At 64.6% G+C, this 55,876-nt stretch carries 56 protein-coding genes, 2 tRNA genes and 1 other RNA gene (1 of these 59 cut by a window edge); 33 read left to right on the top strand and 26 right to left on the bottom strand.

Translation table 11 applies throughout. From position 1 onward, the window contains the following. The first annotated feature begins 46 nt into the window (after positions 1-46). From DFR43_RS01425 to DFR43_RS01450, 6 genes are all read left to right on the top strand, one after another. Entirely contained in the window at positions 47-754 is a 708-nt protein-coding gene (locus DFR43_RS01425) for a glutathione binding-like protein (protein WP_133595598.1), read from the top strand. 46 nt (positions 755-800) lie between these two features. Continuing rightward, positions 801-877, top strand: a tRNA-Pro gene (locus tag DFR43_RS01430). 60 nt (positions 878-937) lie between these two features. Beyond that, positions 938-1,014, top strand: a tRNA-Arg gene (locus tag DFR43_RS01435). 22 nt (positions 1,015-1,036) lie between these two features. Further along, positions 1,037-1,858: a type I methionyl aminopeptidase gene (map, locus tag DFR43_RS01440; protein ID WP_133595599.1), complete on the top strand. Its 822-nt coding sequence runs from the start codon at positions 1,037-1,039 to the stop codon at positions 1,856-1,858. A gap of 6 nt (positions 1,859-1,864) precedes the next feature. Next, positions 1,865-4,522: a [protein-PII] uridylyltransferase gene (locus DFR43_RS01445; protein ID WP_133595600.1), complete on the top strand. Its 2,658-nt coding sequence runs from the start codon at positions 1,865-1,867 to the stop codon at positions 4,520-4,522. A 100-nt stretch (positions 4,523-4,622) separates the two neighbouring features. Next, on the top strand, positions 4,623-4,997 hold the full coding sequence (locus tag DFR43_RS01450; protein WP_245988796.1) for a hypothetical protein: 375 nt from the start codon (positions 4,623-4,625) through the stop codon (positions 4,995-4,997). On the opposite strand, the gene ligA is transcribed toward DFR43_RS01450, so the two are convergent. The 5 genes from ligA to dnaX all read right to left on the bottom strand — a co-directional run bounded on the left by ligA (position 4,998) and on the right by dnaX (position 11,103). Further along, the gene (gene ligA / locus DFR43_RS01455) at positions 4,998-7,163 is read right to left on the bottom strand and encodes an NAD-dependent DNA ligase LigA (protein WP_133595601.1); all 2,166 of its coding nucleotides are present in this window, start codon (positions 7,161-7,163) and stop codon (positions 4,998-5,000) included. It abuts the gene before it with no gap. Positions 7,164-7,206: 43 nt separating this feature from the next. After that, entirely contained in the window at positions 7,207-8,238 is a 1,032-nt protein-coding gene (locus DFR43_RS01460) for an ABC transporter substrate-binding protein (RefSeq protein ID WP_164499682.1), read from the bottom strand. Positions 8,239-8,371: 133 nt separating this feature from the next. Further along, complete coding sequence (recR, locus tag DFR43_RS01465; protein WP_133595603.1) at positions 8,372-8,965, bottom strand: recombination mediator RecR; 594 nt, start codon at positions 8,963-8,965, stop codon at positions 8,372-8,374. Positions 8,966-8,975: 10 nt separating this feature from the next. Next, entirely contained in the window at positions 8,976-9,308 is a 333-nt protein-coding gene (locus tag DFR43_RS01470) for a YbaB/EbfC family nucleoid-associated protein (protein WP_133595604.1), read from the bottom strand. Between the two features lie 34 nt (positions 9,309-9,342). Continuing rightward, a complete protein-coding gene (dnaX, locus tag DFR43_RS01475; protein ID WP_133595605.1) occupies positions 9,343-11,103 on the bottom strand; it encodes a DNA polymerase III subunit gamma/tau in 1,761 nt (586 codons plus the stop codon). Positions 11,104-11,137: 34 nt separating this feature from the next. On the opposite strand from dnaX, the gene ffs reads away from it, so the two are divergent. The 5 genes from ffs to DFR43_RS01500 all read left to right on the top strand — a co-directional run bounded on the left by ffs (position 11,138) and on the right by DFR43_RS01500 (position 15,210). Continuing rightward, an RNA gene (ffs, locus tag DFR43_RS01480) (signal recognition particle sRNA small type) lies at positions 11,138-11,234 on the top strand. Positions 11,235-11,276: 42 nt separating this feature from the next. Then, positions 11,277-11,609 carry a thioredoxin TrxA gene (gene trxA / locus DFR43_RS01485; RefSeq protein ID WP_133595606.1) on the top strand — a complete coding sequence of 111 codons (333 nt, stop codon included), beginning with the start codon at positions 11,277-11,279 and terminating at the stop codon, positions 11,607-11,609. Positions 11,610-11,774: 165 nt separating this feature from the next. Next, positions 11,775-13,040 carry a transcription termination factor Rho gene (gene rho / locus DFR43_RS01490; protein ID WP_133595607.1) on the top strand — a complete coding sequence of 422 codons (1,266 nt, stop codon included), beginning with the start codon at positions 11,775-11,777 and terminating at the stop codon, positions 13,038-13,040. A gap of 95 nt (positions 13,041-13,135) precedes the next feature. Continuing rightward, on the top strand, positions 13,136-13,390 hold the full coding sequence (locus tag DFR43_RS01495) for a type B 50S ribosomal protein L31 (protein WP_133595608.1): 255 nt from the start codon (positions 13,136-13,138) through the stop codon (positions 13,388-13,390). 83 nt (positions 13,391-13,473) lie between these two features. Continuing rightward, entirely contained in the window at positions 13,474-15,210 is a 1,737-nt protein-coding gene (locus DFR43_RS01500) for a hypothetical protein (protein WP_164499683.1), read from the top strand. Between the two features lie 4 nt (positions 15,211-15,214). Here the strand turns inward: DFR43_RS01500 and phoR are convergent, their stop codons facing one another. The 7 genes from phoR to pstS form a co-directional block, all read right to left on the bottom strand. Then, positions 15,215-16,528 (bottom strand): phosphate regulon sensor histidine kinase PhoR, encoded by a 1,314-nt coding sequence (phoR, locus tag DFR43_RS01505; RefSeq protein ID WP_133595610.1) that lies wholly within the window; start codon positions 16,526-16,528, stop codon positions 15,215-15,217. After that, the gene (gene phoB, locus DFR43_RS01510) at positions 16,525-17,250 is read right to left on the bottom strand and encodes a phosphate regulon transcriptional regulator PhoB (RefSeq protein ID WP_133595611.1); all 726 of its coding nucleotides are present in this window, start codon (positions 17,248-17,250) and stop codon (positions 16,525-16,527) included. Before phoB ends, phoR begins: the two co-directional genes overlap by 4 nt. After that, entirely contained in the window at positions 17,247-17,948 is a 702-nt protein-coding gene (phoU, locus tag DFR43_RS01515) for a phosphate signaling complex protein PhoU (protein ID WP_133595612.1), read from the bottom strand. Before phoU ends, phoB begins: the two co-directional genes overlap by 4 nt. 2 nt (positions 17,949-17,950) lie before the next feature. After that, positions 17,951-18,727 (bottom strand): phosphate ABC transporter ATP-binding protein PstB, encoded by a 777-nt coding sequence (pstB, locus tag DFR43_RS01520; protein ID WP_133595613.1) that lies wholly within the window; start codon positions 18,725-18,727, stop codon positions 17,951-17,953. A 26-nt stretch (positions 18,728-18,753) separates the two neighbouring features. Next, entirely contained in the window at positions 18,754-19,608 is an 855-nt protein-coding gene (gene pstA / locus DFR43_RS01525) for a phosphate ABC transporter permease PstA (RefSeq protein WP_133595614.1), read from the bottom strand. 1 nt (position 19,609) lies between these two features. Beyond that, positions 19,610-20,590: a phosphate ABC transporter permease subunit PstC gene (gene pstC / locus DFR43_RS01530; RefSeq protein WP_211338575.1), complete on the bottom strand. Its 981-nt coding sequence runs from the start codon at positions 20,588-20,590 to the stop codon at positions 19,610-19,612. Between the two features lie 125 nt (positions 20,591-20,715). Next, positions 20,716-21,750, bottom strand: coding sequence for a phosphate ABC transporter substrate-binding protein PstS (pstS, locus tag DFR43_RS01535; RefSeq protein WP_133595616.1), 1,035 nt, complete (start codon positions 21,748-21,750; stop codon positions 20,716-20,718). Between the two features lie 172 nt (positions 21,751-21,922). On the opposite strand from pstS, the gene DFR43_RS01540 reads away from it, so the two are divergent. Then, positions 21,923-23,407, top strand: a complete 1,485-nt coding sequence (locus DFR43_RS01540; RefSeq protein WP_133595617.1) for a Ppx/GppA phosphatase family protein — start codon at positions 21,923-21,925, stop codon at positions 23,405-23,407. On the opposite strand, the gene DFR43_RS01545 is transcribed toward DFR43_RS01540, so the two are convergent. The 8 genes from DFR43_RS01545 to DFR43_RS01580 form a co-directional block, all read right to left on the bottom strand. Continuing rightward, positions 23,404-23,877: a SixA phosphatase family protein gene (locus DFR43_RS01545; RefSeq protein ID WP_133595618.1), complete on the bottom strand. Its 474-nt coding sequence runs from the start codon at positions 23,875-23,877 to the stop codon at positions 23,404-23,406. The genes DFR43_RS01540 and DFR43_RS01545 overlap by 4 nt on opposite strands. Positions 23,878-23,879: 2 nt before the next feature. Continuing rightward, positions 23,880-25,955, bottom strand: coding sequence for a polyphosphate kinase 1 (gene ppk1 / locus DFR43_RS01550; RefSeq protein ID WP_133595619.1), 2,076 nt, complete (start codon positions 25,953-25,955; stop codon positions 23,880-23,882). Positions 25,956-26,056: 101 nt separating this feature from the next. Beyond that, a complete protein-coding gene (locus DFR43_RS01555) occupies positions 26,057-26,650 on the bottom strand; it encodes a TlpA family protein disulfide reductase (RefSeq protein WP_133595620.1) in 594 nt (197 codons plus the stop codon). 61 nt (positions 26,651-26,711) lie between these two features. Next, entirely contained in the window at positions 26,712-27,194 is a 483-nt protein-coding gene (locus DFR43_RS01560; protein WP_133595621.1) for a GNAT family N-acetyltransferase, read from the bottom strand. After that, complete coding sequence (glmM, locus tag DFR43_RS01565) at positions 27,191-28,522, bottom strand: phosphoglucosamine mutase (protein WP_133595622.1); 1,332 nt, start codon at positions 28,520-28,522, stop codon at positions 27,191-27,193. The genes DFR43_RS01560 and glmM overlap by 4 nt, the downstream gene beginning before the upstream one ends. 32 nt (positions 28,523-28,554) lie before the next feature. Further along, entirely contained in the window at positions 28,555-29,409 is an 855-nt protein-coding gene (folP, locus tag DFR43_RS01570; protein WP_133595623.1) for a dihydropteroate synthase, read from the bottom strand. 68 nt (positions 29,410-29,477) lie between these two features. Further along, entirely contained in the window at positions 29,478-31,394 is a 1,917-nt protein-coding gene (gene ftsH / locus DFR43_RS01575) for an ATP-dependent zinc metalloprotease FtsH (RefSeq protein WP_133595624.1), read from the bottom strand. 125 nt (positions 31,395-31,519) lie between these two features. Then, the gene (locus DFR43_RS01580; protein ID WP_133595625.1) at positions 31,520-32,188 is read right to left on the bottom strand and encodes an RlmE family RNA methyltransferase; all 669 of its coding nucleotides are present in this window, start codon (positions 32,186-32,188) and stop codon (positions 31,520-31,522) included. A gap of 17 nt (positions 32,189-32,205) precedes the next feature. On the opposite strand from DFR43_RS01580, the gene DFR43_RS01585 reads away from it, so the two are divergent. From DFR43_RS01585 to DFR43_RS01605, 5 genes are all read left to right on the top strand, one after another. Further along, complete coding sequence (locus DFR43_RS01585) at positions 32,206-32,682, top strand: YhbY family RNA-binding protein (protein ID WP_133595626.1); 477 nt, start codon at positions 32,206-32,208, stop codon at positions 32,680-32,682. Between the two features lie 86 nt (positions 32,683-32,768). Beyond that, positions 32,769-34,901 carry a M3 family metallopeptidase gene (locus tag DFR43_RS01590; RefSeq protein ID WP_133595627.1) on the top strand — a complete coding sequence of 711 codons (2,133 nt, stop codon included), beginning with the start codon at positions 32,769-32,771 and terminating at the stop codon, positions 34,899-34,901. A 45-nt stretch (positions 34,902-34,946) separates the two neighbouring features. Next, a complete protein-coding gene (locus tag DFR43_RS01595; protein WP_133595628.1) occupies positions 34,947-35,339 on the top strand; it encodes a VOC family protein in 393 nt (130 codons plus the stop codon). A gap of 29 nt (positions 35,340-35,368) precedes the next feature. Further along, positions 35,369-35,563, top strand: coding sequence for a YqaE/Pmp3 family membrane protein (locus DFR43_RS01600; RefSeq protein WP_133595629.1), 195 nt, complete (start codon positions 35,369-35,371; stop codon positions 35,561-35,563). Positions 35,564-35,566: 3 nt separating this feature from the next. Then, positions 35,567-35,977 carry a DUF2784 domain-containing protein gene (locus DFR43_RS01605; protein WP_133595630.1) on the top strand — a complete coding sequence of 137 codons (411 nt, stop codon included), beginning with the start codon at positions 35,567-35,569 and terminating at the stop codon, positions 35,975-35,977. A gap of 17 nt (positions 35,978-35,994) precedes the next feature. Here DFR43_RS01605 and DFR43_RS01610 read toward each other — a convergent pair whose 3' ends face one another. Then, a complete protein-coding gene (locus DFR43_RS01610) occupies positions 35,995-37,989 on the bottom strand; it encodes a DNA topoisomerase IV subunit B (RefSeq protein ID WP_133595631.1) in 1,995 nt (664 codons plus the stop codon). 63 nt (positions 37,990-38,052) lie between these two features. Between DFR43_RS01610 and DFR43_RS01615 the strand changes: the two genes are divergently transcribed. The 5 genes from DFR43_RS01615 to bamC are packed head-to-tail and all read left to right on the top strand — an operon-like array spanning position 38,053 to position 42,165. Next, positions 38,053-39,285 (top strand): MFS transporter, encoded by a 1,233-nt coding sequence (locus DFR43_RS01615; RefSeq protein ID WP_133595632.1) that lies wholly within the window; start codon positions 38,053-38,055, stop codon positions 39,283-39,285. Positions 39,286-39,301: 16 nt separating this feature from the next. Beyond that, the gene (locus DFR43_RS13600; protein ID WP_164499684.1) at positions 39,302-39,472 is read left to right on the top strand and encodes a hypothetical protein; all 171 of its coding nucleotides are present in this window, start codon (positions 39,302-39,304) and stop codon (positions 39,470-39,472) included. A 6-nt stretch (positions 39,473-39,478) separates the two neighbouring features. After that, positions 39,479-40,057: a class I SAM-dependent methyltransferase gene (locus DFR43_RS01620; RefSeq protein WP_133595633.1), complete on the top strand. Its 579-nt coding sequence runs from the start codon at positions 39,479-39,481 to the stop codon at positions 40,055-40,057. A gap of 43 nt (positions 40,058-40,100) precedes the next feature. Continuing rightward, a complete protein-coding gene (gene dapA / locus DFR43_RS01625) occupies positions 40,101-40,985 on the top strand; it encodes a 4-hydroxy-tetrahydrodipicolinate synthase (protein WP_133595634.1) in 885 nt (294 codons plus the stop codon). Between the two features lie 49 nt (positions 40,986-41,034). Beyond that, positions 41,035-42,165 carry an outer membrane protein assembly factor BamC gene (bamC, locus tag DFR43_RS01630; protein ID WP_133595635.1) on the top strand — a complete coding sequence of 377 codons (1,131 nt, stop codon included), beginning with the start codon at positions 41,035-41,037 and terminating at the stop codon, positions 42,163-42,165. A 74-nt stretch (positions 42,166-42,239) separates the two neighbouring features. On the opposite strand, the gene ahpF is transcribed toward bamC, so the two are convergent. Next, positions 42,240-43,826, bottom strand: coding sequence for an alkyl hydroperoxide reductase subunit F (gene ahpF, locus DFR43_RS01635; protein ID WP_133595636.1), 1,587 nt, complete (start codon positions 43,824-43,826; stop codon positions 42,240-42,242). 194 nt (positions 43,827-44,020) lie between these two features. Then, positions 44,021-44,584: an alkyl hydroperoxide reductase subunit C gene (ahpC, locus tag DFR43_RS01640; RefSeq protein WP_133595637.1), complete on the bottom strand. Its 564-nt coding sequence runs from the start codon at positions 44,582-44,584 to the stop codon at positions 44,021-44,023. Between the two features lie 224 nt (positions 44,585-44,808). Between ahpC and bfr the strand changes: the two genes are divergently transcribed. From bfr to hemP, 9 genes are all read left to right on the top strand, one after another. Continuing rightward, positions 44,809-45,285, top strand: a complete 477-nt coding sequence (gene bfr / locus DFR43_RS01645; RefSeq protein ID WP_133595638.1) for a bacterioferritin — start codon at positions 44,809-44,811, stop codon at positions 45,283-45,285. Between the two features lie 89 nt (positions 45,286-45,374). Continuing rightward, positions 45,375-45,590 carry a (2Fe-2S)-binding protein gene (locus DFR43_RS01650; RefSeq protein WP_133595639.1) on the top strand — a complete coding sequence of 72 codons (216 nt, stop codon included), beginning with the start codon at positions 45,375-45,377 and terminating at the stop codon, positions 45,588-45,590. Between the two features lie 108 nt (positions 45,591-45,698). After that, entirely contained in the window at positions 45,699-48,026 is a 2,328-nt protein-coding gene (locus tag DFR43_RS01655) for a TonB-dependent receptor (protein WP_133595640.1), read from the top strand. 10 nt (positions 48,027-48,036) lie between these two features. Then, on the top strand, positions 48,037-48,723 hold the full coding sequence (locus tag DFR43_RS01660; protein WP_133595641.1) for a Fe2+-dependent dioxygenase: 687 nt from the start codon (positions 48,037-48,039) through the stop codon (positions 48,721-48,723). Then, the gene (locus DFR43_RS01665; RefSeq protein ID WP_133595642.1) at positions 48,708-49,796 is read left to right on the top strand and encodes an alpha-hydroxy acid oxidase; all 1,089 of its coding nucleotides are present in this window, start codon (positions 48,708-48,710) and stop codon (positions 49,794-49,796) included. The genes DFR43_RS01660 and DFR43_RS01665 overlap by 16 nt, the downstream gene beginning before the upstream one ends. 136 nt (positions 49,797-49,932) lie before the next feature. After that, positions 49,933-50,688, top strand: coding sequence for an energy transducer TonB (locus DFR43_RS01670; RefSeq protein WP_133595643.1), 756 nt, complete (start codon positions 49,933-49,935; stop codon positions 50,686-50,688). A gap of 6 nt (positions 50,689-50,694) precedes the next feature. Then, positions 50,695-51,429, top strand: coding sequence for a MotA/TolQ/ExbB proton channel family protein (locus DFR43_RS01675; protein ID WP_133595644.1), 735 nt, complete (start codon positions 50,695-50,697; stop codon positions 51,427-51,429). A gap of 11 nt (positions 51,430-51,440) precedes the next feature. Beyond that, on the top strand, positions 51,441-51,848 hold the full coding sequence (locus DFR43_RS01680; RefSeq protein WP_133595645.1) for an ExbD/TolR family protein: 408 nt from the start codon (positions 51,441-51,443) through the stop codon (positions 51,846-51,848). Next, positions 51,845-52,057 (top strand): hemin uptake protein HemP, encoded by a 213-nt coding sequence (gene hemP / locus DFR43_RS01685; RefSeq protein WP_425471062.1) that lies wholly within the window; start codon positions 51,845-51,847, stop codon positions 52,055-52,057. Before DFR43_RS01680 ends, hemP begins: the two co-directional genes overlap by 4 nt. 37 nt (positions 52,058-52,094) lie before the next feature. Here hemP and DFR43_RS01690 read toward each other — a convergent pair whose 3' ends face one another. Further along, positions 52,095-52,502, bottom strand: coding sequence for a GlcG/HbpS family heme-binding protein (locus DFR43_RS01690; protein WP_133595646.1), 408 nt, complete (start codon positions 52,500-52,502; stop codon positions 52,095-52,097). A 112-nt stretch (positions 52,503-52,614) separates the two neighbouring features. Between DFR43_RS01690 and DFR43_RS01695 the strand changes: the two genes are divergently transcribed. Both DFR43_RS01695 and DFR43_RS13685 read left to right on the top strand, forming a co-directional pair. Further along, positions 52,615-53,307: a Bax inhibitor-1 family protein gene (locus DFR43_RS01695; protein ID WP_133595647.1), complete on the top strand. Its 693-nt coding sequence runs from the start codon at positions 52,615-52,617 to the stop codon at positions 53,305-53,307. Between the two features lie 84 nt (positions 53,308-53,391). After that, a complete protein-coding gene (locus DFR43_RS13685; RefSeq protein WP_211338576.1) occupies positions 53,392-53,859 on the top strand; it encodes a hypothetical protein in 468 nt (155 codons plus the stop codon). Positions 53,860-53,899: 40 nt separating this feature from the next. Here DFR43_RS13685 and rlmD read toward each other — a convergent pair whose 3' ends face one another. Together rlmD and DFR43_RS01710 are read right to left on the bottom strand one after the other, a co-directional pair. Then, on the bottom strand, positions 53,900-55,345 hold the full coding sequence (rlmD, locus tag DFR43_RS01705; protein ID WP_133595648.1) for a 23S rRNA (uracil(1939)-C(5))-methyltransferase RlmD: 1,446 nt from the start codon (positions 55,343-55,345) through the stop codon (positions 53,900-53,902). Continuing rightward, positions 55,345-55,876, bottom strand: the 3' portion of a protein-coding gene (locus tag DFR43_RS01710; protein ID WP_425471063.1) for a peptidoglycan DD-metalloendopeptidase family protein. It continues 344 nt past the right edge of the window; only the last 532 of its 876 coding nucleotides appear in the window; the start codon falls outside the window, past its right edge — the gene reads right to left on this strand; its stop codon occupies positions 55,345-55,347. The genes rlmD and DFR43_RS01710 overlap by 1 nt, the downstream gene beginning before the upstream one ends.

Consider the following 55,876-nt stretch of genomic DNA (forward strand, 5'->3'; position numbering starts at 1 on the left):
GCATGGAGACCGCTCTTTTGTCCGCCCCCCTGAAACTGAAACGCTCATGATCGACGTCTATTCCTGGCCCACCCCCAATGGCCACAAGGTGCACATCATGCTGGAGGAATGCGGCCAGAAGCTCGGCCGCGACTGGCGGGTCCATCCGGTCAACATCGGCGCCGGCGAGCAATTCCAGCCCGACTTCCTGCGCATCAGTCCGAACAACAAAATCCCCGCCATCGTGGACCCGCACGGGCCGGATGGCAAGCCCATGTCGCTGTTCGAGTCAGGCGCCATCTTGCTGTATCTGGCTGCCAAGTTTGGCAAGTTGCTGCCCAAAACCGACCGGCAGAAGTTCGAAGTGCTCCAGTGGCTGATGTTCCAGATGGGGGGCGTCGGGCCGATGCTGGGCCAGGCCCATCATTTCCGCATCTATGCGCCACAGAAGATCGATTACGCCATCGAGCGCTACACCCAGGAAGCGCGGCGCCTGTATCGCGTGATGAACGAGCGACTCCAGCGCAGCCCCTATCTGGGTGGGCGCAGCTACAGCGTGGCCGATATCGCCGTCTTCCCCTGGCTGCGCAGTTGGCAAAACCAGGGCATCGACTGGGCCGATTACCCCGCGCTCAAAGCCTGGTTCGACCGCATCGCCGAACGCCCCGCGGTGCAGCGCGGCGTGGCGGTGCTGGCCGCCGCCCGCCAGCCACTGACCGACGACAAGGCCCGCGACGCGCTGTTTGGGCAGCAACAATATCGCCGCGGGCAGTGAGCCCATCGGCAGCACCCGCAGAGTGCGGCTACAATGCGTGTCGTGTCGGAGCGTAGCGCAGCCTGGTAGCGCATCTGCTTTGGGAGCAGAGGGTCGCGAGTTCGAATCCCGCCGCTCCGACCAAGTTTTTCACAACAAGCGCACAATCAAGGCCCATCCGTGGGCCTTTTGTTTCTGCAGCCACTGCCCGTAGCTCAGCTGGATAGAGCAACGGCCTTCTAAGCCGTGGGTCGGGGGTTCGAGCCCCTCCGGGCAGGCCATAACGGGTTGACCTGGACCGACATGACCATCACGATCAAGGATGCAGCCGGCATCGAAGGCATGCGCCTGGCCGGCCGCCTCGCCAGCGAAGTGCTGGACTACCTCACCCCCTTCGTGCGCCCCGGCGTCACGACCAACGAGCTCGACCGCCTCGCGCACGATTACATCGTCAACGTCCAGCAAGCCATCCCGGCACCGCTGAACTACGCGCCCAACGGCTACATCCCCTACCCCAAAAGCATCTGCACGTCGGTCAACCACGTCATCTGCCACGGCATTCCCAACGACAAGCCGCTGAAGAAGGGTGACATCGTCAACATCGACATCACCGTGATCAAAAACGGCTGGCATGGTGACACCAGCCGCATGTTCATCGTCGGCGATGCCCCGCCGCCCGTGCGCCGGCTGTGCACGGTCACCTACGAGGCCATGTGGAAAGGCATCCAGATGGTGCGCCCGGGCGTGCGACTGGGCGATATCGGCCACGCCATCCAGCAATACGCCGAGGCAGCGGGTTATTCGGTGGTGCGCGAATTCTGCGGCCACGGCATTGGGCAGAAATTTCACGAGGACCCGCAAATCCTGCACTACGGCAAACCCGGCACCGGCATGGAAATCCAGGCGGGCATGACCTTCACCATCGAGCCGATGATCAACCAAGGGCGGCGCGAAATCCGTGAGATGGGCGATGGCTGGACCATCGTGACCAAAGACCGGTCGCTCTCGGCCCAGTGGGAACACACCGTGCTGTGCACGCCAGACGGCTACGAAGTGCTGACCCGCTCGGCCGGCACCCCGCCGCCGCCCGCTTTCGTCACCGCTGCCGCCACCGCACCTGCCTGAACCCCGATGGACCTGGCCGCTCCACCTCTGACGAGCACCCTTCGCCTTCAGTACCGCGAAGGCAAGGCGGCCATCCTGCAGCGGATCGCGCAATTGAAGGGGGGCGCCCGCGCCATCCACGCCCAACTGCGCCGGCTCAGCCGCCTGACCGACCAAACCTTGCGCGCCCTGTGGAAAGAGGCCGGGTTGCCAGCCGATTTCGCCTTGCTGGCCGTCGGCGGTTACGGGCGGGGCGAGCTGTTCCCCCATTCCGACGTGGATGTGCTCGTGCTGCTGCCCGAGGGCTGGGCGATGGACAACACCCCCGACACCCAGGCGGCGCTGGAGCGCTTCATCGGCCAGTGCTGGGACACGGGGCTGGAAATCGGCTCCAGCGTGCGCACCCTCGACGAATGCCTGGCCGAAGCGGCCGCCGACGTGACGGTGCAAACCGCTTTGCTGGAGTGCCGATGGATTGCCGGGCACCGGCTGGCGTTCGAACGTCTGGCCTGCCGCGTCCATGAGGCCATCGACCCCAAGACTTTCTGGCAGGCCAAAAAGCTGGAAATGCGTCAGCGGCACCAGAAATTCGAAAACACGCCCTATGCCCTGGAGCCCAACTGCAAAGAGTCCCCTGGGGGTTTGCGCGATTTGCAGATCATCCTGTGGATCGCCAAGGCCGCCGGACTGGGCGGCTCATGGGATGAGTTGGCCCGTCGAGGCCTGGCGACTTCGCTGGAAGTGCGGCAGCTCAAGGCGAACGAGGCATTCCTGAGCCTGGTGCGCGCCCGCCTGCACATCATCACCGGTCGCCGGGAAGACCGGCTGGTGTTCGACGTGCAAACCGCGCTGGCCGAATCGTTCGGCTACAAGGCCATCGTGGCCCCGGACACCAACGCCCGCGTCGTCAGCGCCAAAAAAGCGCGCCGGGCCAGCGAGGCGTTGATGCGCCGCTACTACTGGGCGGCCAAGGCCGTGACCCAGCTCAACCAGATCCTGCTGCTCAACATCGAAGAGCGCATTGCCAGCGACGAGCGCGGCGACCCGGTTCCCCTGCGCCCCATCAACGAGCGCTTTCTGGAAAAAGCCGGGATGCTCGAAGTGGCCAGCGACGATTTGTACCTCCGCGAGCCGCACGCCATCCTGGAAACCTTTCTCATCTACCAGCGCACGCTCGGGGTCAAGGGGCTGTCGGCCCGCACCTTGCGCGCGCTCTACAACGCGCGGCCCATCATGAACGCGGCGTTTCGCCGCGATCCGGTGAACCGACGGACCTTTCTCGACATCCTCCAGCAGCCCGAAGGCATCACCCACGCCTTCCGGCTGATGAACGAAACCTCGGTGCTCGGGCGCTACCTCTGGGTGTTCCGCAACACCGTCGGGCAGATGCAGCACGATCTGTTCCACGTCTATACCGTGGACCAGCACATCCTGATGGTGCTGCGCAATGTGAGGCGCTTTTTCATTCCCGAACACGCCCACGAATACCCATTCTGCGCCCGGTTGGCTGCGGGGTGGGACAAGCCGTGGCTGCTCTACGTGGCCGCCCTCTTTCACGACATCGCCAAAGGCCGTGGCGGGGACCATTCCGAGCTGGGGGCCGCGGATGTGGCCACATTCGCCCGGCAACATGGCATCGCCCGGGCCGACGCCGAACTCATCCAGTTCCTGGTGGCCGAGCACCTGACGATGAGCCGCATCGCGCAGAAGGAGGACCTGAGCGACCCCAGCGTCATCGCGGCTTTTGCCCGCCGTGTCGGCTCCGAACGGCGCCTCACCGGCCTGTACCTGCTCACCGTCGCCGACATTCGCGGCACCAGCCCCAAAGTGTGGAACGCCTGGAAAGGCAAGCTCCTGGAAGACCTGTACCGCGCCACCGTGCGCGTGCTGGGCGGCGCGGCACCCGATCCGGGCGCCGAAATCGAAGCCCGTAAGCGCGAGGCGCTGACCACCCTGGCCCTGCATGCCCTGCCGCACCAAGCCCACAAGCGCCTGTGGGACCAGCTGGACGTGAGCTACTTCATGCGCCACTCGGCCGACGAAATCGCCTGGCACACGCGGCACGTCACGCGCGCCTTGTCGCACGCCAGCGGGGAAGCCCTGCCGCCCATCGTGCGGGCCAGGCGTTCGCCCGTTGGGGAAGGCTTGCAAGTCCTCGTCTATGCGCGCGACGAGGCCGATCTGTTCGCCCGCATCTGCGGCTACTTCGACAGCGCAGGCTTCAGCATTCTGGACGCCAAAGTCCACACCACGCTGGACGGCTATGCGCTGGATACCTTTCAGGTCATCACCAGCACCTTGCCCGATCACCACCGAGAGCTCATTGCCATGGTGGAAAACGAGTTGCCGAGCACCATCGCGGCCGGCGGCCCGCTGCCGCCGCCCAGCCGGGCCCGGGTCTCGCGCCGGGTGCGCAACTTCCCCGTCACGCCGCGGGCCGAACTGCAACCCGACGACAAGGGCCAGCACTGGCTGCTGAGCGTCTCGGCCAGCGACCGCAATGGCCTGCTCTACAGCATCGCCCGGGTGCTGGCCCGCCATCGCGTGAATCTGCAATTGGCCAAGGTGACCACCCTGGGTGAACGGGTGGAGGACACCTTCCTCATCAGCGGGCCGGGCCTGCATACCTACAAGCAGCAAGCCCAGCTGACCACCGATCTGCTCGAAGTGCTCGAATCCCCCTGAGCCCCGATTCAGGGAATCCCCGCTGTCCATGCCATAGACAGGGCGGTAAGGTATGTCACCAGCAGGCGCTTCGGCCCGCTTACATCCCAAGGAGGACGGCATGCAACCCCCTACCCTCTCCCTCATCGGTACCACCCCCCGCATGCGCTGGGCCTGGACGGCCGCCGGCGTGCTGCTGATCGCTGGTTGGGTCCATCGGCCCGCCTCGGCCCAAGAGCCGGCCATCTTCCGTGGCGCAGACCTCAAGCTCGGCGAGGAACTGATCGCGCAACACCGGTGCGCCCAGTGCCATGCCGAAAAGGTGGGCGGCGACGGCAGCGCCATCTACCGTCCGCTGGGCGTGATCAACAACGCCGGCTTGCTGCGCGGCATGGTGGAGCAGTGCAATGCCACGCTGAACTTCCAGATGTTTCCGGAAGAGGTGACGGCCGTGGCCGCCGTGCTCAACCGCGACCACTACCGGTTCAAAGACTGATCACGCCGCCGGCGGCTGCGCAGGGCCGTGGCGAAGCAGCGTTTGCAGCGCGGCCTCGTCGATCACCGGCACGCCCAGTTCCCGGGCTTTGTCGAGCTTGCTGCCGGCCTCTTGGCCGGCGACCACATAGTTCGTCTTGCGGCTGACCGAGCCACTGACTTTGCCACCGGCCGATTCGATCAGGGCTTTGGTCTCGTCGCGCGAGAGCGTGGGCAAAGTGCCCGTGAGCACGAACGTCAAGCCCTGCAGCGTCTGGGGCGCGGAGGCCGCACCGGTGTCTTCGTCCCAATGCACGCCACAGGCACGCAGCTGCTCGACCGTTTCGCGGTTGTGGGGCTGAGCAAAAAAGGTGTGGATGCTCTGCGCCACCACTGGCCCCACATCGCGCACTTGCAAGAGTTCGTCCACACTCGCGTCCATGATCCGCTCCAGACGGCCAAAATGGCGCGCGAGGTCTTTGGCCGTGGCCTCCCCGACATGGCGTATCCCCAGCGCGAACAGAAAGCGGGCCAGCGTGGTGTGCTTGGACGCTTCCAGGGCTGCCAACAGGTTGGCGGCGGATTTCTCGGCCATGCGGTCCAGTTCGGCCAGCGAGCGCAGGCCCAGGCGATACAGATCGGGCAGCCCCCGAATGACTTGACCGTCCACCAGTTGATCCACGAGTTTTTCGCCCAGTCCCTCGATGTCCATGGCCCGACGCTGGGCATAGTGGAGGATGGCTTGCTTGCGCTGGGCGGAACAAAACAGTCCGCCGGTGCAGCGGTGATCGGCCTCGCCGGGTTCGCGCACCACGGCGCTGCCGCAAACAGGGCAATGGGTGGGCATGCGAAATACCGGCCCTCGGGGCGGGGGGCTGACAAACAGGTCGGGCTGGGTCGCGTCGGAAGCGGCGCCTGTGGCCGTGGGGGGCTGCACCGCTGCAGGGGGCACCACCGCCACCACTTCGGGAATCACGTCCCCGGCTCGCCGCACGATCACCGTGTCGCCCACCCGCACGTCCTTGCGCAGCACCTCGTCCTCGTTGTGCAGGGTGGCATTGGTCACGGTCACGCCGCCCACGAATACCGGCGCCAGCTTGGCCACCGGCGTGAGCTTGCCCGTGCGCCCGACCTGCACATCGATGTCGAGCACGGTGGTCATCTGTTCCTGAGCTGGGTATTTGTGGGCCACCGCCCACCGCGGCTCCCGAGTCACGAACCCGAGGCGCTTCTGCCAGTCCAGCCGGTTGACCTTGTACACCACCCCATCGATGTCGAAGGGCAGGCCATCGCGCAGCTCGCCAATGCGGCGGTGGTAAGCCACGAGCGCCTCCGCCCCCAGGCAAAGCTGCACCAGTTCCGAGACGGGAAAGCCCCAATCGCGCAACGCCATCAGCCCCTCGTGCTGGGTGGCAAAGAGCACCCCGTCACCGGCTGGATCACCGATCTCCCCCCATCCATATGCAAAAAAACTCAAAGGCCGTGAAGCCGCGATCTTCGGGTCGAGCTGGCGAATGGCGCCGGCTGCCGCATTGCGCGGGTTGACGAAGGTTTTCTCGCCCTTGGCGCCTGCGGCAATGCGCCGGCGTTGCCGTTCGTTGAGCGCCTCGAAGTCGTCGCGCCGCATATACACCTCGCCGCGGACTTCGAGCACGGCCGGCGCGGGGCGGGCGTTTTCGAGCAGCCGCAAGGGGATCTGGCCGATGGTGCGCACGTTTTGCGTCACGTCTTCGCCCACTTCACCGTCGCCCCGCGTGGCGGCCTGGACCAACACGCCGGCTTCGTAGCGCAGGCTCAATGCCAAGCCATCGAATTTCGGCTCGGCCAGGTATTCCACCGGCGGATCGCCTTCGGTCAGTTCCAACTCCTTGCGAATGCGGGCGTCGAACGCTTCTGCCCCACGGGCTTCGGTATCGGTTTCGGTGCGGATGCTGAGCATGGGCACGCGATGACGCACCGGCTCGAAGCCATCCAGCACTTGGCCGCCCACCCGCTGGGAGGGCGAATCCGGGCTGCGCCATTCGGGGTGGGCCGCTTCAATGGACAGCAACTCTTGAAACCAAGCATCGTACTGAGCGTCTGGCACCTCGGGGCTGTCGAGCACATAGTAGCGGTAGGCGTGGTGATGCAGCAGCGCTTTGAGGGCTTGCAGTCGCTGGTACAGCGGATCATCGGCAGAGGAAGACATGTCGCCGATCTTATGCGAACGACGCGCCGAAACCGGCCCGGCATCAGGCCCGCCATTGCTGCCTGGCGCGCATGGCAAAGCGGTTGGTGTAGGTGTTGCCGGGTTGCACGCCCTGCCAATCGATCGGCAGGCGCAAACGGTCGAGGGCCTTCATCACGTTGAGGGCAGCGGCCTCGGGCATGAGCCCATCGACGGCCAGACTTTCGCGCGAGCGCAGAAAAATTTCCAAGAACAGCGACCTGTCCCCATGCATGTAAGCCTCTGGCACATGGCGCATCAAGTCCGATGGACCGGCCGTCCGCAGCCAGACCAGACTGCGCACCACGGCGCTGGCCAGTCCCTGAACCACCTGGGGGTGGGCCTCGATGAACGCCTGCGATGCGCTCAAACAGGCACAGGCCACCGGCCCCCCAAACAACTGCTCGGTGCCGCGCAAGGTGCGGGTGTCGGCCAGCACCCGCAACACGCCAGCGAGTTCCAGCCGGGTGACGGCCGGGTCGCCGTAGCACAACGCCTCCACCGTGCCCGAATTCAATGCGGCCATGGCCTGCGTCGCGTCGCGCAACTCGACGAACTGCACATCGGTGGGCTTGAGGCCGGCACGCATCAGCACCCACTGCGCAACCCGCTCCGACACCGTCCCCGATCCCTGGATGCCGATCTGCGCCCCCACCAGGTCGGCCACCCCCTGGCCCGCCGGCATATGAATGGCCGACGTGCCCAAGACCATCTGCGGCGAACGCGACATCAGCACGAAAGCCTGATGCGGCCGCCCGATGGCGTGCATGTACAGGGCGCGCTCGAAGCTGCCGGCAAACACGACGGCCGGCCATTGCGCCAGTGCCTCCAGGGTGCGCAAACCCTCAGGCACGGGGGTCAGCGTGACTCGGAGACCGGCTTCCTGGAAAAAACCGAGCCGCTCGGCCAGCACCAAAGGCAGATGCGGCAGGCGGTCCAGCCCCTGGACATGGATCTCCACCGGTGTGGCTGCGGGCTGGGCACGCACAGCCAGGGCTGGCGCCAGCGTGCAAGATGCCGCGCCCAACAACCAGCCTCGCCGAGACCAACGCACCACGACCCCCTTCCGGGCAGCCATCACGCCACCCGCTACCAAGGATATGGCGGGTTGGGGCCATGCACCACCCGGGCTGATCCCAAGCGGGTTAACGAGGATGGGGAGAACCCGAAAAGGCCAGGTACCCGAACAGTCAGCGACGATCGGCGTAGGCGTGGGCGATCGTGCCCAGGTCCACGTACTCCAGCTCGCTGCCCACGGGCACCCCTCGGGCCAGGCGGGTCACCTTGACGCCACGGGATTTCAGAAGCTGCGCAATCACATGCGCCGTGGCCTCGCCCTCGGCGGTGAAGCTGGTGGCCAGCACCACTTCCCGCACCACCGCGCCCGCATCGCCTTGCAGGCGATGCAACAGCTTTTCCAGCCCAATGTCCGAGGGCCCTACACCCGACAGCGGGCTGAGCTTGCCCATCAGCACGAAATAGCGCCCCCGATAAACCCCCGTTCGTTCGAGGGCAGCCTGATCGGCAGGGGTTTCGACCACGCACAGCAGGCCATCGTCGCGGGCCGGGTCGGCGCAGGTATCGCAGATCTCGTCCTGCGTGAAGGTGTGGCACCGCTGGCAATGCCGAACCTGATCCACCGCTTGCACGAGCGCATCGGCCAAATGCCGTGCCCCTTGGGGGTCGTGTTGCAAAAGGTGGTACGCCATGCGCGAGGCCGACTTCACGCCCACGCCGGGCAGGCGCTGCAGCGCGGCGATCAGCTGGTCCAGCGCCCGCGACATGCCAGCGGCATCAGAACGGGAACTTCATGCCACCCGGCAGCCCGGGCATGCCGGCGGTGATGCGCCCCATTTTTTCCTGGGTGGTTTCTTCGGCTTTGCGCACGGCGGCGTTGAAAGCGGCGGCCACCAGATCCTCCAGCATCTCCTTGTCGTCTGCGAGCAGGCTGGGGTCGATGGTCACGCGCTTGACGTCGTGCTTGCAGGTCATCACCACCTTGACCAGGCCAGCGCCCGACTCACCAGTGACTTCAATGGTGGCCAGCTCGTCCTGGGCTTTTTTCAGGTTTTCCTGCATGGCTTGGGCCTGCTTCATCAGGCCGGCCAGTTGACCTTTGTTGAACATGGGGTTTCCTTGTCGCTTGTAGGGGTTGAGGCGCTCAGAGCGCCTGAATGCTGCCGGGCACGATTTTGCCGCCAAAATCGCGCATCATCGCCTGCACGAAGGGATCGGCCAGCAGGGTTTCCTCGGCGGCACGCTGCCGTGCCTGCGCCGCCGCGGCCAACCGCCGGGCCGGGCTGTCGGCCACTGCGCCGACCTCCACCTCCAGCCGCACGGCATGGCCATGCGCCTGAAGCACCGCCTGCAGGCGCTCCCGCGAGCCGCTTTGGGCCAGCGTGGGATGGGCCACCCGCAGCGTCCAGACATCATCGTCACGCCGCACCAGCACCGCCTGCAAAGCCAGCTCGCGCACCAGGGCGCTGACGGCTTCACGCGCCACCAGCTCCAGCACCAGCTCATGCCAGAAATCTGCCAGGTCCGCCTCCCCATCAGACGCGCCCGTCGAGCGGCCAAGCTCATTGGGGCGGCCACCTTTTGGGACCGCGTCGGTGGCGGCCGGCGCCGAACCGACCGGCTCGGGCGCTGGCGCAGATCCCTGGGGCTCGGGAAGCACGGGAGAGACAGGCGCCACTGCGGGGGCTGGGGGCGCCTGTGTTGGTGCCAGCCGGGGGGCGGGGGAAACAGACGGCTCAGCGTCTTCAGGCGCTGCCCCCTCCGACGAAGCGCTGGCCGGGGTTTTCAGTGTTTTTTTTTCTGCCCCTTCCGGCTGGAAGGCCAAGAGCCGCAACAGCACCATGGTCAGCGCGGCATATTCATCCGGGGCCAGCCCCAGTTCGGTTCGGCCTTGCAGACACAGGCTGTAGAGCAGATGGGTCTGATCCGGCGGCAGCAGCCCCGCCAGTCGGGCACAGTCGGCATCGTCAGGGTCGGCTTGGCGTTGCTGCGCAGGCACGGCCTGCAGCACCGCCATGCGCTGCAGCACCCCCACCATCTCCTCCAGCGCTGAAGCAGCACCCTGCCCCTGCAGACGCAGTTCATCGACGGTCTGCACCACGGCGGCGCCGTCGCCTTGGGCCAATGCCTCGATCAAACGCTGCACATGGCTGCGGTCCACCGCGCCGAGCATCTGCCTGACCACCGTTTCCTGAAGCTGCCCGCCACCGAAGGCAATGGCCTGATCGGTCAGGCTCAGCGCGTCGCGCATCGACCCCCGGGCCGCCCGGGCCAGCAATCGCAAGGCGCCATCGTCGGCCGCCACCTGTTCGGCCTGCAACACACGGGCCAAGTGCTCGTGCACCGTGTCGGGCGCCATTGGCCGCAGGTTGAACTGCAGGCAGCGGCTGAGCACCGTCACCGGCACCTTCTGCGGGTCGGTGGTGGCCAGCACGAACTTCAGGTATTCCGGCGGCTCCTCCAGCGTCTTGAGCATGGCGTTGAAGGCGGTGTTCGTCAGCATGTGCACTTCGTCGATCATGAAGACCTTGAAGCGCCCCTGCACTGGTTTATAGACGGCCTGCTCCAACAATGTCTGCACCTCATCCACCCCACGGTTGGAGGCGGCATCCAGCTCCGTGTAGTCCACGAAGCGGCCCGAGTCGATGTCGCGGCAGGCGTCGCACACCCCGCACGGGGCGGCCGTGATGCCGCCCTGGCCATCCGGGCCGGTGCAGTTGAGCGACTTGGCCAGGATGCGGGACACCGTGGTCTTGCCCACCCCCCGGGTGCCGGTGAACAGATAGGCATGGTGCAGGCGCTGCGTGGTCAGGGCGTTCGTGAGCGCCTGCACCACATGCTCCTGCCCCACCATTTCGGCAAAATTCCGCGGGCGGTACTTGCGAGCCAGGACGACGTAGGACATGCAGGCATTCTATCTGTCGCATACAATCCTTCCTGACGGGCCTTCCCGCATGGTGAAGCGGCCAACCGGGTCAGGTGGGGAACCAAGCAGCCCTAACTGTGTAGCCAGTGCCGGGGTCAAGGCTCGTCACCTCCTTTCCTGAATGTCAAAGACGAACAGAGGCGCACACTCTCATGGCCAATGAACTGATCAAGCACGTGACCGACGCAACCTTCGAAGCAGACGTGGTGAAATCCAGCGCGCCGGTCTTGGTCGATTTCTGGGCCGAGTGGTGCGGCCCGTGCCGCATGATCGCGCCCATCCTGGACGAGGTGGCCACGGCTTACAACGGCCGCCTGCAGGTGGCCAAAATGAACGTGGACGAAAACCGCAACGTGCCTGCCCAGTACGGTATCCGCGGCATCCCCACGCTCATGCTCTTCAAGAATGGGCAACTGGCCGCCACCAAGGTGGGGGCTTTGAGCAAGGCGCAACTGACCGCCTTTATCGATCAACAGCTGGCCTGATACCCGCCTCCCATCCCTCCGCCCCGGTGCAAGGCCCGGGCGGAGATCATTTCCTGTCATAATTCGCCCAACGAGCGTCACGACCGCTTGACCTCTGCTGCCGCGCACCACCGCGAGCGGCCCCATTCCCCCTCTTCCCGCCCGACTCCTTTCAGGAGTGACTTCATGCACCTGAACGAACTCAAGGCCCTGCACGTCTCTGAAGTGCTCAAGCAGGCCGAAGCCCTGGAAATCGAAAACACCGGCCGCATGCGCAAGCAGGAGCTGATGTTTGCCATCATCAAGAAGCGCGCCAAGGCCGGCGAGCAGGTGTTTGCCGATGGCATCCTGGAAGTGCTGCCCGACGGCTTCGGCTTCCTGCGCAACATGGACACGAGCTTTACCGCGTCCACCGACGACATCTACATCTCGCCCAGCCAGATCCGGCGCTTCAACCTGCACACGGGCGACATGATCGAAGGCGAAGTGCGCACCCCCAAAGACGGCGAACGCTACTTTGCCCTGAACAAACTCGACAAGATCAACGGCCTGCCCCCCGAGCAGAACAAGCACAAGATCATGTTCGAAAACCTCACGCCCCTGTTCCCGAAGGAACAGATGCGCCTGGAGCGTGAGGCCTTCAAAGGCGAGGAAAACATCACCGGCCGCGTGATCGACATCATCGCCCCCATCGGCAAGGGCCAGCGGGCGCTGATCGTGGCCCCGCCCAAGAGCGGCAAGACGGTGATGATGCAGTCCATCGCGCACGCCATCACCGCCAATTACCCCGAAGTCACGCTGATGGTGTTGCTGGTCGATGAGCGCCCCGAGGAGGTGACCGAAATGCAGCGCACCGTCAAGGGCGACGTCATCGCTTCGACCTTTGACGAACCCGCCGCCCGCCACGTGCACGTGGCCGAGATGGTGATCGAACGCGCCAAGCGCCTGGTCGAACTGAAGAAGGACGTGGTGATCCTGCTGGATTCCATCACCCGCCTGGCACGCGCCTACAACAACGTGCTGCCCTCCAGCGGCAAAGTGCTCACCGGCGGGGTGGATGCCAACGCCCTGCAACGCCCCAAGCGCTTCTTTGGCGCCGCGCGCAACGTGGAAGAAGGCGGCAGCCTCACCATCATCGCCACCGCGCTGGTGGACACCGGCAGCCGCATGGACGAGGTGATCTTCGAGGAGTTCAAAGGCACCGGCAATTGCGAGATCCACCTCGACCGCCGCCTGTACGAGAAGCGCGTGTTCCCCTCCATCCAGCTCAACCGCTCTGGCACCCGGCGCGAGGAACTCCTGCTACAACCCGAAATCCTGCAAAAGACCCGCATCCTGCGCCAGTTCATGTACAACATGGACGAAATCGAGGCCATGGAAATGGTGCTCAAGAGCATGAAGCAGACCAAGAACAACCACGAGTTTTTCGACCTTATGCGCCGTGGCGGTTGATGCCCCAAGGCCGAAACTGCTACAATCTCAAGCTTTGCGGAAAGTACGCCAGATGGGCTGGCTGCGGCTACCGCGACAACCCGAAGGAATTTGCGATGAAAGAAGGCATTCACCCCAACTACCGCGAAGTGTGTTTCGTGGACCTGTCCAACGGCTTCCAGTTCGTGACCCGCTCCTGCGTCAATACCAAGGAAACGATCAAGCTGGACGACGGCCGTGAACTGCCGCTGTTCAAGCTGGATACCTCCAGCGAATCGCACCCCTTCTACACCGGCACCCAGAAAACCGTGGACAACATGGGTGGCCGCGTGGAGAAGTTCCGCAACCGTTTTGCCCGTGCCGCCAAGTAAGCCATCGGCACGGCAAGCACACGAAAAGCAGCCTCGGGCTGCTTTTTTGTTGGAATGCGCCCTGGGCGGGCTATAGTTTGCGCGTGATTCGTCCCACCCCTGCCATCGTCACCCAACTGGCCGCTCGCCGCCTGCCTCGGTGGGTCATCGTGCTGCTGGGGCTGTTTTATGTCGTCCCGGGCTTTCTAGGGCGAGACCCCTGGCGCAACGAAGACCTGGCTGCCTTTGGCGTCATGTTCCATCTGGCCCAGGCCCCATGGGAGCAATGGCTGAGTCCGACCTTGTTGGGTGAAGCGCCTACCCGAGCCGGCTGGCTGCCTTACTGGCTCGGCGCCGTCGCCATCCAGGCCCTGCCGTTTCTGCCAGCGGATCTGGCCGCCAAAATCCCTTTTGCCGCACTGCTTGGCATCACGCTGGCCAGCACATGGTACGCGGTGTTCCACCTGGCCCGTGCCCCAGGCGCTCAGCCTGTGAGCTTCGCTTTTGGTGGCGAAGCGCACCCAATCGATTACGCCCGCGCCACGGCGGACGCGGCACTACTGGCCCTCATTGCCACCTTGGGGCTGGCGATGCTGGCCCACGAAACCAGCGTGGATGCCGCCCGACTGGCCTTCGTGGCCATGGGATTTCATGCCGGCGCGCGCTGCCTGTCGCCGCATGCCCGCCACCCCTGGAAGACGTTGACCCTCTGGTGGACATCGGCCTACGGGCTGGCCCTCAGTGGCGCCCCGGGTTTTGCGCTCCTCGTGGGCCTGTGGCCGTTGGCGGTGCTGGGTGGCCGGCAATGGCAGCGCCGCGCCGAAGCGCCCCCCATACCTGCGCCCGCCCCCCCTCGCTGGCTGCTGCTGATGGGACTGGCCGGCGCCGTGTCCGCCGCAGCGGCTGTGTACCTCTGGGGCTGGCCCGGTGGCTGGTGGCGCGACGTGTCGCTGCTGCACTGGGGGCGCTACGAGGCCTGGCGCAGCCTCGGGCGCTTGCTGGCGTGGTTCACCTGGCCCATCGGACTGCTGGCCGCCTGGGCGATCTGGACCTGGCGCCGTCAGTGGCTCAGCAGCCACTGGCTGCTACCTACGTCGTGGGTAACGCTGGTGCTGCTGGCCACCCTCTGGCACCGCGGCAGCGACCGCACCCTCCTGCTGGCCTTGCCGGCTCTGGCGGCTTTGGCGGCCTTTGCCCTGCCCACTCTGCGGCGCAGCGTCACGGCGCTCATCGACTGGTTTGCCCTGCTCTTTTTCACGGGCGGCGCCATCATCATCTGGACCATATGGGTGGCCATGATGACCGGTGTGCCAGCCAAGCCGGCGGCCAATGTGGCCAAGTTGGCCCCGCATTTCGAGCCGGTGTTTCATTGGAGCGCATGGCTGCCAGCGCTGGTGGCGACCATCGCGTGGCTGGGGGTGATGGCCTGGCGCATGGGGCGCCACCGGCCGGCCTTGTGGAAAAGCCTGGTGCTGTCTGCATCGGGCAGCACCTTGTGTTGGGTCCTCCTCATGACGCTGTGGCTGCCCCTGCTCAATCATGGCATGGGCCAGCGCCCGATGTCGCAGCGGGTGGCGGCGGCCGTGCCTGCTGGCGACTGCGTGGCGGTGTTTGGACTGAGTCAGGCACAGATAGCGGGGCTTCAATACCACGGGGGGCTGCGCGTGGTCCGGGCGCCGTCTGCAGCCGCGGCAGACTGCAATCGCCTCGTGGTGGATACCGAAGACTATGTCCATCTGGCCGGGGTGATGCCGCTGGACGGCTGGCGCTTGATGACGCGAATTCCGCGGCTGCGGGACAACCGCGACACCTGGATGATGTTCGAACGGGCTCGGCCCTGAGTCGTCAGGCCACCAGCACCCGACTGGGCGGCAAGGTGATCGTGAAGGTCGAGCCCTGCCCGACGGTACTTTCCACATGCATCTGCCCGCCGTGCCGCTGCGCCACATGCTTGACGATGGCCAACCCCAAACCCGTGCCCCCCGTCTCGCGTGAACGGCTGCGATCCACGCGATAGAAGCGCTCCGTCAGGCGCGGCAGATGCTCGGGGGCAATGCCCGGGCCGTTGTCCTGCACGAAGAACTCGGCCCCGCCATCGCTGCACAGGCGCCAACCTGCCCTCACCACACTGCCCGCCGGGGTGTGGCGAACGGCGTTGTTGAGCAAGTTCGACATCGCACTGGCCAGCTCGGAGCGAGCCCCGGCGATGTCAAACGGCTCACAAGGCTCGGCCATCAATTGGTGCTGGCCGCCGCTGATGACGTTGGACAAAGCCTGCGCTTCGCCGAGGGCCTGTTCGAGCAGCGCCTGCGCACTGACCCACTCGGTGCCGCCCGGCGCGGGGCTGCCTTCCAGGCGCGAGAGCATGAGCAGGTCGCTCACCAACCCCTGCATGCGCTGCGCCTGCACGTCCATGAGTTGCAGGTATTGGCGTTGCTCTTCCGGGCTCAACGGCAGATTGAGCAGGGTTTCGATGAAGCCGGAAACCACCGTCAATGGCGTGCGAATTTCATGCGAGACATTGGCCACGAAATCACGCCGCATGGCTTCGGCCTGCTCCAGCGCGGTCACGTCGCGGGTCAGCATCAGCCGCCGGCCTTTGCCATAGACATGAATGTTGATGGAAATGCGCTGAGGATGCCCCGGCATGGCATCACGCCCATCGATTTCGACCGAGCGCGAATAGTCGCCCCGATTCAGAAATTCGATGAACACCGGGTCGCGCACCAGATTGCGGATCTGCTGGTGCAAGTCACGCTTGGAATCAAAGCCCAGGTGCTGCGCCGCCGTGAAATTGCACCATTCGATGGCGGCATGGCGGTCCAGCAGCACCACGCCGTTGGGTGAGGCCTGGATCGCTGCCAGGAACTCCTGCAGCCGTGCATCGCTCTTGCGCGCCTTGCGGTTGAGCAATTTGAAGCCCTTGCGCGCGCGCTCGACCACTTCCGCCCAGACGGCAGAGGTCTTCGGCGGACGCGCCGCATGCCCGTGCCGCAGCCAGGCCAGCACCCGCGCCGCGCGAATGTTGTCCAGGATGATCCAGAGGGCGGCCCCCGCCAGGCTGCCCAGCAGCGGGGCCGCCTCCCCTTCGCCGAGCCAGATACCGACCAGCCCGCCCGACAGCGTCAGGGCGAGCAGTTCCAGGGGGCGGCGAATCATGCTGGGGTGGCGTCGTTCTTGGCTTTGAGGGCTTGGGGGTGCGCGGTGATGCGGTAACCCGCCCCGCGCACGGTTTCAATCATAGCGCCAGCGGCGCCCAGCGATTCGCGCAGACGCTTGACGTGCACATCGACGGTGCGCTCTTCGATGAAGACATGGTCGCCCCAGATGCGATCCAGCAACGACCCCCGGGTATGGACCCGTTCCGGGTGCTTCATCAGGTAGTGAAGCAGCTTGAATTCCGTGGGCCCGACCTTGAGCTCCTGCCCCTTGAGCGTGACGCGATAGGTCGCCGCATCCAGCGACAGCTCGCCCAATTGCACCGCGTCATTGACCACCTCGGGCGCGCGGCGACGCAGCACCGCGCGAATGCGGGCGAGCAACTCCTGGGTGGAAAACGGCTTGGTCACATAATCATCGGCGCCGGCATCCAGCCCCTGCACCTTGTCAGACTCTTCGGTGCGGGCGGTGAGCATGATCAACGGCACCGTTTTCATGCGCTCCTGCTGGCGCCAGCGCTTGGCCAGCGCCACGCCGCTTTCACCTGGCAGCATCCAGTCCAGCAGCACCACATCCGGCAGCACCGAGTCCACCTCCCGCTGGGCAGCCTCGCCGTCAAACACCACCGTGGGCGCAAAACCGTTGTGGCGCAAATTCACCGCAATGAGTTCGGCAATCGCTGGCTCATCTTCCACCACCAGCACGCGAGGCAGCTTTCTCATTGGACGGCCGACTCCCTCTGCTCAGGCGTGGTGTGGCGCACATCCGCCCCTTTGACCACATAAATCGTGGCTTCCGCGATGTTTTTCGCATGGTCGCCCACACGCTCGACCGCCTTGGCCAGGAACAGCAGGTTTAGGCTGCTGCTGATGGTGCGGGGGTCTTCCATCATGTAGGTAATGAGCTGGCGGAAGTAGCCTTCGTACTCGGCATCGATGCGGTCATCCTCGTTGATGATGGCCAGCGCCGCCTGCACATCGAGCCGGGCGAAGGCATCCAGCGTGCGATGCATCTGGTCGGCCGCATGCTGGGCCGATGTGGCCAGATCGGCCACCGGCAGCGAGCGCGGCGCCCCGGCTTCGATGAAGGATTTGAGCATCCGCGCAATCCGCGAAGCCTCGTCACCCGCGCGCTCCAGGTTCACGATGACGCGCGAAACCCCGACGAGCAGGCGCAGATCGCGTGCGGTGGGCTGACGCCGGCTCATGGTGGAGGTGATATCGTGATCGATCTCGACCTCGTAGCGATTGACGCGCTGTTCGAGCGCCAACACCTGATCGGCCGTCTCGGGGCTGAGGTGGTGCAACGCATAAATGCACTGGCGCAACTGGGACTCGACCACGCCGCCCATTTCGAGCACGCGGGTGGAAATGCTGCTCAGTTCGGCATCGAACTGGCTGGAGAGGTGTTTGTCGGCCATGATCAACCAAACCTTCCGGTGATGTAGTCTTCGGTCTCGGTGCGCTTGGGCTTGAAGAAAATCTGCTCGGTGGCACCGTATTCCACGAGTTCGCCCAGGTACATGTAGGCGGTGTAGTCGCTGCAGCGGGCGGCCTGCTGCATGTTGTGGGTGACGATGGCGATGGTGTAGTCCTGCTTGAGCTCGTGCACCAGTTCCTCCACTTTACCCGTGGAAATCGGGTCCAGCGCAGAGGTCGGCTCATCGAGCAGCAGCACCGAGGGCTTGACCGCCACGCTGCGCGCGATGCACAGGCGCTGCTGCTGCCCACCCGACAAGCTCAGCCCGTTCTGGTTGAGCTTGTCCTTGACCTCGTTCCACAGCGCGGCCTTGGTCAAGGCCCATTCCACCCGGTCGTCCATTTCGGAGCGGCTGAGGTTTTCGTACAGCTTCACGCCAAAGGCGATGTTGTCGTAAATCGTCATCGGGAACGGGGTGGGCTTCTGGAACACCATGCCGATGCGGGCCCGCAGCAGGTTCAAGTCCTGCTTCGGGTCGAGGATGTTCTGCCCGTAAAAATTGATCTGCCCCTCGGCGCGCTGACCGGGGTACAGGCTGTACATGCGGTTGAGCGTGCGCAGCAGCGTGGACTTGCCGCAGCCCGACGGCCCAATGAAGGCCGTAACCTTGCGCTCCACGATGTCGAGATTGACGTTCTTCAGCCCCTGGAACTTGCCATAGAAGAAGTTGAGGTTACGCACCTCGATGGCATTTTTTTGGGCGATGGCCGTTTCGGTCATGATGATATTTCCTGTATGGACGGTGATCAGGCGCGAACCTTTTCGCGGAACAGCACGCGAGCGATGATGTTGAGAAGCAGCACGGTCATGGTGATGATCAAAGCGCCACCCCAGGCCAGCCGGTTCCAGTTCTCGAACGGGCTCATAGCCATCTGATAGATCCAGACCGGCAGGTTGGCCATCGGGCCGCTCATGTCGGTGGTGAAGAACTGGTTGTTCAATGCGGTGAACAGCAAGGGCGCCGTCTCGCCGCTGATCCGGGCCACGGCCAGCAGCACCCCGGTGATCACACCGGCTTTGGCCGCGCGCAAGGTCACCATCATGGCCACTTTCCAGCGCGGAGCCCCCAGGGCGAAAGCCGCTTCGCGCAGGCTGCCCGGCACCAGGCGTAGCATGTTCTCGGTGGTGCGGACCACCACGGGCACCGCAATCAGCGACAAAGCCAAGCTGCCAGCATAGCCGGAGAAATTGCCCACCGTGGCCACGGCAATCGCATAGACGAACAGGCCCAGCACGATGGAAGGCGCCGACAGCATGATGTCGGTCACGAAGCGGGTGATTTCCGCCGTCTTGCTGGTATCGCCGTACTCGGCCAGATACACCCCGGCCAGAATGCCGATGGGGGTAGAAACCAGCACCGCCAGCCCCACCAGCATCGCACTGCCCACGATAGCATTGCGCAGCCCCCCACCCGGGGATCCAGGCGCCGGCGTGTCTTGCGTGAACATGGCCCAGTCGATGGCGGTCAGGCCGTTGTAGAACAGCACATACAGAATCCACAGCAGCACCGCCAGCCCCAAGGCCATGGCGGTCATCGACAGGGTCAGACCTATTGCATTATTGCGGCGACGGCGGTTGTACAGCGCTTGATTAAATTCCATGTCAGACTCCCTTGGCCTTTTCGGCGCGGTTGACCAAGATCTTGGCCAGGGCCAGCACCATGAACGTGATGCCGAACAGCAAGAAGCCCAAGGCAAACAGCGTATGCATGTGCATCTCAAACGCTTCGCCAAATTCATTGGCCAGCACCGAGGCAATCGACGTGCCCGGCGAGAACAGCGAAGTCGGCATGCGGTTGGCATTGCCAATCACGAACGTCACGGCCATCGTCTCGCCCAGCGCACGGCCAAGACCGAGCATGATTCCACCAATCACCCCTTTTTGGGTATAGGGCAAAACGACCTTGCGCACCACCTCCCAGGTGGTACATCCCAGGCCGTAGGCCGACTCGCGCAGAATGGGGGGGACGATCTCGAACACATCGCGCATCACCGCCGCCACGAAAGGCAACACCATGAAGGCCAGAATCACCCCCGCGGCCAGAATGCCCAGGCCATTGGTCACCCCCCCAAAGAGGAAGCCGATGATGGGCATGCCACCGAGCACCTGCTGTAAAGGCACCTGGAAATAATCGGCAAACAGCGGCGCGAACACGAACAAGCCGAACATGCCGTAAATGATGGACGGCACGGCGGCCAGCAACTCGACCGCCGTGCCCAGCGGGCGCCGCAGCCACACCGGGCAGGTTTCCGTGAGGAACAGCGCAATGCCAAAGGCCAAGGGTACCGCAATCAGCATGGCAATGCCCGCCGTCAGCAACGTGCCGACGATGGCCATGGCGGCGCCGAATTCCTCATTGACCACGTCCCACTCGACGGTCCAGAGAAACTTGACACCGAAAGCCTTGAATGCCGGCCAGGCATTCATGAACAACGACACGATGATGCCAATGAGCGCCACCAGCACCAGCAGGGAAAACAGTTGCGTGACGCGATGAAAGAAAAAGTCCTGCACGCGCTGGCGCTTGGCAATCGCCACCATGCGGGCCGAGCCCGTCTCGTGTGACATGTCTTCGTGGTTCATGGATGCCTTGATGGACAGAGAGGAGTCGCCGGATGCCATTTCGTATGCCTCTACACGTTGACACCCGCCGACCGGAAAACGAGCCAGCCGGCGGGTGTGGAACCGAAGTTTCAGAGCGATGGCGATCAGCGCTTGATCTGCGACCAGACCTTGGTGCGGATGTCGTTGGTCACGCTATCCGGCAGCGGCACGTAGTCCAGTTCCAGGGCCATTTTCTGGCCATTCTTGAACGCCCAGTCAAAGAACTTCAGCACCTCGTTGCTTTCGGCCACGTTGGTGGGCTCTTTGTACATCAGAATGAAAGAAGCGGTGCTGATCGGCCAGGAGTTGTCCCCCTTGGCATTGACCATGGACACGCCCATGCCCGGCACGCTGAACCAGTCCACGCCCGCGGCAGCGGCGGCGAAGGTGGTTTCATCGGGCCGCACGAACTTGCCCGAGGCGTTCTGCATGGCCATGTACGGAATGTTGTTCTTCTTGGCGTAGGCGTATTCCACGTAGCCGATGGCGCCACGGGTGCGCTGGACGTTGGCGGCCACGCCTTCGTTGCCACGGCCACCGATGGAGGTGGGGGCCGGCCATTTCACCGAAGCGCCCTTGCCCACGGTGTCGGCCCACTCCTTGCTGATGACAGAAAGGTAATCCGTGAAGTTGAAGGTGGTGCCGGAGCCGTCAGCGCGGTGCACCACGGTGATGGCCTGGTTCGGGAAAGTCTTGCCAGGGTTCAGGGCGGCAATCTTCGGATCGTTCCAGTTGGTGATCTTGCCCATGAACATTTCGGCCAGCACCGGGCCGGTGATGCGCACTTCACCCTGCTGGAAGCCAGGCAGGTTGAACACGGGCACCGTGCCCCCGATGATGGCGGGGAACTGCACCATGCCGTCGCGCTCCAGTTCCTCGCCCGAGACCGGCGCATCCGTGGCGCCAAAGGCCACCGTGCGGGCGCGGATCTGGCGAATACCGCCAGAGGAACCGATGGACTGGTAGTTCAGACCGATGCCGGTCTGCGCTTTGTAGGCTTCGGCCCACTTGGCATAGATCGGGAACGGGAAGGTGGCACCTGCGCCGGTGATGTCGGCGGCCAGGGCCACGTTGCTGAAGCCGATGGTGGCCACGGACAGCGCGGCGGCAGCCACGGTTTTCAGAAAAGTACGTTTCATCGATATCCTCTTGGAAGGAAGGTTGAAGGGGACAAGCGGACTGTAAAAAGCTTGTGTGACACTTCTGTGACAGATCCAAGAAAAGCGTGTCACGGGCTGATGCCGCGCCCGGCGTCAGCGACCCGGGGCCACTTCGGTGGTATGCTGGGCGCCCTTCAAGTGATTCAGCGGCATGCAAAACGGAACGTTGCTGGCGGCAGTGGACCTGGGGTCCAACAGTTTCCGCCTGGAAATCGGACGCTACGACTCGGGGCACATCGAGCGGGTGGAGTACCTCAAGGAGGTGGTTCGCCAAGGCAGCGGCCTCGACGAAGAGAAAAACCTCAGTCTGGCCGCCATGGAACGCGGCTGGGAATGCCTAGCCCGCTTTGCCGAGCGGCTGCACGGTTTCAAGAAGAACCAGGTACGGGCCGTTGCCACCCAGACACTGCGCGAAGCCCGCAATCGTGACGTGTTCCTGCGCAAGGCGCAGCAGATCCTGGGCTTTGCGATCGACGTGATTTCAGGCCACGAAGAAGCCCGGCTCATCTACCAGGGGGTCTCCCACCTGCTGCCCCAGTCGGAGGAACGGCGGCTGGTGATCGACATCGGGGGCCGCTCGACCGAAGTGATTCTCGGCCAAGGCTATACGCCCATCCGCATGGAGTCGTACCGGCTCGGCAGCGTGGCCTGGTCCACGCGCTACTTCCCGCGCAACCAGTTCACCGCCCCCATGCTGCGTACCGCGGTCATCGCAGCCAAGGCCGTGCTCGACGAAGCGCTGGAAACGTTCCCCAGGGCCGAATGGCAAGTGGCCTATGGCTCGTCCGGCACCATGGGGGCCGTCGCCGACATCTTGGCCACCCACGGCTTTCCCGCCGGCATGATCACCAAGCCCGGGCTGGATTGGATGACAGAGCGCATGTTGCGTGCCGGCAACGTGGACGAGCTGCGCCTCGACGGCCTCAAGGAAGACCGACGCCCGGTGCTGGCCGGGGGCATCAGCGTGCTGCACGCCCTGTTCGAGTTGTTCGAGATGGACGCCATCCTGCGCGCCGAAGGTGCCTTGCGCCAAGGCGCCCTCTATGACTTGATCGACCGCGACAACGACCAGACCGATGTGCGCGAACGCACCGTGCGCTGGCTGGCCGACCGCTTCACCACCGACAAGGCCCAGGCGGCCCGTGTCTCTGCCGTGGCCACTCAGTTGTTCGCGCAAGTCGCCACCGCCGACCCCCTCAATGGCCGCTACTCCCAAAAGCTGGAGTGGGCCGCCCGGCTGCATGAAATCGGCACCCACATCTCCCACGCCGACGCCCACCGTCACGGGGCCTACATCCTCGACCATGTGGACGCGCCGGGTTTCTCGCTCCCCGAACTGCACCGCATGAGCCAGTTGGTGCTGGGTCAGAGGGGCAAGCTGAAAAAACTCGAAGCCGAACTGGCCGACGAGCTGTTTGCCAAGCAGCTCATGTGTCTGCGGCTGGCCGTGCTGCTGTGCCATGCCCGCAAAGACCCGGACATTGGCGCCTTGCGCCTGCAATACAAGTCCCGGCAGTTCAAGCTCACGGCGGTGCCGGGCTGGGCCAAGCAGTTCCCACAGTCGGCATGGCTGCTGGAGGAAGAAGCCCTGGCCTGGCAGAAGACCGACTGGCGGCTGGTGCTGGACTTGCGTTAAAGCAGCTCGGGCGTCTGTACCGTCAGGATGACCGTCTGCCACTGACCGTGGCGCTCGCGCTGGCGCAGCCACCACACCGACCCCTTGCGCACCGAGCACTCGGCCTCGCGCAAGCCCAGCAAGCGCGCGATGGTACGCCCGAGTGTGGGCTGATGCCCCACCACGAGCACCGGCTGTCGCCCATGGGGCCACTGCGCCAGGGCCAGCAGATCGTCCACCGTGGCATCGGGGAGCAATTCGTCGCGCGCCTTGTATTTGCGGCCCAGGGCGATGACGGTCTGCTCGGTGCGCACGGCAGGACTGCAATACACCTTCACCCCCTCGGGCAGTTGCCGATCCAGCCAAGCGGCCATCCGGCTGGCCTGCCGCTCGCCTTTGGCGGTCAACCGACGAGACAGGTCCGCCCCGCCGCCCTCATCGGTTTCTTCCAGATCCTCGGCTTCGGCATGCCGCCACAGTATCAGATCCATGCTCATCCTTTGCTTCCGTGTCGGGCCATCAAGGTGGCCTGGGCCGAATGCAACGCCGCCCGCCCTTTGGCGCCGGTCTGCGCGGCGGCTTTGACATAGCTGCCATCAGGCTGCAGCAACCAGGCGTCGCGCGTGTCCTGGAGGTATTGATGGATGCATTCGTCCATCAGCCGGTGGCGCAGGACCGGGTCGGTCACGGGCCAGGCCAGCTCGATGCGCCGCAACATGTTGCGGTTCATCCAGTCGGCGCTGGACAACCACAGCTCCTCCTCGGCGCCCATGCGGAAATAAAAGACCCGGGAATGCTCCAGCAAGCGCCCGATGATCGAGCGGATGTGCACCCGCTCGGTGAATCCAGGCACCCCGGCCGGCAGAATGCAGGCGCCGCGCACGATCACATCCACCTGCACGCCCTGTTGCGACGCATTCGCCAGCGCCCGGGCCAGCGGCTCGTCGGTCAAGGCGTTCATCTTGAGGATGATGCGGGCCTCCTGCCCCGCCTTGGCCGCGGCCACGACGGCTTCGATGCGCTCCAGCAAGCCCTTGTGCAGATGGAAAGGGGCCACCATCACCTTGTTGAGCTTGGGCAAGCGGTTCTGGCTGGCCAAGTGCAGGAATACCTGCTCCAGATCGCTGGTCAAGGCCTCATCGGCAGTCAGGTAGCTCACATCGGTGTAGAGCCTTGCGGTGCTGGGGTTGTAGTTGCCGGTGGAAATGTGGGCATAGCGCACGATGCGCCCCTCCTCCCGCCGGGTGACCAGCAGCATCTTGGCATGGGTCTTGAGCCCCACGATGCCATAGACCACCTGGGCACCCACGGATTCGAGGCGCTCGGCCTGGTTGATGTTGGCTTCCTCGTCGAAGCGGGCTTTCAACTCCACCACCGCCGTGACTTCCTTGCCACGACGCACCGCCTCGCGCAGCAGTTCGACCATTTCCCCTTTGGCACCGGTGCGGTAGATGGTCTGCTTGATGGCCAGCACGTCCGGGTCTTCCACCGCCTCGCGCAAAAAGGCCATCACCGCCTCGAAGCTCTCATACGGCTGGTGAATCAGCACGTCGCCTTTTTTCAGGCGCTCGAAAAACGACTGCCCGGCGTTGAGCTGGGTCGGCCAGCCCGGGTGATAGGGCTCAAACCGCAGGGCGGGCGCCTCCACCCGGTCGATGAGCTGGTTCAGGCGCACCAGGTTGACCGGCCCCGGCACGCGAAACAGCGTCTCGGGCGGCAGATTGAACTGCTGCAGGAGGAAGTCGGCCAGAAAATCAGAACACCAAGCCGACACCTCCAAACGCAGGGCCTGCCCGTAATGGCGCTGCTGCAAGCCCAACCGCATGGCCGTGCGCAGGTTTTTCACTTCCTCCTCGTCCAGCGCCAGATCGGAATGGCGCGTGACGCGGAACTGAGCAAACTCGGTCACCGTCCGGCCGGGGAACAGGTCATTGAGGTGAGAGCGGATGATGCTGGAGATGGAGGCGAAATAGACCGACTTGGAATGGCGTTGGCCGGGAACGCGGGCATAGCGCGGCAACGCCCTGGGCACCTTGACGATGGCGATTTCGTTTTCGCGGCCGAATGCATCACGCCCGGCCAGCCGCACGATGAAGTTCAACGACTTGTTGGCCACCTGGGGAAACGGGTGGGACGGATCGAGCCCGATGGGCAGCAACAAAGGCTGCACCTCCTGGGTGAAAAATTCCTTCACCCAGCGGCGTTGCGCGGCGTTGCGTTCGGTATGGGCCAGCAGCTTGATGCCGCGCTTCTCCATGGCCGGCAGCAGCTCGTCGTTGTAGATGGCGTATTGCTGCGCCACCAGCTCTTGCACCTTGGCCGACACCTCGCGAAAGGTCTGGGCATTGACCGGGCCGCGCTGCTCGTTGGTCTGGAAGGCCGCCAAATGGGGCGCAAAGCGGACCTCGAAAAACTCGTCCAGATTGGATGAGACGATGGCCAGATAGCGCAGCCGCTCCAGCAAAGGCACGTCGGGCCGACGCGCCCAGTCCAGCACGCGTTCGTTGAAAGCCAGAATGCTCTGGTCCCTGTCCAGAAAACCGCTTTTGGTCGTTGTGATCGCGCTCATTCGGGTTGTCGTTGTGCTTATCGGTTTCCCCGATTATTGAGCACCCGAGCCCCTCGAATATGTCAATTTCATGAAAAACCGACCCCGCTCGGCTGGAAACTTCAGGCCACCAGATCGGCCAGCGCTTCGATGTCTTCCGCAAACATCTGCCCTTGCTCAGCCGCGCGCACCCGACCGGCGGCATCGAGCAGCAGAGTGATCGGCAGCCCCTTGGGCTTGGGAAAGCCTTGCCGCCATTGCGGGCTCGTCCAGGCGGAGGGAAAGGTGTATCCACGACGGATCAGGTATTGGTGGGCCAAATCGGCGTGGCGGTCGATCGACAAGCCCAGAAAATCGATCTGGCCGCGATGCTTGCGCCAGAAAGTTTCCATGTGGGGGCTCTGCAAAGCGCAGAAGGGGCAAATGCTGGCCCACCAGTAGATGAGCAGCGGCCGCGCTGGCCGGCGATCGGCGTCGAACACGCTGCCGTCGAGCAAGGCAATCGATGGCACGCGCAACTCCGCTCCCAAGGCAGGCAAGGGCGGCGCCTGGGCCTCCTCGGCCGCGGCAGAAGCAGGCTGCGCCCACGCACGGCCAGCCAGGGCCCAGCCACCGATGGCGACCGGCACATTGGCAGCCGTCACCAGAAAACGGCGCCGTGATCTGCCCACGCTGGCCCACTCGACATTGGACGTGGAAATGCGGCTTCTCATCATGGCGTAGATTACGCCACCGCTCCGGTGTTGCCAAGCCCCGAAGCCGGCGCTCCTCAGGCCCTCAAAGCCATTTCTGCATGAAACGGGCCTGCCCCATGGCAGGATCGAGCTGATAGCCTTCGAACCCGATGCGTTGATAGAGTCGGACGGCCGGCCGGTTGCCTTCGAGCACTTCCAGCGTCAGCTTGCAGGCCCCTCGCGCACGGGCCAGTTGCTCCACCAGTTCCAGCATGCGCTCGGCAATGCGCAGCCCACGGTGGCTGGCCACGACGGCCACGTCATGCACATTGACCAGCGGACGGCACTTGAACGTGGAAAACCCCTCGATGGCGTTGACCAGACCCACCGGTTGCTCGCCATCGAAAGCCAGGACGCTGTAAGCGGGGCGACGCGCGAGCTCTTCCACGAGATGGGCGCGGGCATGCTCGGACAGCCCCTCCCCGCCCCCGGCCGGATCGCGCGCATAGGCGTCGAGCACTTCAACGATGGCACGGGCATGCACCGGATTGCGGTAATCGGCTTCGACGATGCGGATGGCATTCATGCGGCGGCCACCTCTGCCAGACGCCGCGCCCAGTGCTGTGCGGTTTCGGCCTCGCGAGCCTCGACCATCACGCGCAACAGCGGCTCGGTGCCGCTGGCGCGAATGAGCACCCGCCCCGCCTCGCCGAGCGCGGTTTGCGCCTGCGCGATTTCGGCTTGCAAGGGCGCATGGGTCTGCCAATCCTGGTCGGGCCGCAGGCGGACATTGATGAGCACCTGGGGGAACAGCTGCAACCCTTGCAACAGTTCGGCCATCGTCTGGCCGCTGCGCACGCACGCCTGCAGCACCTGCAACGCCGACACGATGGCGTCCCCCGTGGTCTGCCGGTCCAGAATGAGCAGGTGGCCAGAACCCTCGCCACCCAGTTGCCAGCGCCGCCGCAGCAGCTCTTCCAGCACATAGCGGTCCCCGACCTTGGCACGCACGAACTGCACCCCCTTGGCCTGCAAGGCATGTTCCACGGCCATGTTGGTCATCAGCGTGCCCACCACCCCCGGCACCACCTCATCGCGCCCAAGCCGGTCATCGGCCAGCAGGTACAGCAATTCATCGCCGTTGTAGAGCCGCCCCGCGGCATCCACCATTTGCAGGCGGTCGGCATCGCCATCGAGAGCGATGCCCACATCCGCGCCATGGGCACGCACCGCTGCCACCAACGTTTGCGGATGGGTGGCGCCGACTTCGTGGTTGATGTTGAACCCATCGGGCTGGCAACCGATTTCCACCACTTCAGCCCCGAGCTCGTGAAACACCTTGGGGGCGATGTGGTAGGCCGCGCCGTGTGCGGCATCGACGACGACCTTGAGCCCACGCAACGACAGGTCATTGGCGAACGTGCTCTTGCAGAATTCGATGTAACGGCCGGCAGCATCGTCGAGCCGGCGCGTCTTGCCCAGGCGGGCCGAATCGACCCACAGCGGCGGCTCAGCCAGCGCGGCCTCAACCGCCAATTCCCACTCGTCAGGGAGCTTGGCGCCCCGGGCATCGAAAAACTTGATGCCATTGTCGGCAAACGGGTTGTGACTGGCCGAAATCACCACCCCCAGCGAGGCCCGCTGGGCGCGGGTGAGGTAAGCCACCGCCGGAGTGGGCACCGGGCCGAGCAACACCACGTCCACGCCGGCGGAGTTGAAGCCCGACTCCAGCGCCGACTCCAGCATGTAGCCAGAAATCCGTGTGTCTTTGCCAATGAGCACGACGGGGTGCGATTCGGTGCGCTTGAGCACTCGGCCCACGGCATGGGCCAACCGCAACACGAAATCTGGCGTGATGGGCGCCTGACCGACGGTCCCCCTGATGCCGTCGGTGCCGAAATACTGTCTTTTCATGAGATGTCTGTCGTCAGCGAAAGCCGACATTATCACGCGGCCCGCGCCACCATCGCCTGCCACACCTTGAGCGCCTCGGCGGTGGCCGCCACGTCATGGACCCGCAAAATCCGGGCGCCTCGTTCAGCCGCCAGCACGGCCGCCGTCACACTCGCCAGCACCCGCTCCTGCGGGGATTGGCGGCCGGTGACGTGCCCAAGCGACGATTTGCGCGACCAGCCTGCCAGCAAGGGATGCCCCAAGGCCAGCAGTTCGTTTTGTCGAGCCAGCAGGGCAAAATTCTGCTCGACCGTCTTGCCAAAGCCGATGCCATAGTCCAGCACCACCCGCTGCGGGGCCACGCCCAACTCGCCCAGGCGCTGCGCCCGCTCCCTGAGAAACGCCACCACCTGCGGCACGGCATCGCCCTGCATGGGAGCGATTTGCATGGACTGCGGCTCCAGATGCATATGCATCAGGCACACCCCGCAGCGGCCGTGCTGCGCCACCACCTGCTCCGCCGACAGGCCGCGCTCGCCCGTCCGGCGCAGGGCCCACACGTCGTTGATGATGTCCACCCCCAAGTCCAGGCAGGCTTGCATCACTTCGGGTTTGTAGGTGTCCACAGACAGGGGCACGCCCCAGGTCACCAATTCCCGCAACACCGGCAGCAGCCGCTCCAGTTCCGCCTCCAGCGGCAGCGCCGGGGCGCCGGGGCGGGTGGACTCGGCGCCCACATCCAGAATGCCCGCCCCATCCGCCACGAGCCGCTCGGCCTGTTGCAAGGCGTCGCCAGGCGCCAGAAAGCGGCCTCCATCGGAAAAAGAATCGGGGGTGACATTGAGAATCCCCATCAGCACGGGGCGGCTGAGGTCGATGGTGAAGCGGGAAGTCTGCCACTGCTGCATGGAGGGTGTCGCCTGCAAAACCGCAGGGGCCCGAAGGCCCCTGCAGGTGGGTGGGAACGGCCGGCGTGTCAGGCGGCCGACGGTGCCGGGTCGGATTTCACGGCGGCCGAACCGCCGCTGTCTCCGCCACCCGTATTCGGATTGCGGGGCGTGAAGTCTTTCGGCGGACGCGGCGGCTTGCCGGCCATGATGTCGTCGATCTGCTCGGACTCGATGGTCTCCCACTCCAGCAGGGCCTTGGCCATCGCGTGCATCTTGTCTTTGTTTTCTTCGATCAGGCGCCGAGCAAGGGCGTATTGCTCGTCGATGATGCGGCGCACCTCGGCATCGACCTTGCGCATGGTTTCTTCGCTCATGTGCGTGGTCTTGGTGATGGAGCGGCCCAGGAACACCTCGCCTTCGTTTTCGGCATAGACCATCGGCCCGAGCTTTTCGGACATGCCATAGCGCATGACCATGTCGCGCGCGATTTGCGTGGCACGCTCGAAGTCGTTGCTGGCGCCGGTGGTCATCTGGTTCATGAAGACCTCTTCGGCAATGCGGCCGCCAAACAGCATGCTGATCTGGTTGAGCATGTACTCCTTGTCGTAGGAGTAGCGGTCCTTCTCGGGCAGGCTCATCGTCACGCCCAGCGCGCGGCCGCGCGGGATGATGGTGACCTTGTGCACCGGATCGCACTTGGGCAGCAACTTGCCGATGAGGGCGTGCCCTGCCTCGTGGTAAGCGGTGTTGCGCCGCTCCTCCTCGGGCATGACCATGCTCTTGCGCTCGGGGCCCATGAGGATTTTGTCCTTGGCCTTTTCGAAGTCCTGCATCTCCACCACGCGGGCATTGCGGCGGGCGGCCATCAGCGCGGCCTCATTGCACAGGTTGGCCAGATCGGCGCCACTCATGCCCGGCGTGCCGCGCGCAATCACGGCGGCGCTGACGTCGCTACCGATCGGGATCTTGCGCATGTGAACATTGAGAATCTGCTCGCGGCCGCGGATGTCGGGCAGCGTGACGTACACCTGGCGGTCGAAACGCCCCGGGCGCAGCAGGGCGGCGTCCAGAATGTCGGGCCGGTTGGTGGCGGCGATCACGATGACGCCCAGGTTGGTCTCGAAGCCATCCATCTCGACGAGCATCTGGTTGAGCGTCTGCTCGCGCTCGTCATTGCCGCCGCCCAAGCCAGCGCCACGCTGACGGCCCACGGCGTCGATTTCGTCGATGAAGATGATGCACGGGGCGTTCTTCTTGGCCTGCTCGAACATGTCGCGCACGCGAGCAGCGCCCACGCCCACGAACATTTCCACGAAATCGGAGCCCGAAATGCTGAAGAACGGCACCTTGGCTTCGCCAGCGATGGACTTGGCCAGCAGCGTCTTGCCGGTACCCGGGGGCCCGACCAGCAACAGACCGCGCGGAATGCGCCCACCCAGCTTCTGGAACTTGGCGGGGTCTTTCAGGAAGTCCACCACCTCCTTCACCTCCTCCTTGGCCTCGTCGCAGCCGGCCACGTCGGCGAAGGTGACAGTGTTGGCATTCTCGTCGAGCATGCGGGCCTTGCTCTTGCCGAAGCTGAACGCGCCGCCCTTGCCGCCGCCTTGCATCTGGCGCATGAAATAAATCCACACGCCGATGAGCAGCAGCATCGGCCCCCAGCTCACGAGCAGCGTCATGAGGAGCGAACCCTCCTCGCGCGGGCGCACGTCGAAGCGCACGTCGTTGGCGATCAGGTCGCCAATCAAGCCCCGGTCGAGGTAGGTGGCGTTGGTGCGCACGCGGCGGTCATCGCTGGTGATGGCGATGATCTCGGTGCCACTGGAGCCTTCCTGGATGGTCGCGCTCTTGATGCGCTGGGCCTTGACTTCGTTGAGGAAGTCGGAATAGCTGATGTAGCCGGCGCCGGCCGTGGTGCGCCCGTCGAATTGCTTGAAGACGGTGAACAGCACCATGGCGATCACCATCCACACCGCAACTTTGGAAAACCACTGGTTGTTCAAGAAAGGCTCCTGCTCGAAATCACTGACCTTGACATTGGACCCATTTTAGGTCTTTCAAGAGGTCCGGCCCACCCCGACGACAAATCCATATGCATCACAGGGATAGGAAAAACCGATCGGGGGCTTCATTTCAGACCGATGCCGACCAAAAAGGTTTCCGCCGATTTGTCGCGCGAGGCTTTCGGCTTGCAGGGCTTGACGGCGCGAAACGTGTCGCGAAACAGCCGCACCAAGCCATCGTAGGCCCCGCCGTGGAACACCTTGGCCACCAAGGCGCCTTCGGGCTTGAGGTGCTGCCGGGCAAACGCCACCGCCAGTTCCACCAAATGCTCGATGCGGGCCGCATCGACCGACTCCACCCCCGACAGATTGGGAGCCATGTCCGAGACGACCACATCCACGGGCCGGCTGCGCCCATCGGGCAGGCGCAGCGCCTCTTCGAGCTGAGCCAGCACCACCTCCTCGCGAAAATCCCCCTGGATGTAGCGCACGCCCTCGATCGGCTCCATCGGCAACAAGTCCAGCCCCACGATCAAGCCCTCCAACGACCCGGCGGGCGCGCCTTGCGGGGCCAGCCGCCGGCGCACATACTGGCTCCAGGCCCCGGGCGCGCAACCCAAATCCACCACACACTGCCCGGGGCGCAACAGGCGGAAGGTTTCATCGATTTCCTTGAGCTTGTAGGCGGCCCGCGCACGGTAGCCCTCCTTCTGGGCCAGTTTGACCCATGGATCGTTGACGTGCTGATTCAGCCACGCCTTGTTGACCTTTTTGCTCTGCGTTTTGACTTTCATGCTGGGATAATTGTCCCATGCCACAGATTCAACTCACCCCCGCCCAGCGCAAACTTCACCGTGCCGATGCGCACCATCTCGACCCGGTCGTGCTCATCGGCGCCGACGGCCTGACCGATGCCGTCCGCCGCGAAGTGGATGCCGCGCTCAATGCCCACGGGCTGATCAAGGTGCGCGTGTTCAGCGACGACCGCAACGAACGCGAAGCCATGCTGCGCGACTTGGCCGACACGCTGGACGCCGCCCCCATTCAGCACATCGGCAAGCTGCTGGTGCTCTGGCGCCCCATCCCCGACAAGGCCAAGGCGCCCGACGAAGACCGCAAACCCGGCCCGCGGGAGATCAAAATCCTCAAATACAGCAAAAAAGGCGGGCAGCGCCCCGAGGTGAAAACCGTGCGCTTGCTGGGCAATCAGCGCCTGACGGCCGGCGGCCTGATCAAGAAGGCCAAAAAGCCCAAGCCCAAGAGCGTGAAAAAACTCAACCAGGCCTGACGGTCTGCCTCACCCCTGTCAGCCACAGGGTTGAGGCTTCCGCCTTAGTCTCGGGCTATTGATACTCGACCAGCCATCGCACACTCATGAACGCCGTCTCCCCTGCTGACACCCTGAACCTGGCCAACAACCCGTTGCTGGACTTCACCGACCTGCCGCGTTTCGACGCCATTGCGCCCGAGCACGTGGCGCCGGCGATCCAAGCGCTCCTGGAGCAAGCCCAGGCCGCGCTGGACACCGTGACGGCGGCGGACTTCCCCGCCGAATGGTCGCGCATGGCCGCCGTGCTCGACGTGGCCACTGAGCGCCTGGGCCGGGCTTGGTCGGCGGTCAGCCACCTCAATGCGGTGGCCGATACGCCCGCGCTGCGAGCGGCTTACAACGCGGCCTTGCCGCAAGTCACCGAATTCTGGACCCGGCTGGGGGCCGATGAGCGGCTGTACGCCAAGTACAAGGCCATGGACCCCGCCCGCTTGACGCGCGAGCAAGCCCAGGCGCACCGCCATGCATTGCGCGGCTTCGTGCTGGGCGGGGCGGAACTGCAGGGCGCGGCCAAGGAGCGGTTTGCCGCCATCCAGGAGCGGCTGGCCGAGTTGAGCCAAAAGTTCAGCGAAAACACCCTGGATGCGACCGACGCCTACACCCTTTATGTGCAAGCGCACGAGCTCGACGGCGTGCCCGAAGACGTGAAGGCCGCGGCCCGCGCCGCCGCCGAGGCCGACGGCCAAGCAGGCTACAAGCTCACGCTCAAATTGCCCTGCTACTTGCCCGTGATGCAATTCGGCAGCAACCGGGCGTTGCGCGAACGCCTCTATCGCGCCTACACCACCCGCGCCAGCGACCAGGCCAACCCTGCCGAAGTGCCTGAGGCGCCGCGCCTGGACAACACCGCGCTGATCCGGGAAATTCTGGCGCTGCGGCAAGAGGAAGCCCAACTGCTGGGCTACCCCGACTTCGCCACCTTGTCGCTGGTGCCCAAGATGGCCGAGTCGCCCGAGCAGGTGACCGCGTTTCTGCGCGAGCTGGCGGCCAAAGCCCGCCCCCATGCCCAGCGCGACCTCGACGACATGCGCCGCTTCGCCGCCGAGCACCTGGGGCTGGACGCCCCCCAAGCCTGGGACTGGCCTTACATCGGCGAGCAATTGCGCCAGGCCCGCTACGCCTACAGCGAGCAAGACGTCAAGCCCTACTTCACCGCCCCCAAGGTGCTGCAAGGGTTGTTCCGAATCGTCGAGACCCTGTTCGACGTGCGCATCCGGCCCGACCAGGCCCCCGTCTGGCACCCGAGCGTGCAGTTTTTCCGCATCGAGCGGTTGCGCGCGGGCGCGACCGAACCCGAGTGCGTGGGCCAGTTCTACCTGGACCCTGGCGCGCGCACGGGCAAGCGCGGCGGGGCCTGGATGGACGACGTGCGCGCCCGCTGGCTGCGGCCCGACGGCGGGCGCCTCCAAACCCCTGTGGCGCACCTCGTGTGCAACTTTGCCGAAGGCGTCGATGGCAAGCCGGCCCTGCTCACGCATGACGATGTCATCACCTTGTTCCACGAGTTCGGACACGGCCTGCACCACCTGCTGACCCAGGTGGACGAGCACGACGTCAGCGGCATCAGCGGGGTGGAATGGGACGCGGTGGAACTGCCCAGCCAATTCATGGAGAACTTCTGCTGGGAATGGGACGTGCTGCGCCAGTTGACCGCCCATGTGGACACGGGCGAACCGCTGCCGCGGGCGTTGTTCGAGAAAATGCTGGCGGCCCGCAACTTCCAAAGCGGCTTGCAAACCCTGCGGCAAATCGAGTTCGCCTTGTTCGACATGCTGCTGCACCGCGCCGACGCGCCGCGCAACGCCGACGGGGTGGACTTCATGGGCCTGCTGCAACAGGTGCGCCAAGAGGTGGCACTCATCCATCCGCCGGCCTACAACCGCATGCCGCACACATTCAGCCACATTTTCGCGGGCGGCTATGCGGCGGGGTATTACAGCTACAAATGGGCCGAAGTCCTCAGCGCCGACGCCTATGCGGCTTTCGAAGAGGCCGCGCGGCACAGCGGGACCGTGCTGGATGCCGCCACCGGCCAGCGCTATCTGCAAGAGATCCTGGCCGTCGGCGGCAGCCGGCCAGCCATGGAATCGTTCAAGGCCTTTCGCGGACGCGAGCCACGCATCGACGCGCTGCTGCGCCATCAAGGCATGACCGACCCATCGCCCGTGGCGGCTTGAACCGGCGACAATGCGAACATAGACCTTTATCCACAGGAGACAACCATGTTCAGCCACGTGATGGTCGGCACCAACGACATCGAAAAGTCCAAACGCTTCTACGACGCCGTCCTCGGCGTGCTGGGCGTGCCCGAAGGGATCCGCAACACCGCAGGCAGCGGCCACCAGCGGGTGTTCTACCGGCATGAGGGTGTGTCGTTCGCGGTGACCCAGCCCATCAACAACGAGCCGGCCACCTGCGCCAATGGCAGCACCATCGGCTTCAAGTGCCAATCGCCTGAGCAGGTGCAACAGTTCCACGATGTGGCCGTGGCGCACGGCGGCACCTCCATCGAATCTCCCCCGGGCCCGCGTCAAGGCCCTACCGGCGTGTTGCATCTGGCCTACGTGCGCGACCCCGACGGCAACAAGCTCTGCGCGCTGCACCGCCCCAAGTGACTGGGGCTGGACGAAGGAGCCAAGACGCCATGCGCCTGCTGCTTGCGATCTTTCTGCCCTGGCTGCAGTTTTTTACCATCGGCCGGCCGTTTGCCGGCATCATTTGCCTGATTCTGCAGATCACCATCATCGGCTGGCTGCCGGCGGCGCTGTGGTCAGTCTATGCCCTGAGTCAGTACAAGACCGACCAGAAAATCGCGCAGGCGCTGGGCAGAAAACCCTGACAGATGGCTCTGCCCTATCAAGCGCTGGCCGACGCGGTGCTGGTGCTGCACCTGGGGGTGGTGCTGTTCGTGGTGCTGGGGCTGCCCGCCATCGTGATCGGGAATCGGCTGGGGTGGGGCTGGGTCAATGCCTGGCACTGGCGACTGACCCATCTGGCGGCCATTGGCGTCGTGACGCTGCAAGCTTGGCTGGGGCGCTATTGCCCGCTGACCGTATGGGAATCGGCACTGCGCGAACGGGCCGGTCAGCCGTCGTACACATCCAGCTTTGTGCAGCACTGGGTAGAGCGGATCATCTACTACCAAGCCCCTTTGTGGGTGTTTGCGCTCATCTACACCGCCTTCGGCTTGCTGGTGCTCTGGGCGTGGTGGCGTTATCCGCCCAGGCGCCGCGGCCAGCAGGCACCCGACTGACGGCCCGCCGCTGGCGCTCACACATCGATCTCCACCGCGTCCCCGTGTCGCTCCATGAGCTCGCGGCGGGCGGCAGCCTCACCCTTGCCCATGAGCTGACTGAACTGGGCCTCGGTGGCGGCGAAGTCGAATGCGCCCAGTTGCACCGGCAGCAGACGGCGCGTATCGGGGTTGAGCGTGGTGTCCCACAGTTGTTCGGCGCTCATTTCGCCCAGCCCCTTGAAGCGACTGATGCTCCAGGCGCCTTCCCTGACGCCGTCTTTGCGCAGCTTGTCCAGAATGGCCGTCAGTTCGCCTTCGTCCAGCGCATACACCTTGCCCGCCGGCTTCTTGCCGCGCGCAGGCACGTCCACCCGAAACAGCGGCGGACGCGCCACATACACGTGGCCCGCTTCGATGAGCTTGGGGAAATGGCGGAAGAACAAGGTCAACAGCAGCACCTGGATGTGCGAACCGTCCACGTCTGCGTCGCTCAGAATGCAAATCTTGCCGTAGCGCAGACCGCTGAGGTCCACCTCGTCATCGGGACCATGGGGGTCCACGCCAATGGCAACGGCGATGTCGTGTACCTCGGCATTGGCAAACAGCCGGTCGCGCTCCACCTCCCAGGTGTTGAGCACCTTGCCACGCAAAGGCAAGATGGCCTGGTACTCTTTGTCGCGCCCCATTTTGGCGCTGCCGCCGGCACTGTCGCCCTCCACCAGAAACAGCTCGTTGTGGGCGATGTCGCGGCTTTCGCAATCGGTCAGCTTGCCCGGCAACACGGCCACGCCACTGCCTTTGCGCTTTTCTACCTTCTGGCTGGCCCGCTGCCGGCTTTGTGCCGCGCGAATCACGAGTTCGGCCAGCCGCCTGCCGTGGTCCACATGCTGGTTGAGCCACAGCTCCAGCACCGGCCGCACGAAACTGCTGACCAACCGCACGGCATCGCGCGAATTCAGCCGCTCTTTGATCTGCCCTTGAAACTGCGGATCCAGCACCTTGGCGCTGAGCACATAACTGGCGCGGGCAAACACGTCCTCGGGCAGCAGCTTGACGCCTTTGGGCAGCAGGGCGTGCAGCTCGATGAAACTCTTGACGGCCTGAAACAGCCCGTCGCGCAAGCCACTGTCGTGGGTGCCGCCGGCGCTGGTGGGGATGAGGTTGACATAGCTTTCCCGCACGGGCGCCCCTTCTTCGGTGAAGGCCACTGCCCAGGCAGCGCCCTCCCCCTCGGCAAAGCTGTCGTGCCCGGCATCGGCATAGCCTTCGCCCTCGAACAAAGGAATCAACGGCTCGCCATGGAGGGTCTGTTGCAGGTAGTCGCGCAAGCCCCCCTTGTACTGCCAGCTTTGGGTTTCGCGGTTTTTCTCGTTGACCAGGGTGACCGTCACGCCTGGCATCAGCACGGCCTTGCTGCGCAGCAGTTGCACCAGTTCAGCGGCCGGCAGACTGGCCGACTCGAAATACTTGGGATCGGGCCACACGCGCACCGTGGTTCCCTGTTTGCGGTCGCCATCGGCCGCCGGGCGCCGCGTCAGAGGCGCGACGACGTCGCCGCCAGCGAAGGCCATGTGGGCCACGTGGCCTTCGCGGTAGCTCGTCACTTCGAGCCGGGTGGACAGGGCGTTGGTCACGCTCACGCCCACCCCATGCAAGCCGCCCGAGAAGCTGTACGCCCCGCCCTTGCCTTTGTCGAACTTGCCGCCGGCGTGCAGCCGGGTGAACACCAGTTCCAGCACTGGCGCGTTTTCTTCGGGGTGGATGCCGTGCGGAATGCCGCGGCCATCGTCTTCCACGCTGACCGAGCCATCGGCATGCAAGGTGACGCGAATGCGCTTGCCGAAGCCGGCCAGCGCCTCGTCGGCGGCGTTGTCCAGCACCTCCTGCACGATGTGCAGCGGGTTGTCGGTGCGGGTGTACATGCCGGGGCGCTGCTTGACGGGCTCCAGCCCCTTGAGCACGCGGATCGAACTTTCCGCATAACCGGAAGCTCGCAAGGCCCCGGAGGAGGAGATCGGTGTGTCTGCCATGGCCCGGGATTGTAAGGAGGCCACCAGCGAACAAGGCTGGCGCAAATTCGCTACAGTGTCGGGATGACTGCTCACGCCCCCCGTTTGTCCATGCTGCAGGTGCTGGCCTGCGGCGCAGCGATCGTCACCTTGTCCATGGGCATCCGCCACGGCTTTGGCCTGTGGCTCCAACCCATCACCCAGGACCAAGGCTGGACACGCGAGACTTTCGCTTTCGCCATGGCGGTCCAGAACCTGTCGTGGGGGCTGTTCGGCATCTTTGCCGGCATGCTGGCCGACAAGTTCGGGGGCTACCGGGTGCTGGTGGGCGGCGCCTTGCTGTATGCCCTGGGTTTGACCGGCATGGCGCTGTCCACCTCCACGCTGGTGTTCGCGCTGACGGCCGGCGTGCTCATCGGCGCAGCCCAAGCCGGGACGACCTACGCGGTGATCTACGGCATCATCGGCCGGCAGATCCCCGCAGAGCGTCGCTCCTGGGCCATGGGCATGGCCGCCGCAGCCGGCTCGTTCGGCCAATTCCTCATGGTGCCGGTGGAAGGCTTGCTGATCGCACAGTTTGGCTGGAAAGAAGCGTTGCTCATTCTCGGGGCCGCGGCCTTGCTGATGGCCCCGCTGGCTTGGGGCCTGCGCGAACCGGGCTTCAGCGGCCAGGCAGCGCCCGTGGCCCGAGAACAGACGATTGCGCAAGCCCTGCGCGAGGCTTTCGGCTACCGCAGCTTCCAGTTGCTGATGGCGGGCTACTTTGTGTGTGGTTTTCAGGTGGTGTTCATTGGCGTGCACATGCCCAGTTACCTGAAAGATAACGGCCTGTCGCCCCAGGTGGCCAGCTACGCGCTGGCGCTGATCGGGCTGTTCAACGTGTTCGGCACCTATGCGGCCGGCGTGCTCGGCCAAAAACTCGCCAAACGGAAGATCCTGGCCTTCATCTATTTCATGCGTTCGGTCGCCATCACGCTGTTTCTGCTGGCGCCGCTCACACCAGGGGCGGTCTATCTGTTTGCCAGCGCCATGGGGCTGCTGTGGCTTTCCACCGTGCCGCCCACCAACGCCATCGTGGCACAAGTGTTTGGCGTGGCCCATCTGTCTATGCTGGGCGGGTTCGTGTTCTTCAGCCACCAAGTGGGCAGTTTCATGGGGGTGTGGCTCGGCGGCCTGCTGTACGACCGCACGGGCAGTTACGATATCGTCTGGTACATCTCGATCGCGCTGGGCATTTTCGCCGCGTTGGTGAACTGGCCGATTCGGGAACACCCCATTCAGCGCGGCCCTCAAAGGGTGGCCGGCGCTGCCGCATGATTTCCGCCCGTCTGCCATGCCACCACCGCATTCCTCCCCCGCTGCACGGCCCAACGCCCCGCTTCGGCCGCTCTGGCGCTGGCTGGCCTGGATCGGTGCAACGGGCCTGATGGGACTGGCGTTCACCCTCTACACCCATCCTGCTTTCATGGTGGACATGGCCGACCGTTTGTGGGCCTGCTTTTGAGCACGCATGAACCCTACCGCGCAAACGCCTTCCGATTGGGTCTGCCGCTGGAGCCATCTCATCCCCGGCCAACATCCTGCAGGGCCGCGCGCGCTCGATCTGGCCTGCGGTCATGGCCGCCACACCCGTTGGCTGGCGCGGCAGGGCTGCCACGTGACGGCGGTGGACCGTGACGCCGCCGCGCTGGCCACCTTGATCGACCTGGGCGAGCAGGTGCGCATCGTCTGCGCCGACATCGAAAACGGCCCCTGGCCTCTGGAAGGCCAATCCTTCGATGCGGTGGTGGTCACCCACTACCTCTGGCGCCCATTGTGGCCCCACATTCTGGCCTGCCTGGCCCCGGGCGGCGTGCTGATCTACGAAACGTTTGCCCACGGCAATGCCAGCGTGGGCAAGCCCTCCCGGCCCGACTTTCTGCTCCAGCCGGGGGAACTGCTGCAGGTGTGCGCGGGCCTGCACATCGTGGCCTATGAAAACGGTTTTCTGGCTTCGCCGGATCGCTATCTGCAGCGCATCTGCGCCGTCCGCCCTGATGCGACAGAAAACGCCCCTCCGCCACGCTATTGGCTTCGTGCGGCTGGGTAGAATGTGTGTTTGATCCTTCTTTTCATCCCTCATACCTGTTCATATGACAACGATCACTGGCAGCATCGTGGCGCTGGTCACCCCCATGCTTGAAGACGGCAGCGTGGACTACCCCACCTTGCGCAAGCTGATCGACTGGCACATCGCCGAAGGCACAGACTGCATCGGCGTGGTGGGCACCACCGGCGAATCCCCCACGGTGAGCGTGCAGGAACATTGCGAAGTCATCCGCGTGGCGGTGGAACAGGCGGCTGGCCGTATTCCCATCATGGCCGGTTGTGGCGCGAATTCCACGGCCGAAGCCATTGCCTTGGCCAAATTTGCCCGCGATGTCGGCGCCGACTGCCAGCTTCAGGTGGTGCCCTACTACAACAAGCCCACCCAGGAGGGGCAATACCAGCATTTCAAGGCCATCGCCGAAGCCACCGGCGACCTGCCCATCGTCCTCTACAACGTGCCTGGCCGTACCGTGGCCGATCTGGCCCACGACACCGTACTGCGTCTGGCCCAGGTACCCGGCATCGTGGGCATCAAGGAAGCCACGGGCAACATCGAGCGTGCCCAATGGCTGATCCGCGAAACCCCAGCGCATTTCGCGGTGTATTCGGGTGACGACCCCACCGCCGTGGCGCTCATGCTGTGTGGCGGCCAGGGCAACGTCAGCGTCACAGCCAACGTGGCCCCCAGACTCATGCACGAACTGTGCATGGCCGCCATCGCCGGCGACGTCAAAACTGCGATGGCCATCCAAATGAAACTGATGCCCGTGCACAAACTGCTGTTCGTCGAACCCAACCCCATCCCTGTCAAATGGGCCCTGCATCAGATGGGCAAATGCGGTCCGGGCCTGCGTCTGCCGTTGACGCCCCTGAGCCCCGCCCACCACCCTGCCGTCGCCCAAGCCCTGCGCGACGCAGGGCTGCTCTGAACGCCCACCCAGGAACCCCTTACGCGCCGAATTTCCGATGAGCCGATCCATGCACCTCGAACGCCCTGCCACCTCCCCCCAGACCTTCCGCAGCACGCCCTTGCGCTGGGGCGCCGTGGCGCTGGCCGTTGCGCTGGCCAGCGGTTGCTCCATTCTGGAAGAAGACCGCATCGACTACAAAAGCGCCAAACAGGTCAATGCCCTCGAAATTCCACCCGACCTCACCCAACTGAGCCGCGATACGCGCTACACGGTGCCTGGCGGCGTGGTCACGGCCAGCGGCTACCAGACGGCACAACCTCACCGCGGCATGCCGACGGCGGCGAGCCAGATCGGCGACGTCCGCATCGAACGCGCCGGCAACCAGCGCTGGCTGGTGGTGGATCGCGCGCCCGAAGAACTCTGGGGGCCGATCCGGGACTTCTGGCAGGAAAATGGCTTTTTGCTGACCTTGGACCAGCAAAACCTCGGCATCATGGAAACCGACTGGGCCGAAAACCGCGCCAAACTCCCGCAAGACTTCATTCGCGCCACCATCGGACGCCTGTTCGAGAACCTCTACTCCACCGGCGAGCGCGACAAATTCCGCACCCGGCTCGAACGCAATGCCACTGGCGGCACCGAAATTTTCATCAGCCACCGCGGCATGGTGGAGGTCTATACCACCACCCGGCAAGACAACACCGTCTGGCAGCCACGCCCGGCAGACCCCGAACTGGAAGCCGAATTTCTACGCCGCCTCATGGTCAAGCTCGGCGTGAGTCAGGAACAATCCCAGGCCCTGATGGCAGCCGGCGCCGTGCAGCCTGCCGCCCGCGTGAGCAGTGTCAACAACGTGCCCGTGCTGCAACTCGACGAAGGCTTCGACCGTGCCTGGCGGCGCGTGGGGCTGGCGCTGGACCGCACCGGCTTCACCGTGGAAGACCGTGACCGCTCGCAAGGCGTGTACTTCGTGCGCTACGTGGCGCCCGACGCCACCGTGGCCACGGCCCGCCCCGGCATCATCAGCCGCGTGTTCGGCGGCTCGCGCGCCAGCGAGGCCACCCCCGTGCGCTACCGCATCGTGGTACGCAGCAGCGACACCCAGACCACCGTCTCCGTGCTGGATGCCAACGGGCAACCCGAGTCGTCGGCCAACGCGCAGCGCATCGTGCAAGTGCTGGCCGATGATTTGAAATAAACGGCCTCGCTTCTCTTTCTCGGTATTCAAAAAAACGGCCAGCAAAGCTGGCCGTTTGTCTGTGGCTGCCGAGGTCAGGCCAAAGCCGCTTCCTCCACCGCAGGCATCGGTGTGCGGATGAGGTAGTCGAAAGCGCTCAATGCCGCTTTGGCGCCCTCGCCTGCCGCGATCACGATCTGCTTATAAGGCACCGTCGTGCAGTCTCCGGCGGCAAACACCCCTGCCACGTTCGTGTGGCCTTTGGCATCCACTTCGATTTCGCCGAAACGGCTCAAGTCCACCGTGCCTTTGAGCCATTCGGTGTTGGGCACGAGGCCAATCTGCACGAAGACGCCTTCCAGTTCGATGTGGTGCTCGCTGCCCGTGGCCCGGTCTTTGTAGCGCAAGCCATTGACCTTTTGCCCGTCACCCGTGATCTCGGTGGTCTGGGCATGGGTGATGATGGTCACGTTGGGCAGGCTCTTGAGCTTGCTGACCAGCACCGCATCGGCTTTGAGGGTGTCATTGAACTCGATGAGCGTGACATGCTGGACGATGCCGGCCAGGTCGATGGCGGCCTCGACCCCCGAATTGCCCCCGCCGATGACCGCCGTGCGCTTGCCCTTGAACAGCGGGCCGTCACAATGCGGGCAGTACGCCACACCGCGGTTTTTGTATTCCTGCTCGCCCGGCACATTGACGTTGCGCCAGCGCGCGCCAGTGGACAGAATCACGGCGCGGGACTGCAGCGTGCCCCCATTGGCCAGTTCCACCGTCACATAGCCGCCCTCCTCCTCGGCGGGCACCAGTCGCACGGCCTGTTGCAGGTTCATGATGTCCACGCCATAGTGCTTGACCTGCGCCTCCAGCGCCGCCGCGAACTTCGGGCCATCGGTTTCCAACACCGAAATGTAATTCTCGATGGCCAACGTGTCATTGACCTGGCCGCCAAAACGCTCGGCCACCACGCCGGTGCGAATGCCTTTGCGCGCGGCATAGACGGCGGCTGCCGCTCCGGCCGGCCCGCCGCCGACGATCAGCACATCGAACGGGTCTTTGGCGCTGAGCTTGGCCGCCTCTTTCTCGGCGCTGCGCGTATCGAGTTTGGCGAGGATCTCCTCCACCATCATCCGGCCAGAGCCAAACACCTGGCCGTTGAGGAACACCATGGGCACCGCCATCACGTTGCGCTCGGTCACTTCCTGCTGGTACAGCGCCCCATCGATCACGACGGTCTGCACGCGGGGATTGAGCACCGCCATGAGGCTGAGCGCCTGCACCACATCCGGGCAATTGTGGCAGCTCAAGGACATGTACACCTCGAAGCGGTAATCGCCTTCCAGGCCCCGGATCTGCTCGATCACTTCGGGCTCCACCTTGGGCGGATGGCCGCCCGTCCACAGCAGCGCCAGCACGAGCGACGTGAACTCGTGCCCCAGCGGCACGGCCGCGAAACGCAAGCCCATGTCGCTGCCCGGACGGCGCAGGGCAAACGAGGGTTTGCGGGCGTCGTCGCCATCGGTGCGCACGGTGATCTTGTCCGACAGCGCGGCGATGGTCTGCAGCAGTTCGAGCATCTCCCGGCTGCTGGCCGAATCATCCACGCTGGCCACCAGTTCGAACGGCTGGGTCACGCGCTCCAGATAGGTTTTGAGTTGTGCCTTGAGGGTGTCGTCAAGCATGTATTTCTCCTTGAGTGGGGGATATCGATTGCCTGCCTCGACAGGCCACGGTCAAATTATAAATTTATGCTATTGATAAGTGGATTGGATATTTCTAAACTATCGATAGCCAGGATTCATGTCGCCGAGCGCGCCCACAAAAAAGGGGTTGCCGAGGCAACCCCTGGATGCTCATCACTGCATGCGCAGCCGCATCAGATCTTGCCCACCAGTTCCAGAGAGGGGGCAATGGTCTTGGCGCCTTCGTTCCACTTGGCCGGGCACACTTGGCCAGGGTTGGCGGCGGTGTACTGAGCGGCCTTGAGCTTGCGCAGCGTTTCCTTGACGTCGCGGGCGATCTCGTTGCTGTGGATTTCAGCGGTCTTGATCACGCCCTCGGGGTTGATCACGAACGTGCCGCGCAGGGCCAGGCCCTCTTCTTCGATGTGCACGCCAAACATGCGGGTCAGGGTGTGGGTGGGATCGCCCACCAGCGGGAACTTGGCCTTGCCCACCGCGGGGGAGGTTTCGTGCCACACCTTGTGGCTGAAGTGCGTGTCGGTGGTCACGATGTACACCTCGGCGCCCACTTTCTGGAACTCGGCGTAGTTCTCGGCGGCGTCTTCCACTTCGGTCGGGCAGTTGAAGGTGAACGCGGCAGGCATGAAGATCAGCACAGACCACTTGCCCTTGAGGGTCTGATCGGTCACTTCGACGAACTTGCCATTGTGAAAGGCTTGGGCCTTGAAAGGCTGGACCTGGGTGTTGATCAAAGACATGACGATTTCCTTTCGGTTGAACAAAACGGGGATGACACTGCCCTAGGCGTCTATACACAGGACGCCTCATCGGAGACCCCTCAATGATAGCCGAAACCAATGATCTTGACCGAATGATAGTTTCTATTGAGACGATAGATTTTGTTGCACCACAGCATTCCCCGCCTCGACAGCCGCCTTGCCTGTGTGGAAAATGCGGGCTTTGATTCTTCAGGAGAACCCCCATGAAAGGTGACGCACAGGTCATCACCCACCTCCAAGCCCAGCTCAAAAACGAACTGACCGCCATCAACCAGTACTTTGTGCACTACCGAATGCTCAAGCACTGGGGCTTCGACAAGCTCGCCAAAAAGGAGTATGAAGAGTCTATCGGCGAGATGAAGCACGCCGATGCCCTCATGGACCGCATCTTCATGCTCGACGGCCTGCCCAACCTGCAAGACCTGGGCAAGCTTCAGGTGGGTGAAGACGTGCAGGAAATCCTGCAATGCGACCTGGCACTGGAACGCGCCGCCCAAGCCACCCTCAAAGACGGCATTGCCCACTGCGAGACGGCGCGTGACTACGTCTCGCGCGATCTGCTGGCCGGCATTCTGGAAGACACCGAAGAACACATCGACTTCCTCGAAACCCAATTGGAGCTCATCGACAAGGTGGGCCTGCAAAACTACCAGCAAAGCATCATGGGCGACTTGAGCTGAAGCGCTGCCCACCCGCGCCCCTGTCCACGCAGGGGCTTGATTCATTTAACGCGAATCATTATCATTGGCTTCGTTTTCAGGAGCCTCTTATGATCGTGTGCGTGTGCCACCGCGTCAGCGATAAAACCATCGCTCTGCGCGCCCAGCAGGGCGCCGAGTTCGATGAAATCCAGCTCGAACACGGCGTGGCCACCCAGTGTGGCCAGTGCGAATGCATGGCTCGGCGCATTTGGGCGGAGTGCCGCTCCGCCTGCCCCGTGGCGCATCTGCGCAAAGAAATTCCCGCAGCGCCGCTGAGCGCCTGAACCCACAAAATATATTGATTCTCATTTACAATACCGAATTCTAGCCAGCCAGCACGGATTGCCGTGGTCAGCCAGCCAACAACTTGTCTATCTGTTTTCTGCTGACCCATGAAAATCCGTGACCCGAAGCCGGGCGCCGTTGCGCCCACTGCTTGCCGCGATGCCGGCAAACCCCACTCCTCCACCCTGTCTTCATCGAGCGCTCTGTTGCCACTGGGCGCAATGCTGCTGGCCGGCTCCCTGTCGGCCATGGCCCAGACACCACCAACCGAGGCATCGCTGCCCACCGTCACCGTCAAAGAACAGGCCGAGCCCGAAGAAATCAAAGCCAAGCAAACCCTCCGGGCCACCGAGACCCGCATCGGCAAAGGCCAGCAGGCGTTGCGCGACATCCCGCAAAACGTCACGGTGATGACCGAGCGGCTGATCGACGACCGCAACCTCGACGACTTCAAAGACGTGCTGCGCGCGACCGCCGGCGTCACTTTCCTGGCCGGGGAAACCGGCGAGGAAGACGTGCGGCTGCGCGGCTTTTCGCTGGGGCAAGCAGGCGACATCTACCGCGATGGCATGCGCGAGGGGCAACTCATCACCCGCGACACGTTTGCCACCGACCGGGTGGAAGTGCTCAAGGGGTCGGCGTCCATGCTGTTTGGCAAGGGATCGACCGGCGGCGTCGTCAACCAGGTGACCAAACAGCCCTTCCTGATGGACCGCCACGAGGCAGAGCTGACGGTGGGCAGCGGCAACCACAAGCGCGCCCAGGTGGATCTGAACAAGCAGCTCGGCCCGAGCAGCGCGGTCCGGCTCAACGCCATGGTGCAAGACGCGGACAACCACGGCGCCAAAGACGACCGCCGTGGGCTGGCCGCCAGCTGGCGCACAGGCATTGGCGAGCGGCACGGCTTCCAGGTCGATCTTTACCACCTCAAAACCGATCAACGCCCGATCTACAACCACCCGCAGTTGCTCACGGGCGCGCCGGGCGACTTGAAGCGCACCATCGTGCCGGTGCTGGACGCCAAGAACTTTTACGGCCTGGCCAGCGACTACCTGCGCAGCGAGCAGACGGTGTTGTCGCTGTCGCACGCGCTGCGGTTCAGCGCCACCGAAGAACTCACGACCACGCTGCGCCACGGCCGCTACAAGCGCGACCTCTGGACCACGGTGGTGAGCTTTTGCCAGAACAACGCCACCTTGTGCCCGGGGCAAGTCGTCAGCCTGGACAACCCGCCCGGCCCCAACACCATCCTGAGCCGCAACAACTTCAAGGGCCGCCGCGGCATCAGCGACATCACCCAGGTGCAGAGCGACTACAGCAACCGCTTCGACCTCGGCGGCATGAAGCACCACCTCACCGCTGGTGTGGACATCACGGTCGAAAACGCCCTGCGCAACCCGAACAATGGCGGCGGCAATCTACCCGTCATTCCGGGCAATGCAAGCACTCGCCTGACCACCGTGGGCAACCCCAACGACGGCGCATCCCGCCCAGACACCCGGACATGGAGCTACAACGACTTTGACGCGGAAAGCCTGGGCCTGTATGTGCAGAACGTCGCCAGCATCACCCCCCATGTGAAGCTGGTCGGCGGCCTGCGCTTCGATCACTTCCGCGCCAGCTACCGCGACACGGCCGGCAACAGCGGCCGCATGCGCGACAACCTGTGGAGCCCCCGCATCGGCGCCCTGTTCCAGCCGAATGAGGCGTCGTCCTACTACATCTCGTTTGGAGAGTCGTACAACATCTCCGGCGACACCTACCAATTCGCCCTGGGCAACCTGGCACCCGGCTCAGCCAACAGCCGCCTGGCCAACACCCCGCCCGAGAAGAGCCGCAATTTCGAAATCGGCGGCAAGTGGGACCTGTTCAACCAGCAAGCCACGGTGGGCGTGGCCCTGTTCCGCTCCGAAAAATACAACGAGCGCAACACCGACCCCGACAGCGCCGCCACCCAAATGCTGCTGTCAGGCAAGCGCCATGCCACGGGCCTGGAGATCAATGCCGCCGGGCGCATCACGCCGAAGTGGGAGGTGTTCTACAACCACACCTGGATCCCCAGCGCCAAGATTGACCGGTGCAATGCTGCCACTTGCAACCCGAATGGCATGGTGCAGCGTGAAGGCGACCGCCCCGGCCTGACGCCCAAGCACAGCCTCAGCGCATGGACCACCTATCGCGTGGCGCCCCAGTGGCGCGTGGGCCTGGGGGCGACTTACCGCAGCGAACAAAACCCCGAAGGCAACCGCATCACCACAGCCCCGGCATTCACCGTGTGGGATGGCATGGTCGAGTACACGGTGGACGAGAAAACCACGGTCAAGCTCAACGTCAGCAACCTGACGGACAAGACCTATGTCGATGGGCTATACCGCGGCTTCTACACGCCGGGCGCGCCGCGCAAGGTGATGCTGTCGCTCAAGACCGTGTTCTGATGCGCTGACCATGTTGCTGAAACTGCCCCAGATCTTGAGCCGCGCCGAGGTACAGGCCATGCGCGAGCGCTTGGCCGACGATGGCCTGTGGCGAGACGGACGCATCAGCGCCGGCCCGCAGGCCCAAACGGTCAAGCGCAACGAGCAGGCCGCCCAGGACCACCCGACGGTCCTGGCCTTGCAGGCCGAGGTGCTGGCGGCAGTGCAGCGCAGCGCGCTGTTCTTCTCGGCGGCATTGCCGAGGCGCTACTACAACCCCTTGTTCAACCGCTACCGGCCCGAGCATCCCACCTACGGGCCGCACATCGACGGCGCCATCCTGCATTCGAGGCGCACCCAGGAATGGGTGCGCACCGATGTGTCATGCACCCTCTTTCTGTCGGACCCTGACGAATACGACGGCGGCGAACTCACCATCCACGACACCTACGGGGTACAACGCGTCAAGCTGGCAGCCGGGGATGCGGTGCTGTACCCCGGCACCAGCCTGCATGAAGTCACGCCCGTGACCCGGGGGGCGCGGATCGCCTCGTTCTTCTGGATCGAGAGCATGGTGCGCAGCGACGAACAACGCCGCTTGCTGTTCGAGCTGGACATGAACCTGCTGAAATTGCGCGAGCGCTTGGGCGAAACCGCCGAAACCACGGCCTTGACCGGCGTCTATCACAACCTGCTGCGCCAATGGGCCGACAGCTGATGCATGCGCAACGCGCTTGGCCGGTGAATCTGGCCGACCACGAAACCCTGGCCCGCGCCCACCTGACGCCCGAAGCCGACGCCTATTTCAATGGCGGGGCGGCAGACGAAATCACCATGGCCGCCAACCGGCAAGCCTGGGCGGCCATCCCGCTGTGGCCGCGTGTCCTGCGGCTACGCGCCGCGCCCTGCCTGAAAACCCCCCTGCTCGGTCGCACATGGCCCTCGCCGGTGTTGGTGGCACCGATGGCCCAGCAAGGCTGGCTGCATCCTGACGCCGAGCGCGCGACGGCGCTGGCCGCCAGCGCGCTCGGCGCGGGCATGGTGTTGAGCATGCAGGCCAACACCCCGCTAGAGCACATCGCCCAAGACGTGGCCCAGGAACCCGGCAGAGGCCCCCTCTGGTTCCAGCTCTACCACTTGGGCAACCGTGGCCACACCCTCGCTTTGGCGCAACGCGCCGCCGAAGCCGGCTACGAGGCCCTCGTCCTTACGGTGGACGCGCCCATACACGGCGTGCGCGACCGCGAGCGTCGCCATCCCGGCCATCCGCCTCGGGCATTGGCGCAACCCCACATGCCCACACCTGCATCGGGGGCCGAGGGGCTGGACGCCCTGCTGCGCCAAGCCGCCACCTGGGAGGACGTGGTCTGGCTGCAATCACGCAGCCCGCTGCCCCTGCTGCTCAAAGGCATCCTGCATCCTGCAGACGCTCGCACCGCTTGCGAACTGGGCGTGGCGGGTGTGATCGTCTCCAACCACGGCGGCCGGGTGCTCGACACCGCGCCCTCCACCGCCACAGCTTTGCCGCTGGTGGCCGACGCCGTGGCCGGACGCGCGGCCGTGCTCGTGGATGGCGGTCTGCGCCGCGGGACCGACATCCTCAAAGCGCTGGCGCTGGGCGCCCATGGCGTACTCGTGGGCCGACCGGTCTTGCATGGGCTGGCCCATGCCGGCGCCCAGGGAGCGGCTCACGTGCTGCGGCTGCTACAGGATGAGCTGATGGCCGCGATGGCACTGTGCGGCCTGGCAGACATCGCCGCTATCGATCGGGCGTGCTTGCAGCCTCAATAGATCCACCGATAGATTTATAAATACGAGTCATTCTCGTTTATAATCCGAAAACATACCATGCATACAATGCCATGTTGTCCGGTCTTCTGCTCTCTCTGTGCCTCGTCGTCGTGCTGGGGTGGTGGGTGCTGAAGCCATGAGTTCCACCGTTCACGACTCCATGCCCGTTTCCACCGCGCGCCTGCTCACCGTCGTGACGGGCGTGCTCGCCGCCCATGCAGGCGCGCTCTGGCTCGTGCAAACCGGTTGGCAGCAGCGTCCACAAGAGATCATCGTGGCCGCGGAGATCCTGGGTGAATGGGTAAGGCCAGAGCCTGCCGTGCCGACGGCAGCGCCTCCCGTGGCGCCACCACCGCCAGCGCCACAACCACCGGCACCCCGCCCCAACCCGCCGCGCCCAGCACCGACGCCTGTGCCCAGCCCTGCTCCTGCGCCCGTGGCAGCTGCCGATCCCACGCCGGCGCCAGACATGGCGGTCGAATCCACCCCTTCGGCCTCACCCGCGCCCAGCAACGCGGCCTCAGCCACGGCCACCACCAGTGCCACTTCGAGTGCCACCTTGGTCAGCGCCAGCGCCCCGTCGGGACCGCCCGGCCCACCGGCGCCGCGCATCGAACTGCCGTCTGCTTCGGCCCGTTATCTGAACAATCCACCGCCGCGCTATCCCCCGCTGAGCCGTCGGCTTGGCGAACAGGGCAAAGTGGTTCTTCGGGTGCGCATCGAGGTGGATGGCACCGCCTCGCAGGCCGAAATCCACACATCCAGCGGCTATGCACGGCTGGATCAGACCGCCCTGCAAACCGTGCTGACCTGGCGTTATGTGCCCGGCACCCGCAACGGCGTGCCCGAGGCCATGTGGTTCAACATTCCCATCAATTTCGTACTGGAGTAATTGGCAATGGACATGCAATTCGGCCTCGGCCACGTGTGGCAACAAGGCGACTGGGTCATTCGTTCGGTGGCTATCATTCTGTTGGCCATGTCGGTGGCCAGTTGGGTGGTGATCGTGCTCAAGGCGCTGGCCCTTCGCCATCACCGCGCCCAGGCCCGGGCCGTGGACCAGTTCTGGCACAGCCAAGACTTCGCCGAAGGTCTTCACAAGCTCGAACCGGCCGAAAACAACCCCTTCTATCTGCTCGCCCTGCAAGGGCGCGAGGCCACCACCCACATCCTGCATCTGGATGGCGAGCCCAAGCGGCAGCTGCACGACAACCTCGACGTGAGCGAGTGGGTCACGCGGGCGCTGCGCAACACCATCGACGACGTGACGGCCCGGCTCCAATCGGGCCTGGTGATTCTGGCCTCGGTGGGCTCGACCGCCCCTTTCATCGGCCTGTTTGGCACGGTCTGGGGGATTTACCACGCGCTCATGGGGATAGGCGCGGCCGGTGCGGCGACCATCGACCGGGTGGCCGGCCCCATCGGAGAGGCGCTCATCATGACGGCTCTGGGCCTGCTCGTCGCCATTCCGGCCGTGCTGGGTTACAACGCCCTGGTGCGCGGCAACAAAGCCCTGTTGCACAAGCTCAACCGCTTTGCCCACGACCTGCACGCCTACTTCGTGACCGGCGCCCGAGTGGGTGAAGAAAGCGCGCAGACATCGGCCAAAGTACGCCCGATCAAACAGGCTTGAGGATCACGGACATGGCGTTTTCCGATCCGCAAACCGACGACAACGACGTGATGAGCGAGATCAACATGATCCCGCTGATCGATGTGATGCTGGTGCTGCTCATCGTGTTCATGATCACCGTGCCAGTGATGACGCACTCGGTCAATGTGAATCTGCCACAGGCAGCCACCGAGCCCAACCGCGACAAACCCGAAACCATCCGCCTGACCGTGGATGCCGACGGCCAGTTCCACTGGAATCAGAGCCCGCTGACATTCAGCGAGCTCGAAGCCCACCTGGCCCAAGCCGCGCTCATGGATCCGCAGCCCGACCTGCACATCCGCGGCGACAAAGCCGTGCGGTACGAGCATGTGGCCAGCGCCATGGCCGCCGCACAGCGCGCTGGCATTCGCAAACTGGCCTTCGTGACGGAACCATGATGGAAGCACGCCTGCCCCTGAGCCCGGCCACGCGAGATGCCGAGCTTGGCGAATGCCCGCCACGCCCAAGCCTGTGCCATCATGAAGCCGCAGCGCCGGTGGACAGCCGCGCTTTGCTCAACGGCCGGCGCGAGTTGCTCATCCACCACCAAGGCCAGCTCTACCGGCTACAGGCCACCCGCCAGGGCAAGCTCATCCTCACCAAATGAGGACTGGGCCCACGGCTGGCAGCCGCCGAGGCCGGGTTCAGAGACCCAGCGCCGCGATGCCCGCTTTGGCGATCTGGGCGTCCTCGTTGGACTTCACGCCGCTGACCCCCACCGCCCCCAGGCAATGGCCATCTTTGATGATCGGCACGCCGCCTTCGAGCATGCCGGCAATCCCGGGGGCGCTGAGAAACGACGTCCGGCCCTGATTGATCACGTCCTCGTAAATCTTGCTTTCGCGCCGACCCAGGGCGGCGGTGTGGGCCTTGGCCGGCGCAATGTGGGCCGAGACGGCTGGCGCCCCATCGAGCCGCTGCAGCCACAGCAGATGACCGCCTTCGTCCACAATGGCGATGGTGACGGCCCAATGATTTTTCAGGGCTTCGGCTTCGGCGGCGGCAGCGATGAGCTTGACATCGGCAAGCTCCAGTGCGGGTTTGGATTTCATGAACTTTCCTTCGTGGGACGAATCAGTGCAGCAAGCGTAAGCTTAATCGCAATCGGCGCGATGGGCTTATATATAGAATGTGGCTGGCATTTTCCTACAGGAGCAAGCAACAATGACCCAACCGACTTCGAGCTACGGCCGCTTTGGCACGACCTTGGCCACGCAGCAGCGCAACAAGGTGTTGCGCAACACCTACTGGTTGCTGGCCCTGAGCATGTTGCCCACCGTGCTGGGCGCATGGATCGGCGTGAGCACGGGCATCACGGCGTCGCTCAGCGGCGGCCTGGGCCTGATCGTGTTCCTGGGTGGCGCCTTCGGCTTCATGTTCGCCATCGAGAAAACGAAAAACTCCGCCGCCGGCGTGCCGGTGCTGCTGGCCTTCACCTTTTTCATGGGGCTGATGCTTTCCCGCCTGCTGGCGATGGTGTTGGGCTTCAAAAACGGCGCTGACTTGGTGATGACCGCCTTCGGCGGCACGGCCGCCGTATTCCTCATCATGGCCAACCTGTCCACCGTCATCAAGCGCGACCTGGAAGGTCTGGCCAAATGGCTGTTCATGGGAGCCATCGTTCTGATGGTGGGCGCCATCATCAACGTGTTCGTGGGCAGCCCGGCCGGCATGGCGGTCATCAGCGTGATGGCCATTGGCATCTTCAGCGCTTTCTTGCTGGTGGACCTCAAGCGCATCGTCGATGGCGGCGAGACCAACTACATCAGCGCCACGCTCGGCATTTATCTGAGCTTGTTCAACGTTTTCCAGAGCTTGCTGGCTTTGTTGGGGCTCTTTGGCGGCGAACGTGACTAAAGCGCGCATTCGGCCTGAAAATGAGGGGGCTTTGGCCCCCTTTTTCCTGGCCAATCGGGGCAGTTTTCATTGAACAATCACGCCATGCCCATGTCCATGCCCTGCATCCGCCATGTGAGAGTGCTGCTGGCTCTGCCGCTGGCGGTGGCACTGTCGGCTTGCGACATGCTGGGCATCGAGACGCCCGGCATGGCCAACGCCAAAAAAGAAGCCGAAGGGCGCGCCATCGGCGCGGCATGCCGTCACGCGGTGCGCAGCCTGGAAGACTGCTACGGCGCCAACCCCCGCATATCGAAAGCCGCCATCTTTGAAGGGTGGCGCGAGATGGACGCCTACATGCGTGACAACGAGATCGAGGGCATGCCCGCACCGGCTCCCCCGCCCGCACCGGCTGCGGCAGCGCCCGAGGAAGTGATCTTGCCGCCGTCTGCGCCCATGCCCGTGCCGGCGTCAACGACACCAGCTCCGCCCAGCGGGCAAGTCCCCGGACAGGCCGCTCCCACGGGGGCCATTGCCTTGCCGCCGCGACCCAACATCGCTCCAGCCCGCTGAACCGGTGCTTCTGGGGCTGGCGCTTGCTGTGCGCCCCGTGTCAGCTGGCGGTGTCTCGGTCGAACACGGCGATGCTTTCGACATGGGCCGTGTGCGGAAACATATTGACGACCCCAGCGGCCGTACAGCGATAGCCGGCCTGATGGACGATGAGCCCAGCATCGCGGGCGAGCGTGGCCGGGTTGCAGCTGACATACACGATACGCTGGGGGGGCAGCCAGGCGCGGCCGGGACGGCCGCCGCTGAGGTGTTCCTGGTGCAGATCGGCCAGCGCCTTGGCCAACGCGAACGCCCCCTCGCGCGGCGGATCAACCAGCCACTTGTCGGCAGTCCCATCGGCTTCCAGCATGGAGGGCGTCATCTCGAACAAATTGCGGGCCACGAACTGCGTGGGCGCCAACACGCGCCCATCGCGCTGGTGGAGCCGGAGGTTGTCGCGGGAGCGAGCCACCAGGGCCTCGCTGCCCTCGATGCCCAGCACCTCCCGCGCCCGGGTGGCCAATGGCAGGGTGAAATTGCCCAGACCACAAAACCAGTCGATCACGCGCTCGTGCGGCTGGACATCGAGCAAGCGCAACGCCCGATCCACCAGCACCCGGTTGATGTGGGGATTGACCTGGGTGAAGTCGGTGGGCTTGAAGGGCATGCGCACGCCAAACTCTGGCAAGCGATAGGCCAGCGTCGGCTCATCGGGTTGGGGGTCGAGCCGGTGCGCCGTCTCGGGCCCTTTGGGCTGCAACCACCACTGCAGCACCACACCCTCTTCACGTTGGGCGGCGGCAAAATCGCGCAGACGCTGCAAATCGGCTGCGCTCAAAGGCTGCAGGTGCCGCAACACCAAGGCCGTGACCTCGTCGCCCACGGCCAGTTCGATCTGGGGGCAGCTTTCCCGGGCCTCCATGCCGAACACCAAGGCGCGCAGCGGCATCAGCATCCGGCTGACGTGCGGCGGCAACACCGGGCACTCACGCATATCGGCCACGTAACGGCTTTTACGCTCATGAAACCCAACGAGGACTTCGCCCTTCTTCGGCACATAGCGCACCGACAGGCGCGCCCGGTAACGGTAGCCCCATGCCGGGCCGGCGATGGGACGCAACAGGTTTTGCGCACGCACCTTGGCCAGATGCCACAAGTTGTCTTCCAGCACGCGCTGCTTCATGGCCACCTGGGCGGCGGCGTCCAGGTGCTGCATCTTGCACCCCCCGCAAGCGCCCGCATGCAAGCCAAATTGCGGGCAGCGCGGCACCACCCTCAAGGCCGACTCGTGGTGGATTTCCGTCAGCTGGGCCTGTTCCCACTGGTTTTTGCGGCGCTGCGTCTCGGCGCTGACCCATTCGGTGGGCAGCGCCCCATCGATGAACACCACCTTGCCATCGGGTCGCCGGGCCACTCCCTGCGCCTCCAGGTCCATGGAGGTGACGTGCAGCCACTGCGGCGGTCGGTCCGTCTGCGCGACGGCCTCCGTTGCCTCGACGCCGCTCATCAACGGCGCGGCAGGTGGTTGAGCGGATCGACCGGCTTGCCCTGGCGCCGCACCTCGAAGTGAAGCTTGACGCGATCGGTGTCGCTGCTGCCCATTTCGGCGATCTTCTGCCCTTGGCGCACGGTCTGGTCCTCGCGCACCAACAACGCCTGGTTGTGGGCGTAAGCGGTCAGGTAGGTGTTGTTGTGCTTGAGGATGATGAGGTTGCCGTAGCCACGCAGGCCGGCCCCGGCATACACCACCCGGCCATCGGCCGCAGCCACCACCGGATCGCCGGGGCGCCCCCCGATTCCGACGCCCTTGTTGCGGGCTTCGTCAAACGGATCGATGACCGGGCCATTGGCCGGCCAAATGAAGCGGATTTCTTCGCTCGCCGGCGGGGTGGGGGAAGCCGCGGGCGCAGGCGAGGCCGCCGCCGTGGTGGTGGCGCTGGAGGACTCGGTCAGCGGGCGCCCCTGGGCCGAGGGGGACGCCACCGGCTGGGCGGCCGTGCCTTGCACAGCGGCGGCAGCCGGCGGTGCGGCCGCCACC

Source organism: Tepidicella xavieri, assembly GCF_004363315.1.
Lineage (GTDB): Bacteria > Pseudomonadota > Gammaproteobacteria > Burkholderiales > Burkholderiaceae_C > Tepidicella > Tepidicella xavieri.

Excerpts from the sequence above, each read along its gene's own strand:
- DFR43_RS01425 (WP_133595598.1), top strand. The coding sequence starts at position 47 with ATGATCGACGTCTATTCCTGGCCCACCCCCAATGGCCACAAGGTGCAC.
- map (WP_133595599.1), top strand. The coding sequence starts at position 1,037 with ATGACCATCACGATCAAGGATGCAGCCGGCATCGAAGGCATGCGCCTG.
- DFR43_RS01445 (WP_133595600.1), top strand. The coding sequence starts at position 1,865 with ATGGACCTGGCCGCTCCACCTCTGACGAGCACCCTTCGCCTTCAGTAC.
- DFR43_RS01450 (WP_245988796.1), top strand. The coding sequence starts at position 4,623 with ATGCAACCCCCTACCCTCTCCCTCATCGGTACCACCCCCCGCATGCGC.
- ligA (WP_133595601.1), bottom strand. The coding sequence starts at position 7,163 with ATGTCTTCCTCTGCCGATGATCCGCTGTACCAGCGACTGCAAGCCCTC.
- recR (WP_133595603.1), bottom strand. The coding sequence starts at position 8,965 with ATGTCGCGGGCGCTGGACCAGCTGATCGCCGCGCTGCAGCGCCTGCCC.
- DFR43_RS01470 (WP_133595604.1), bottom strand. The coding sequence starts at position 9,308 with ATGTTCAACAAAGGTCAACTGGCCGGCCTGATGAAGCAGGCCCAAGCC.
- dnaX (WP_133595605.1), bottom strand. The coding sequence starts at position 11,103 with ATGTCCTACGTCGTCCTGGCTCGCAAGTACCGCCCGCGGAATTTTGCC.
- trxA (WP_133595606.1), top strand. The coding sequence starts at position 11,277 with ATGGCCAATGAACTGATCAAGCACGTGACCGACGCAACCTTCGAAGCA.
- rho (WP_133595607.1), top strand. The coding sequence starts at position 11,775 with ATGCACCTGAACGAACTCAAGGCCCTGCACGTCTCTGAAGTGCTCAAG.
- DFR43_RS01495 (WP_133595608.1), top strand. The coding sequence starts at position 13,136 with ATGAAAGAAGGCATTCACCCCAACTACCGCGAAGTGTGTTTCGTGGAC.
- phoR (WP_133595610.1), bottom strand. The coding sequence starts at position 16,528 with ATGATTCGCCGCCCCCTGGAACTGCTCGCCCTGACGCTGTCGGGCGGG.
- phoB (WP_133595611.1), bottom strand. The coding sequence starts at position 17,250 with ATGAGAAAGCTGCCTCGCGTGCTGGTGGTGGAAGATGAGCCAGCGATT.
- phoU (WP_133595612.1), bottom strand. The coding sequence starts at position 17,948 with ATGGCCGACAAACACCTCTCCAGCCAGTTCGATGCCGAACTGAGCAGC.
- pstB (WP_133595613.1), bottom strand. The coding sequence starts at position 18,727 with ATGACCGAAACGGCCATCGCCCAAAAAAATGCCATCGAGGTGCGTAAC.
- pstA (WP_133595614.1), bottom strand. The coding sequence starts at position 19,608 with ATGGAATTTAATCAAGCGCTGTACAACCGCCGTCGCCGCAATAATGCA.
- pstC (WP_211338575.1), bottom strand. The coding sequence starts at position 20,590 with ATGAACCACGAAGACATGTCACACGAGACGGGCTCGGCCCGCATGGTG.
- pstS (WP_133595616.1), bottom strand. The coding sequence starts at position 21,750 with ATGAAACGTACTTTTCTGAAAACCGTGGCTGCCGCCGCGCTGTCCGTG.
- DFR43_RS01540 (WP_133595617.1), top strand. The coding sequence starts at position 21,923 with ATGCAAAACGGAACGTTGCTGGCGGCAGTGGACCTGGGGTCCAACAGT.
- DFR43_RS01545 (WP_133595618.1), bottom strand. The coding sequence starts at position 23,877 with ATGGATCTGATACTGTGGCGGCATGCCGAAGCCGAGGATCTGGAAGAA.
- ppk1 (WP_133595619.1), bottom strand. The coding sequence starts at position 25,955 with ATGAGCGCGATCACAACGACCAAAAGCGGTTTTCTGGACAGGGACCAG.
- DFR43_RS01555 (WP_133595620.1), bottom strand. The coding sequence starts at position 26,650 with ATGATGAGAAGCCGCATTTCCACGTCCAATGTCGAGTGGGCCAGCGTG.
- DFR43_RS01560 (WP_133595621.1), bottom strand. The coding sequence starts at position 27,194 with ATGAATGCCATCCGCATCGTCGAAGCCGATTACCGCAATCCGGTGCAT.
- glmM (WP_133595622.1), bottom strand. The coding sequence starts at position 28,522 with ATGAAAAGACAGTATTTCGGCACCGACGGCATCAGGGGGACCGTCGGT.
- folP (WP_133595623.1), bottom strand. The coding sequence starts at position 29,409 with ATGCAGCAGTGGCAGACTTCCCGCTTCACCATCGACCTCAGCCGCCCC.
- DFR43_RS01580 (WP_133595625.1), bottom strand. The coding sequence starts at position 32,188 with ATGAAAGTCAAAACGCAGAGCAAAAAGGTCAACAAGGCGTGGCTGAAT.
- DFR43_RS01585 (WP_133595626.1), top strand. The coding sequence starts at position 32,206 with ATGCCACAGATTCAACTCACCCCCGCCCAGCGCAAACTTCACCGTGCC.
- DFR43_RS01590 (WP_133595627.1), top strand. The coding sequence starts at position 32,769 with ATGAACGCCGTCTCCCCTGCTGACACCCTGAACCTGGCCAACAACCCG.
- DFR43_RS01595 (WP_133595628.1), top strand. The coding sequence starts at position 34,947 with ATGTTCAGCCACGTGATGGTCGGCACCAACGACATCGAAAAGTCCAAA.
- DFR43_RS01600 (WP_133595629.1), top strand. The coding sequence starts at position 35,369 with ATGCGCCTGCTGCTTGCGATCTTTCTGCCCTGGCTGCAGTTTTTTACC.
- DFR43_RS01605 (WP_133595630.1), top strand. The coding sequence starts at position 35,567 with ATGGCTCTGCCCTATCAAGCGCTGGCCGACGCGGTGCTGGTGCTGCAC.
- DFR43_RS01610 (WP_133595631.1), bottom strand. The coding sequence starts at position 37,989 with ATGGCAGACACACCGATCTCCTCCTCCGGGGCCTTGCGAGCTTCCGGT.
- DFR43_RS01615 (WP_133595632.1), top strand. The coding sequence starts at position 38,053 with ATGACTGCTCACGCCCCCCGTTTGTCCATGCTGCAGGTGCTGGCCTGC.
- DFR43_RS13600 (WP_164499684.1), top strand. The coding sequence starts at position 39,302 with ATGCCACCACCGCATTCCTCCCCCGCTGCACGGCCCAACGCCCCGCTT.
- DFR43_RS01620 (WP_133595633.1), top strand. The coding sequence starts at position 39,479 with ATGAACCCTACCGCGCAAACGCCTTCCGATTGGGTCTGCCGCTGGAGC.
- dapA (WP_133595634.1), top strand. The coding sequence starts at position 40,101 with ATGACAACGATCACTGGCAGCATCGTGGCGCTGGTCACCCCCATGCTT.
- bamC (WP_133595635.1), top strand. The coding sequence starts at position 41,035 with ATGCACCTCGAACGCCCTGCCACCTCCCCCCAGACCTTCCGCAGCACG.
- ahpF (WP_133595636.1), bottom strand. The coding sequence starts at position 43,826 with ATGCTTGACGACACCCTCAAGGCACAACTCAAAACCTATCTGGAGCGC.
- ahpC (WP_133595637.1), bottom strand. The coding sequence starts at position 44,584 with ATGTCTTTGATCAACACCCAGGTCCAGCCTTTCAAGGCCCAAGCCTTT.
- bfr (WP_133595638.1), top strand. The coding sequence starts at position 44,809 with ATGAAAGGTGACGCACAGGTCATCACCCACCTCCAAGCCCAGCTCAAA.
- DFR43_RS01650 (WP_133595639.1), top strand. The coding sequence starts at position 45,375 with ATGATCGTGTGCGTGTGCCACCGCGTCAGCGATAAAACCATCGCTCTG.
- DFR43_RS01655 (WP_133595640.1), top strand. The coding sequence starts at position 45,699 with ATGAAAATCCGTGACCCGAAGCCGGGCGCCGTTGCGCCCACTGCTTGC.
- DFR43_RS01660 (WP_133595641.1), top strand. The coding sequence starts at position 48,037 with ATGTTGCTGAAACTGCCCCAGATCTTGAGCCGCGCCGAGGTACAGGCC.
- DFR43_RS01665 (WP_133595642.1), top strand. The coding sequence starts at position 48,708 with ATGGGCCGACAGCTGATGCATGCGCAACGCGCTTGGCCGGTGAATCTG.
- DFR43_RS01670 (WP_133595643.1), top strand. The coding sequence starts at position 49,933 with ATGAGTTCCACCGTTCACGACTCCATGCCCGTTTCCACCGCGCGCCTG.
- DFR43_RS01675 (WP_133595644.1), top strand. The coding sequence starts at position 50,695 with ATGGACATGCAATTCGGCCTCGGCCACGTGTGGCAACAAGGCGACTGG.
- DFR43_RS01680 (WP_133595645.1), top strand. The coding sequence starts at position 51,441 with ATGGCGTTTTCCGATCCGCAAACCGACGACAACGACGTGATGAGCGAG.
- hemP (WP_425471062.1), top strand. The coding sequence starts at position 51,845 with ATGATGGAAGCACGCCTGCCCCTGAGCCCGGCCACGCGAGATGCCGAG.
- DFR43_RS01690 (WP_133595646.1), bottom strand. The coding sequence starts at position 52,502 with ATGAAATCCAAACCCGCACTGGAGCTTGCCGATGTCAAGCTCATCGCT.
- DFR43_RS01695 (WP_133595647.1), top strand. The coding sequence starts at position 52,615 with ATGACCCAACCGACTTCGAGCTACGGCCGCTTTGGCACGACCTTGGCC.
- DFR43_RS13685 (WP_211338576.1), top strand. The coding sequence starts at position 53,392 with ATGCCCATGTCCATGCCCTGCATCCGCCATGTGAGAGTGCTGCTGGCT.
- rlmD (WP_133595648.1), bottom strand. The coding sequence starts at position 55,345 with ATGAGCGGCGTCGAGGCAACGGAGGCCGTCGCGCAGACGGACCGACCG.